Raw genomic sequence first — 57,671 nt, 5'->3', positions numbered from 1 at the left:
AGCCGTAGGGCCAAGTCGTATTCAGCGCATTGATGGTCGAAGAACCCTCACGCTAAACGTAAATCCGCCAGAGGGTATGAGTTTAGAAGAAGCAATGAAAGTGATTACCTCTGAGGTTGAACCTGCCATTATGGCCATGATGCCTACCGATGGCGCTATTAATTATGGTGGTAGCGCGGATAGCTTAAAAGGCGCTATTGCCTCGATGGCTGATAACTTTCTTTTTGCCATGGTGTTGCTACTGCTGTTAATGGCGGGGTTGTTTAAATCGTTAAAAGACAGCGTGCTGGTAGTACTTTCTATTCCGCTAGCCACGGTGGGCGGGGTGATTGCTATTCGTATCATGAACATCTTTACCTTCCAGCCCATGGACCTGTTAACCATGATTGGCTTCATTATTTTGCTAGGGCTTGTGGTGAACAATGCCATTTTACTCGTGCATCAGACTCGTATAGGAGAGCAAGAAGGGCTGACCCGTGATGACGCGGTAGAACAAGCAATCAAACTACGTTTACGGCCTATCTTTATGAGCACGCTGACTTCAATCTTTGGCATGCTGCCCCTGCTGTTGCTACCAGGTGCAGGCAGCGTTATTTACCGAGGTCTTGCGGCTGTTATTGTGGGAGGAATGACGGTGAGTACCATATTCACCTTGCTATTACTGCCTACCTTGCTGCGTATGACGGCTTCAAAGTCACCTGTAAATATACTCAAACCCCTGGCCGAGCGCATAGAGAGCACCGGCGCTTCGCCGACTACCTCATCCACCGTAAAACAAAATAAATACAACGATCATGTGTAAGGAAAAGACAACCATGAAAGCAATGACTTCTACTCTCGCCCTTAGTGTGTTTGCCTTATTTGCAAGCAGTGTATCGTTGAGCGCACACGCGCAGGATAGCAAGCAACCACCGCCGGTGCTGGTTCAAATAGATGAAGCCAGAGAGCAAGCGATTTCACAACTAACCTGGGTTCCTGGAACGGTACTAAGCGTTATCGATGCAAACCTTGCTTCTGAGGTAGACGGTCGCATCACTTGGATGGCAGAGGTAGGTGATGTGGTGAAAGCGGGGGAGCCTTTAGTTAAAGTCGACGATACTCGCTTAAGCATTACCCGCAATCAAAATGCCTCAAATATTGCCAGATGGCAGTCGCAGGTTGAACTGTTTACCAAACGACTCGGGAGGTACAAAAACCTTCAGGCCAGTCAAAACACGTCCAGAGGCGAGTTAGAGGAAGTGGAAGCAGACTTAGAGAATGCTAAGCAGGAGTTAGCGCAAGCCAAATTGGATTTAGAATTCACCGAATATCAGATAGCACAAAGCAGTATTCGTGCTCCCTTTGCGGCTTTGGTGGTTGAAAGGCTGCAGTCGCCGGGCGAATACACTGGGGTAGGGCAAACCCTGCTTCGCGTGGTAAACCCTGATAGCGTTGAAGTTCAGGTGCGCGCACCACTCAACGTATTACCCTATATTGCTAACGGCATGAGCGTTAGCGTTCACAATAACGTGAACCAAGTAGAAGAATCTATTCGTGCCATTGTACCGGTAGGCAACAGTACATCGCGCACGATGGAGCTACGAATTGCCATCAACCCCGGTGACTTTCCTATAGGCAGTGCAGTGCGCGTGGCGTTGCCTAGCAGCGATACTCATGATGGTGTCACCATACCCCGCGATGCACTGGTACTAAGAAAGTCGGGCACCTTTATCTATCAGCTCAATGAAAATAATGAAGCGGAGCAGGTTAAGGTGACAACCGGGGTGGGCATGGGCGATAGAATTGAAGTGTTTGGCGATGTGAACCCGAAGCGCTCGGTTGTGGTGAGAGGAGCTGAACGCCTGCGTGCAGGCCAGAAAGTACGTTACAACAATGAGCGTGAGTCTTTGACAGCGAAGAACTGAGAGAATTGTAACAAATGTAAAAGTGCTATCCATTTAGACTAAAGTTAATGAGAATGTTTCTTATTTGTAATTGTTGATTATCAAATGGAGACATCCTTGAAAAAGTTAGTTTTAGCCAGTGCAGTATGCACGCTATCCAGTCCAGTAGTATTTGCGCAATCCCTAGAAAGCCAGAATGAAGAAACCAAGTCTATAGAGCGAGTTGCTGTGGTAGGCGCAGCAACTAACTTGAGCATTACTGCCGAGGATATTGAGCAGTTTCAGGCAAACGATTTAGCTGACGTTTTTAGAGAGTCTCCGTCGGTCAGCGTTGGCGGTTCAGTAGGTGTAGCACAGAAAATCTTTATCCGTGGACTAGAAGATGCCTACCTGAATGTAACCGTAGATGGCGCGCAACAAACCTCAACCCTATTTCACCATATTGGCCGCGTAACGCTAGATCCCGATCTTTTGAAGCAAATCGATGTGCAGGCTGGTGCAGGTGAAGCAACCAGTGGCCCAGGTGCCATTGGTGGTTCAATCCGCTTTAAAACCAAAGATGCGCAAGATTTATTGAGAGGCGACGAACAATTTGGTGGTCGAGTAAAAGCGAGTTATTTCTCAAACGAAGGTACGCGATATAGCGGCAGTCTTTATGGAAAGCTAAGTGATTCATGGGGCTTGCTAGGTTATTACAGCACGGTTGACAGAGATAACTTTGAAGACGGCGACGGCAACGAAGTGCTGGGTACTGCCGCAGATCAAGATCTTATGTTCCTTAAAGCCAGTGGTTACATTGCGGATAATCAATACCTTTCAATAAGTGCAGAGCAGCGCGATGAAGAGGGTGAGTTTTCGGCAAGACCTAACTGGGTAGTACTAGAAGGTGCTCCACTTTATCCTAGTGAAGCAGAGCGTGATACCTACGTAGCGAACTACCGCTTTGACCACAGTGCATTGGTTTTCTTAGAAGCCACGGCATACCAAACTTCATCATCGTTCCGCGGCGGCCGTTTCGATTTCTTGTCTGATATCGATACCTATGGTTTTGATATTAGAAACACCACCGACATTTCAAACCACGTATTCACCTACGGTATCGACTATCGTAAAGATGAGGTAGAAAGTGGTCCTGGCGTAGGTCCTGTGCAGAACGCAGAAGAAGGCAGCGTAATGGGTATTTACGCGCAAGCTCATAGCAATATCACACCAGAGTTGCTGTTGAGCTACGGTGTTCGTTATGACGACTTTGATTTTCAGCAACAAATCTTGATCGATGACTATTACGGCACACCCGTTACCGATGAGCCATCTGGACTAGACGACAATGAACTTAGCTTTAACGTCGGTCTTGAGTATCAGCTTACCGAAGCTTGGACCCTTGGTCTTGGTTACGCAGAAGCGGCGCGCGGTAAGCAAATTGGTGATGGTTTCACGCTTGACGAATACTTATATGATGGTGAGGACGTTCCCGTTGTAGCCAGTGACGTGGTGCCTGAAACTGTCACCAATATTGAAGCGTCAATCGAATACAGCGCGAATAACCTTAATGCGCGTCTTAGCGCCTATGAATCTACTATTGATGATGTGCTATTTAGCGGTTATCAAGGCAACTCGGTATTTAATAATATCGGTGACCTAGAATCATCTGGCGTAGAGTTTAACCTTGCGTATCGCTGGGACTCTGTTGACGTGTACTTTGGGTTTTCAAGCGTAGATGTTGAATTGATGCCTCGTGAAGATCTGTACAGCGTACCCTATAACAGCATCGATATTAACGGATACGAGTTTGTTGGCTTAGGTAATAGTCGCGGTGATACGTGGGTACTTGGTGCAGATTACACCGTTACTGCAGACATTAGCGTTGGCTTTAACATCACTATGGTTGACGACATCAACATAGATACACTACATCAGGCCTTGGAAAACGGTTGGACCGACTCGCTTTATTCACTTAACAAAGCAGACTATACCCTAGTGGATATTTATGGCGAGTGGGAAGTCACAAACGACCTTCGCTTAAATCTGGCGGTAACGAACTTGTTTGATGAAGCGTATATCGACCATTCAAGTGTGGGTGACTACAGCGAAGTATTCCCAAGCGTTATTGGTCCGCAAGAAGCTGGACGAGATATTCGTTTGTCTGTGACTTACGATTTCTAAGCAACGCCTTTAGATGAACTTTTCCACGTTTAAAAGGTGGGTCTTTTGGGCCCACCTCTTTGCTGGCTTATTGGCCAGCATTGTCGTTTTCATTATGGCTTTTACCGGTGTATTACTCACTTACGAGCGCCAGTTCAAAGAGCTAAGTGAAATGGCTTATGCACAAACGATTGATATCGAAAAGTCGGTAATCTCGACTGAGCGGGTTGTAGCAATACTTCGTGAAAAGCATCCTAACGAAGCGCATATTTTTGTTCGATGGGTCAATAGCGAGGGAGCGGCAATTCCCGCATGGGCCGGCGAACACAGCTATCTTATTCACCCCTATACCGGAGATATATTAAGAGAAGGAGAAGGGGTCGTTGAAGAAGCATTTCATGTCATAACTGACCTGCATCGATATCTTTTAATGGAAGGGGATTACCAATTAATTGGCAAAACCATAACGGCTTATAGCAATCTTATTTTTATTTTTTTGCTGTTATCGGGGGTTATCATATGGTTGCCCAAACACATATCGAAAAAATCCTTAAAGCAGCAAATGTGGTTACGGCAAAAGTACACTAATAAACAGCACCGTCGCCGACATTGGCATTTTGTTTTTGGTATGTGGTCACTGCCTTTTTTAGTTGTGATTGGACTAACGGCTACCCTGTTTTATTTTGAGTGGGCAAACAAAGCATTGTATGGAATGTACGGTGAACAAGTCCCTACTCGCGAAAAGAAAGCTATGCCTGAGACGCTAGACGCCGACGTTGTCAGTTACGACACGCTATTTACCAAAGCTCAGCAACACGCCAATGAAAATGGCTATCAGGATTGGTATTCCATGTGGATGGAAATTGGCAAAAGTGAGGGTGTTGCACGGTTTTATATCGATAAAAGTATAGGGCACAGGCAAGAGTTAGCGTATTCACTGTATTTCGACACGGGAACCGGTGACATCACTAGGACACTTTACAAAACCGATTGGCCCAAAGGGAGTCAGGCTTGGGGTACTTCCCGCTTTTTGCACACGGGAGAATACTTTGGCTTTATAGGGCAGACCATCGCAGGGCTGGTAAGCTTGCTTTGCTGTATCTTAGTTTATACTGGCACACTACTTGGTGTGCAGAGACTTCTCAATTTGCGAAAGCAGCATTAAAAGACTTAGGCAGGGTAATGGTAACGACTAGCCCTGTTTGCTTTGTAGCACTAGCGTCTCTATGTAATGCGTTGCCTTTGATTAGTGCAGCGCGATTTATCGCCGAAATGTCGCCGCCCACAGCGGCAATTTGACGTTTCGCCAGTGCAAGCCCTAGACCAAAGCCAGAGCGCTTTGCGGCATGTACGTAGTTTTTGGCTGCCCGTGCCTTGTCTACCCTGAAAAAAGGTTCGAATATGGCGTCTAGCATTGATTCAGGGACGCCGGTGCCTTCGTCTGTAACCGTGATAACATAGTTATTATTATCGCTGGTCAGCGTTAAACTCACTTTGCTTTGCTCAGGGGTATGACGCAAAGCATTACGAATAATATTTTCTAACGCCTGCCCCAAAGCAAGCTGGCTGCTCTTTTCAATATTCGCGCATTCAGGTGTGTCGACATGCAAGGTTCTATCAGGGTATTCAAACCGCGCATCTTCACAAATAACATTGATAAGTTCTACCAAGTCAAAGTCATCGCTGTTCAATTGTGGCGATTCTGTATTTAGCCATGCAAAGGTTAGGGTATCTTCAACAAGCTCTCTCATCGTGCTCGCTTCATAACGCAGGCGTGAAAGTGCTTGTTCACGATTAATGTCTTGCTCTACAAAGTCTATTGCCATATCAATGCGGGCAAGAGGCGTGCGAAGCTCGTGAGAGAGATCAGCAAGCAAACTTCTTTGATTATAAATGAGACTGCTGGTTCTTTGGGCCATCTTGTCGAACGTTTGGGCAAGCCCAGTAAGTTCGTCATTTCGCTTGGGCATTGCAGCCATTGCACGGGCTTCTAAATTGCCATTTGCGAAATCTTTTGTGGCATTTTCTAATTGCTTTAGTGGCGTCATTAGGTGTCGATACAGCATAAAACTCAACAGACTTAATATCACTAGAGGTAATGCAATTTGAAGCGTTAAGCGTGTGGCGAGCAATAACGAACCTGGGCGCATACGCTGTGGAAGTTGAATTAAAAAGTGCGTATTGTCATCGACGAAGGGGACTTCCATCACAGGGTTTTCAGAAAAGTACAAATGTATTTTCCATTCGGGGCTGCGGCCTATTTGAAATCGGTCAACAAACTCATCTAACATTTGGGTGTCAGCGAATGTGGTCATTTGGGAGTTAACTACGGCAAGCCACGTGTCTTCCTTTGTCTTCACTTCTTGCAAAAAAGCAGCTAACGCTTGTTCTCCATCCTCCAGGTAGATTTTCTCCGCTTCTTGACCATAGGAATAAAGGGTTTCTTGATGAGCTTTATCGATAAAACTCATGCTGGTCTCGGTATGATTGGTAAGCCACGCGATGGCCCAAAATAACAGAACAGTACCAACGGCAATAAATGCGCACAGTCGCCATAGCAGTTTATTTTTCACGAAAAGCGATATCCTTGGCCGTGGACAGTGGCAAGGCGTTCAGGGGGCATGCCAGTCTCAACGAGCTTTTTGCGTACTCTAGACAAATGCATATCTAAGCTTCGGTCGTACCTCGAAAAGGGTTTGTTAAGCACGCTGTGATAAAGAAATGCTTTGCTCAACGTTTCCCCTTTGTTATCTACTAACATCCAAAGAAGCTTAAATTGTATTGGCGTGAATTCGAGTAGTCTTGAGTGGTATTTGGTAACTTGCTGAATGCGATTTAAATAAAGCACATCAACAATGATTTCCGACTTTTGCGTGCCTGAGTCGTTTAGTGTTTTGCTGCGTCGCAACAGTGCGTCGATGCGAAGCATCATTTCAGTAAAATTGAAGGGCTTGGGTAAGTAGTCATCTGCGCCCTTACGGTAGCCTTCAATCCTTTCTTGCTCGGCACCTGACGCGGTGATCATCATCACCGGGGTTTGCTTTATTTGCCTTAATTGGTTTAACAGCGACAAGCCGTTTAAAGAGGGAAGGCGTATGTCGAGTAACACAAGGTCAAAGTTCTCCTCAAGCACAGCTTGTAATCCAGCGTTACCGTCACTTTCGTGGCGAGTGTCAAATCCTCGAGACTGCAACAGCTGTGTGATTTGTTCACTTAACGTCGCGTCATCTTCAACAATGAGTATTCGGGTTTTACGCATAATGGCTTCAGGAAAGAATTTTAAACATACTATTAATAATAGTTATCATTTGCAACTAATCGGTTTGTGACGATAAATGCGGCCGCTAACGCGCGCTTTTATATTGTTACAAATTTACTGTGGTGCTGATGGTTTCTCGCTTTACAATAACGGTTAACAGCTATCTTAGTGCTTGCGCTAAACTGCGGTTCTCTTGATGTCTGCACAATTGAGTAAATAAAGCATAGACGCAGCAGTCAACTAAGCGCTTTGCCTGCTAGGTTGGAGCTACAAGGACACGATCTTAAAAATGGTAATGAGTTTAAAGAAGTTAACGACGTTGTCGGCGTCGCTAGTAGTAGCAGGAAGTGTCGTGACTGGTTGCGCCAGCTCTAATCATGTTACTCAGATAGAAGGTGAAAATGCTGTAATCAAGCACACCAATGAACCTGGGTATGAGGACAGATTCAGCAATATTTACGACGGTTTTAAAGCATACCCCGTCACGTGCACTAATGATTGCTACCCAGCGTCTGCCGATATTGAATGTGAAAGTGACATGCAAAATTGTCAGTTCGTTGGCAACAACCCGACAGTGAACTCGAACACCGGCTTTAATGTCACCTGGTTAGGGCACGCAAGTTTTTTACTTAACACCGCAAGTGGTGAGCAAATACTTATTGACCCTGTGTTTGGGCAGTTTGATTGGCCCGTTAATTGGGCTTTTCGATTGGCGGAGGGGTTCAGCCGCAACGAACCCGCTGAGGTAGGTGAAGACAAACTCGCACAAACCGATGCTGTGGTTTATTCCCATATTCACTATGATCATTTCAATAAAGCCGATATTGCCGAATTAGGCACAAAGCCCGAATATCTTGTTCCGTTAGGTTTCGCAGAGCACTTCCCTAATAGAGGCTACACCATTAAAGAAATGGCGTGGTATACCAGCAAAAACGTAGGCAAAACCTCTATCCACTTCGTGCCGGCCCATCATTTCAGTAACCGAATTTGGGTGCCTTATTTGTACGAGGACGACAATGCGACACTGTGGGGTGGTTGGGTATTTGAGAGTGAAGGCAAAACATTGTTCTTTGCGGGGGATACGGGATATTCACCGCACTTCATGGATATTAAAGCGCGCTTTGGTGAAATAGATGTTTGCCTGTTACCTATAGCGTCTTATTTCAGCGAAACCTCACCTAAATGGTATCGCAAGGTACATACTACGCCAGAAGATGCCATTGTTGCGGCCCAAGACCTAGGCTGTAAAGCCGTAGTGCCTTGGGGCTATGGAAATGCCAGCTGGATGATGGGTGACAAGACGTCACATTCTGCGCTATTTCGTCTTATGAAAATGAAGAAGCAGCTAAACCCTGCAATGCCTTGGGTTATTTTGAATGAAGGTGAACAGGCGTCTTTTTAATTTAAGCTACGGATAAATGGCTTATTTATCCGCAATCTTATCCGCAATTTTTTGGCATTTTCCGCGCCATTCGTCATCAAGCGCCTCAAGATTCGCTAGCTTTTGGGCCAGGGCTTTGTCTGCTTTGGTATGGGCGCATTGCATTAGGGTGTGAACATTAACGGTATCGTCCTCACGGTGCAGTAGTGTTACTTCGTCGCCAACACTGATGGTTCCGGTTTTAATAACCCGGTAATACCAGCCAGTGATACCTCGTTCTCCGACAAATCTATCTAAATTGGGCACTTCGAAGCGTTGCGAGATTTTATTGCAAGGGGCACGGGGTGCGCTTACTTGCAGTTCTACCTCGCCGAGCTTCCATATATCGCCGATATAAACGGTAGCATCGTCCATGCCCTCTACACTGATGTTTTCGCCAATGCTGCCCAGCGAAAAGTCGCCTTCAGGAAAATGCTTTCTTAATGTCAGATAGTTGGTCGGGTTGAACTGATGCAGCACTTTCTCCGGTCCACCGTGAAGCCGTTTGTTGGCCTGTTCGTCTTCATCGGTTCTGTCCATATGCACCGTTAACGCGTCGACGGGGGCTTTAACAATACTGCTTGGTGCCCCACGAGGGCCTAGCGGCTGAGGTTTTCCAGCAAACAGAGCGTTAACAGAAAATGAGGTAGACATGGCATCTCCAAAAAATATTTTTGTGCATTTAAACCTTTCTACTATAGGGTACGACTAACCTTATAACACTAACAAGTGCTAATGCTAATCAGCACCATAAATAACAAAGAGAAAAGAATGGAACACACACAACAACGTGTTGTACACGCCAATGTGGTGTTTGGTAATAAAAGCGAAAATGAGCTGATATCTAAAGCGAAAAAGGGCGATAAGCAGGCATTTCGGTCCCTTTACGATGAACATATTGGGCGAGTCTACGCGCTTTGTTACCGGCTTACAGGTGAAAAGGGAATGGCAGAAGATGCTTCGCAAGAAGTCTTTATTCAGCTATGGAAAAAGCTTGCTAATTTTGATGGGCAAAGCCAATTTTCCACGTGGTTACACAGCGTTACGGCAAACATTACCATCTCTTATATGCGTAAGCAGAAAGGTTGGGTGCAGCGGATGTTTAATTTGGAAAACAGCGGCATTAACGAGATGCCGGCTGAAGAAAACAGCACCGATGTGGATTTAGAAGCATTAGTTATTCGCTTACCCGAGCGAGCCAGAATGGTTTTTGTCCTCCATGCAATTGAAGGTTACAGGCATGAAGACATTGCCAGCATGTTGAACATGGCAGTGGGCTCAAGCAAAGCACAATTTTTCCGTGCTAAGCAATTATTGAAAGATTTTATGGGAGTCGATGATGAGTAATTTTGACGACAAGCTTGCTCAGCATATTTCTGAGATATCAAAAGAGAAGCAGCCAGAACGAGATTTGTGGCGAGGTATTGAACTCGGCATAACATCGCAGCAAGGCGACGCTTCACAAGACGACGCTTCACAAGGCGACGCTTCATCATCTAGGGTTACATCAAAACAGTGGATGGCAATAGCCGCAAGCGTTTGTTTAGTTACTGTATTGTGGTTTGCGGCTCCTTTTGCGTTTAAAGCTGATGAAAGTCGAAGCGATGGCTATGCCCTGATTGACGCAATGAGTATGCAGCAGCAACAACAAGTGAATAGTCTTCTTGCTAGTTATGAAAGTACAACAGCGCTAACGGAAGATTGGCAAGAGCAATTAAAAGAATTGGACGATGCTGCAGATGTTATTAAAGCGGCATTAAAGGACGATCCAGACAACTCAGCATTAATCAAAATGCTGCATCACGTATATCAACAGCAGATTGCCTTAATTGAGCGAGTGCACGCGCCAAAGTGGCAGCAAATTTAATAAGGGTTTAAAGATGAATATAAATACGAAAAGCACATTTTTGCACACGTTCATGGCACCTTTGGGGGCCAAGGTATTACTTACTACTGCGCTGCTAAGTATCGCTACTGCGGCGTTTGCAGGAGAAAAAGTAGATAAGACCATCGACACATCGTCTTCGCCGAAAGTGGACATTGAACACATCAACGGAAAAGCAGATATCCGAGTTTGGGATAAGTCTCAGGTTCGTGTCACCGGTGAACTGGGCGATCAAACTGAAGAGTTTATCTTTGAAAGACGTGGAGATGTCGTGGTTATACACGTTGAAGTCGAGCGCCACTCAAAGAGCTGGTTTAATAAAGGTAAAGATGGCGACGACCTTGTTATCTATATACCTTCAGCAAGCGACCTTCACTATACCGCGGTCAATGCTGATCTTATTGCAGAAGGTATAACAAAAGCAGTAGATGTTGAGGTGGTAAACGGCGACGTAACCCTTAAAAACATAGGTGAGCGGGTTGAAGTTGAGTCGGTTAATGGCGATATCGTGCTTGAGAATGTGAGAGGCCGTTTAGAGGCGGAAACAGTGAATGGCGAAATTGAAGCGTCACACTCAGGAAACACGCCAGTGAGCTTTGCGTCAGTTAATGGCAAGCTCGACATCACTTCCGATAGCCCAGACGTATCAGTAGAAACCGTCAACGGTCGAATCGATGTGTCTCTTCAAGCGGTGGACGTACTGCAAATCAATACGGTTAATGGAAGGACTTACGCAAGTTTAGGTCTTAATGAGAACGGTAGCGTAAAAGCGAATTCTGTAGGCGGTGCGATGGAATTTGTCTTTCAAGATGGCGTATCGGCACAATTTGATATTGAGACGCACGCTGGCGGCAACATTGTAAACAATATCAGTGATGAAAAGTCGCAAAAGCCTAAGTATGGCCCAGGTAGCTGGCTACGCTTTATCCACAACGGTGGGGCTGCAAATGTAGACATCTCTACGGTACACGGGCGAATTGAAATAGACCAAAAGTGAATAAGCTATAGGCAACACAATTGAAACTTTAGGTTGAAAAAATGAATTTAGTCCACATTTATTAATCAGACATGTGGTGATTAATGAAAAGCTGCGAGTGATCGCAGCTTTTTTTGTTTGGTCGCTAAAAATGTGTAGCTGAGCGTTTGTAAGTAACAAAAGTGCGTTTTAATGGCTCTTAGTTACAAGTTAGCGGACCTGCACGCTTCACCCACATCATCACATGGTTTGTTATTTTTTGATTGGAGGTTACATTGAGTATTGTTGGACACGTCAAAAGGTTTTGGCGATTTCATAGTCTAATTATTGGTGCGTTTGGAATATGCGCATTTACGCTAGGCTGTGCTGTTCAGGAACCCGCTTATTACGAAGGTACTTGGGTGGTGACCAAGGCCTATAATGTAGGTGTTTCAGCTCACTCATCAATAGAGTCAGAAAAGTTCTTGGGTCGCTCGGTAACCTATGCTTCAGACTCGGCTAAACTCGATCAGGCATTCTGTGAGTCACCGGTGTATTCAACGAAAAATATCAGTAATCAAGATTTTTATGCTGCTTTTAAAGCCTCTCCATCATCGCTTGGCTTTAGCGACGACAAGATTACTGAAGTAAGTTTGTCGTGCCTTGATAATTCAGCAATCATGGGTTCTACACTCATTTTTCAGGAAGGTGGCAGCGCCTACACCTTGGTTGATGGTACGTTTTTAAAGCTGGAGAAAACGCTTTAAACGATGTTGTCTTTTTGCGCTTTCGCAACAAAATGACGACTTCCTTTGTTGAGTGATGGACGTTAAAAGCGCATAATATCCAACTGACTTTTGTGCATTGGAATAGGTTTCACTCGTGGCGTCTGCGTCTAAAAACGATAAGAATGTTGAAAAATTGAAGGTTCCACCTCATAGCATTGAGGCTGAGCAATCTGTTTTGGGCAGCATGCTTATTGACCCTGAAAGCTGGGACAAAGTCGCGGAGCTTGTTACCGATAACGATTTCTACAATCGCTCACACCAAATTATCTTTCGTGCAATCACTCGACTACTAAACAGTAGCCAGCCAATAGATCTTATAACAGTATCAGAAGAACTGGAAAAGCATGATGAACTGGAAGATGCCGGTGGTTTTGCCTACTTAGGTGAACTTGCCAAAAACACGCCAAGTTCTGCGAACGTTGTGTCTTATGCGCAAATTATCAGTGAGCGCGCGATAACCCGTGAGCTTATTGGCGTGGCGCATGAAATAGCGGAAGTTGGGTACAACCCCGAAGGCCGTGACAGTGCAGACATTCTTGACCTGGCCGAAAGTAAAGTATTTGAAATTGCCGAGCGAAGAACTGGTGAAAACGAAGGTCCTCGCGATGTCGAGTCTATCTTAGGGAAGACCATTGACCGTCTAGAAGAATTGGTGAAAACCAATAAAGACGTTACCGGTGTTACTACCGGCTTTACCGACCTAGACAAAATGACCAGTGGTATGCAGCCCTCTGACCTTATTATCGTGGCGGCTCGTCCATCGATGGGTAAGACCACCTTCGCCATGAACTTGATTGAAAACGCCATGATGGCAGAAGACAAACCTGTACTTGTTTTCAGTCTTGAGATGCCCTCAGAACAAATCATGATGCGTATGTTGGCGTCATTAAGCCGCGTTGACCAAACCAAAATTCGTACTGCTCAGCTGGATGATGAAGATTGGGCACGTATCTCCAACACCATGGCTATGCTCAAAGACAAAGATTGTTTGTTTGTTGATGATTCATCAGGCCTTACACCAATGGACGTGCGAAGTCGCGCAAGAAAACTCGCTCGCGAACGCGGTGGAATCAGTCTCATCATGGTGGATTATCTTCAGTTGATGCGCGTACCTTCTCTTAGCGATAACCGAACATTGGAAATTGCAGAGATCTCTCGCTCATTGAAAGCATTGGCTAAAGAGCTTGAAGTGCCGGTAGTTGCCCTTTCACAGCTTAACCGTACGCTAGAACAACGCGCCGATAAACGTCCTGTAAACTCTGACCTTCGTGAGTCTGGCTCAATCGAGCAGGATGCCGACCTTATTATGTTTATTTATCGTGATGAGGTTTATCACGAAAACAGTGAGTATAAGGGCATTGCAGAGATTATTATTGGTAAACAGCGTAACGGCCCAATTGGTACCTGTCGACTTACGTTCCAAGGCCAATTCTCACGATTTGACAACTATGCAGGCCCTGCCATAGCCGATGAATATTAGCCCCTCTTTTGGCGACTAAAGGCTTAGACCGCGGCCACGGTCTTCATTTTAAGGGTTAACAAGTTAAAGTATTTCAGACACAAAAAAGGCGCCGTCAGGCGCCTTTTTCAATTCATATACAATGAATTACTTTTCTTCAGCTACTTTCACTGTGTCTTTAACTGTCACTGAAATGCGACGGTTAACACGGTGTGCTTCAGCATTCTTACCATTGTCTAGAAGCTGAGTTTCGCCGTAACCGATAGTCTCTAAACGAGAACCTTCGATACCGTACATGTCTACCATTACTTCTTTGAAGTTCGCAGCACGACGCTTAGAAAGGTCCATGTTGTAAGCTTCACTACCTGGTGCAGAAGTGTGACCTTCAATTACCGCAGTTGTTGAAGGATACTGCTTCATGAACTCAGCAAATTCAGAGATTTCTGGATCTTTTGGCATTTTAACTACAGCACTTTCGTTGTCGAATAGAACGCGTAGTGTGATTTCTACTGTCTCTTCGTCAAATACTGTACAACCTTTTGCATCAACTTTCACGCCAGCTGGTGTATCAGGGCACATATCTTTGCTGTCTACAACGCCGTCGTTGTCCGAATCTTTAATTGCACAGCCAGTTGCATCTACTTTAGTGCCAGCTGGAGTGTTAGGACACTGGTCCACGTTGTTTAGAACGCCATCGTTATCATCATCGATGCTACAACCATTTGCGTCAACACGAACACCCGCTGGTGTCATTGGGCACTGGTCTTTGCTATCTACAACGCCATCGTTGTCGCTGTCTTTAGGTGCGGCAGGAGTGCCTTTACCAAATGGTATCGCGATACCAACTTTAACACTGTAGTCATTGTAATCTTCACCGAAGTCGTGATAAGCGGCGATTTCAGTAACAAGTTTAACATCTTCGTGGATGTCCCAGTGTTTACCGATACCGATGTTACCAAGCGTAGTTGATTCGCCTACTGCTTGACGCTTAACACCACCAAAAACGAACCATGCATCATTTGGCATGAAGTATAGTGCGTCAACACCAACCATTTCACCGCTTTCATCACCGCCGCCTGCATAATCAAGGTCTAGGGCTGTAAATTCAACACGTGCTGCCCAGCTTTGAGTAAAACGGAAACCGTATTCAAAAGCTACGCCACGACCATCGTCGTAAAGGCCGCCGTCAGTTAGATCTAACGGACGTGAGTCGTCAGTGTTGTAATACATGCCAGACAAACCAAACCAGTTTTTGTACTCTGGCTCAGAAGAGTCTTGTGCAAATGCATTAGTCGAAGAAATTACAGCAAGAGATAGCGCTGCCATTTTAAAGTGTTGTTTCATAGTCACATCCTGTTTAACGTTGAGTGATTATCGATTTTTGATAATTTTGTGTTGTGCTTAACGTTTAACGCTAGCACAAATTGTGCCATTTATAATATGGGTTAGGCTGCGATCCCTTGTAATGTGGCAATAATTGTTCGTCTTCCACCATGATCTCGGTGTTCGCCGAGCATGATACCCTGCCACGTGCCAAGTGCAAGCTTGCCTTGTTGGACAGGTATAGTAAGTTGACACCCTAGTATACTCGATTTTAAGTGAGCAGGCATATCATCTTTACCTTCATAAGTATGCCTGAAAAAAGAAAGTTCTTCTTTTACACTATGGTTGAAGAACGCTTCCATATCATGCCTCACTGTAGGGTCGGCATTTTCATTGATTGTCAAACTAGCGCTTGTATGCTGAAGCCATAGGTGCAAAAGGCCGACTTCAACATGACGAATACTGGGTAGTGCAGATTCCACCTGCTGTGTTATCAGGTGAAATCCTCTCGGGTAGCTGTCGAGTGTAATTTTTTCAGACTGCCAGAAATTATTTGTCAAAACAGATTTCCAAATGCGCTAACCCTTCGTCGCACATGAAAGGAAGAATAATTTTAGCACCATCAACCTGGTGACTAATCGTATGTTGCTTTCCTGATACAACAATGGGTGTTGCCATTCCAAACTCGTAACCCCGTTCAGCAAGGTCTCGTTTTGCGTTACCGCAAATCATGTTGGTAACTTCGCCAACCATGTCGCCTACTTCTGCATCAAGCTTCTCAGGGCGCTCGCCAACCATTCTCTCCATTATAGTCAGGGCCAAAGACTCGTCAAAAGTAATAGACATAGAGCCGCGAACGTCAGGGCCCACCATGCCAATTAGCCCCGATACATCGCCTTTGGCGATATCACTTTGTTTGCGCTTGGGCTTGCCCGGGGTCAATTTAGTTTGAGCCATGGTTTCAAGCACGTTCAAAAGACCAGCAATAAACGGGTTCACAAAATCAGCATTCATGTACACTCTCCTGCGCAGCGTGATCTTCCGTTTGTTGACAATCGGCACATAATCCATGGGCCTCTATAGTTTGTTTCGATACTTTGAATCCGTGTTGCTTTGCTTGGCTATCAAGGGTCTCTTGAAGACCTTCAGATTGAATTTCAGCAACATCACCACAGCTGTCACAAATTAGAAACTGAACAGGGTGGTTACAACCAAAATGATAGCAGGCCACAAACGCATTCGTAGACTCTAAACGGTGAATAAACCCAAAATCGAGAAGAAAATCAAGGGCGCGATAGACTGTCGCAGGTTTGGCACTAGACTCTGTTTCTTTTAGTGAGTCGAGTAGTTCATAAGCACCCATAGGGCCGTGCTTTGAAACAAGAATTTCGTACACCTTTTCTCTAAGCGGTGTGAATCTGGCGCCGCGTTGCTCGCAATAAGCCCGTGCCTTATGAATAAGTGTGGTTTTGTTCATTGATGATAACCGTAAACTCGACTTTCATTGTTATATTAAAGCGTCACTTCTGGATCACGTTTTTTAGTGTGTACATGAGCTATTAACTCATCTTCCAAGGCAAAACGCTCTTCTAATGTCTCACCAAGCTTGGCTAGCGCTGAGTCAAATTCAGCTGCCTGCTCGGGCGTTACTGCTTGTGCAAACGTATCATTAAATGCGAGTGCTGCGTCAGTGGTTTTTGTCAATCTGGGGTAAAGTTTATCTCGTAGTGCAAGGCCTTCATTGTCGTTTTCAACCAACATATCGAAAACCTCAAAGTGTCCTACCGACAAATAATCGAGTAATGCGCTGCAAAAGTTGTCTATTTCATCTGGGTCAGGTAAACACTCGCTTCGCTTGTTAATACCTGCTAGTTCACAGAAAGAAACTAACAGTGCCTGTCTGTCCATTAACCAGCGGTCAATAACCTGGCTTTTCCCGCCCCATTTTGATTTAACGCTTTCTAACTGTTGCAACATTTTGATGTGTTACCCGTTTAGCGACAATAAGTTTCAGTATAACACTGTGCACTAGCGACACAAATTTTGCGCGAAAAAGTTCGTTTCAAAATGTATGGTGGCGATCTATACGCTCAGTATTTAGTGTAGTATGAAGCATTAAAGAACAGGAGTGATGTGCAATGATGATAAAGTTGGATGAGGCGAAACTAGCTGCTCAGCAAGCCCTGTGGGTAGTTTTTAGTCGCGGCAAAATTGTAGTACAAGAATCGTCTGAGTCTATCCCCGTTGCTTACCTGAGTGATATTCCATTTTTAGCATCTTATATCGATGAAATTCATCAACTTCCGCCGCTCAATGAGACGGCGCATAGAGATCTGCCCGTATATGTTGTTGATTTGGGCGCTGAGCATGTTGACGAACCCGGTTGGGAACGGGTATCGCTTAGACAGCTTCTTTTTGCCGAATACGATATTGCCTTTTCCGTTATTGGGCGAGCCTGGCAATACATCCACTTCTTGCGTACTCATCAATTTTGCGGGCAATGTGGAGCCAAGACTGAACGCGTAGATTGGGAAATGGCAATGCATTGTCACCGCTGTCAACATCGCAGTTATCCAAGAGTGTCTCCCTGTATCATTGTTTCTATACACGACAACGAAAAAATATTGTTGGCCAAAGGCGTTCGCCACCGAGAATCCAATATGTATTCAACCCTTGCAGGCTTCGTAGAAAGTGGTGAAAGTCTGGAGCAAGCGGTCCACAGAGAAGTTTTCGAAGAAGTTGGCGTTAAGGTTAAAAACTTGCGCTATTACAATAGTCAGCCATGGCCATTTCCACATTCCTTAATGGTCGGGTTTGTTGCCGAGTATGACGAAGGGGAAATTCGTTGTCAGGAGAACGAGATAGATGATGCGCAATGGTTTGATATAGATGCGCTGCCGACTATTCCACCGAAAGTGTCTATTGCGGGACAATTAATTGCTGAAGCGGTGTCTCTGATCGGCGACAAATAAAAAACCCTGCCGAGGCAGGGTTTCAATAAGTTTAGCACGGTCCCATGTAGGGCTTCTTTTCTTTAACGGTTATAGTAATAGCAAACACTCACTTTAAGTGCAAGCGTCTTTTTAAAGTAATGTTCAAGTATTGTTTGTCTTTAATAATCGACACTACACCGATTTGTCGTTAAAACATTGATTTTTTAATACAGGTTTTAGCACACCTTAGTTAAGAATACTGGTATACTTTCGCGCTCAAATATCTTCAGTAATTTAGGTGAGTTATATGTCGCAAAATTTCCCCAGTGTTGATAAGCCCGCGTTAAAGAACGATCGTTACTTACGTGCGTTACTTAAGCAGCCGGTTGATGTCACACCCGTATGGATGATGCGACAAGCCGGGCGCTACCTCCCAGAGTACAAAGCGACTCGTGCAGTAGCAGGCGATTTTATGTCGTTGTGCAAGAATGCAGAACTTGCATGTGAGGTGACGCTACAACCTTTACGTCGTTTTCCTCTCGACGCTGCAATTCTCTTTTCGGATATTTTGACCATTCCAGATGCGATGGGCCTCGGTCTTTACTTTGAAACAGGTGAAGGCCCTCGCTTTAAAAATCCAATCACGTGTAAAGCGGATGTGGATAAAATAGGCCTTCCTGATCCAGAAGGTGAATTACAGTACGTAATGAATGCCGTTCGTACTATTCGCCGTGAGCTTAAAGGTGAAGTGCCATTAATTGGTTTTTCTGGAAGCCCTTGGACACTCGCGACTTACATGATTGAAGGTGGTTCAAGTAAAGCCTTTACCAAAATCAAGAAAATGGCATTTGCTGAGCCAGCAACGCTTCATGCGTTACTAGCAAAACTGGCTGATTCTGTTACTGAGTATTTAAATGCTCAAATCGCTGCGGGCGCGCAGTCAGTCATGGTATTTGATACTTGGGGTGGCGTGTTATCTCCTCGTGACTACAAAGAATTCTCGCTTCAGTACATGGAGCGCATTGTAAGTGGGCTGACCCGTGAAAATGAAGGCCGTAAAGTACCTGTTACCTTGTTCACCAAAAACGGTGGCATGTGGCTAGAATCGATTGCGGCGACAGGCTGCGACGCAGTAGGTTTAGACTGGACTATCGACATTAAAGAAGCGCGTGCGCGCATTGGCGATAAAGTTGCACTTCAAGGCAATATGGATCCATCAATGCTGTATGCTCAACCGCAAAGAATTGAGCAAGAAGTGGCGTCCATTCTAGAAGGTTACGGTGAAGGTAGCGGTCACGTATTTAATTTAGGTCACGGTATCCATCTAGACGTACCACCTGAAAATGCAGGTGTGTTCGTTAATGCGGTACATGAACTTAGTAAGCAATATCACAAGTAAGCGACTTCGATAAAGGAAGTAAAATGAAAACGTGGCTTGTGTTGTTGCTGATAGCGTTTGCATTGATAGCGGGGTATAAATTTTCTGGCTATCAACACCAACTCAGTGAATCCAATGCAGAAAAAGAGCGACTAACCAATGTGTTAGCGCGCTCTCGTGCCACCGAAACGAGTGAGCTGAAAGTTATTAAGCCCGCCGCCAAGTTGGTTTCAAATGAAGCAGGTGCGGTGCTCTTGGATACAAGCGTTACGAAAAACGGCGAGATGAATGTTGCCCCCGTTGCTGAGAATGTCCAAATCATGGCGCCAGAGGTTTTCTATACTAAAACCGAAGGCTCACTCAATACGTTTTTTGCGCTGCCGCCTAACAACGAGCGCTTTGTTTTAGACTCGGTAAAATGTGAGAACGGACATTGCGAAATAACGGGTGAGTATGACGGTTCTGAAACTGAGCTGTCGCGAGTTATTGAAGCATTGGAACAGGAGCCGTGGTGGGAATTCGGCTCGCCTATCATAACCACGCAAGTGGCACAGCGAGGCCTCAAACTTAACGTTTCTTTCGCCGCATCCCATTCGCCAAATGCTCGTGTGCGCTATCGGAATAGCACTCAGGCCGATTTAAACAGTCAGCTTGCCTCAGCGGGTTAACCCCAAAACGTGTATATCGCCAATTGAATTCGCGGTATGCCTTATTCAAACGTGTACTGGCGTTAGGCGTCTCTTGGTAAACCTTTTTCAATTACGCGAATAAGCCGCGCTTGCTGCCTGTTTTTCGCATCAGACGCTTGTTGCTTCTCTTGCTGCCGCTTAAGAGCCCAATCAATATGTCTGTCCACCAAGTCACTCACGCTCCCTCGTCTTTCTTTCAAAAGCAGAATGCTTTGTTCATCATACGGAGCGTTTCCTAACGCAACGGCAATATTACGCTGCCACTTCTCAAAGCCAATCCGCCTGATGGGAGAGCCTTCCGTATTGCGTAAGAAGGTTTCTTCAGACCAGCCGAAAAGCGCATTGAGACTTTGGCCGTGAAGCACTTGTCGCGGGTGGAAATCTTCTTCACTGGTAACATCGGCAAAGCGATTCCAAGGGCAAACAAGTTGGCAATCGTCGCAGCCATAAATGCGATTGCCCATCATGAGACGTAAATCTTCGGGAATATCTTTGTCTGATTCAATGGTGAGATAGGAAATACAGCGACGGGCATCTACTTTATAAGGCGCAACAATTGCATTGGTCGGGCAGATGGTTAGACACGCCGTGCAGGTGCCGCAACCCTCTTCAATTGGTGAGTCAGTGGGTAATGGCAAATTGATGAACAGCTCACCTAAGAAGAACCAAGAGCCGGCTTCTTTGTTGAGTGTCAGGCTGTGTTTCCCCGTCCAGCCAATACCCGCTTTTTCAGCAATAGCGTGTTCCAATACGGGGGCTGAGTCTACAAACGGGCGATATTGGGTATGCGCCAAGGATGCGGTGATTTTCTCTCCCAATTGCTTCAGACGTTTGCGCAGCACTTTGTGGTAGTCACGGCCCAATGCATAGCGGCTGATGTATCCTATTTCTGGCTTTTTTAAATGCTTAGCAAACGAGGCGTCAGGAGGTAAGTAGTTCATGCGAACGCTGATAACCCGTAATGTCCCTGGGACCAACTCATCAGGCCGGGCACGCTTCATCCCATGACTCTCCATAAAGGCCATGTCACCGTGGTACCCGTTGTCTAACCATTCCTTGAGGTGAGCCTCGTGCTGATGTAGATCAATATCGCTGATGCCAACCTGTTGAAAGCCTAGCGCTGTACCCCAAGCCTTGATATTGTTGGTTAATTCAACAAGGTCGATAGAACTAATTTCGGACATTTGCTTATGCTAGATACTCAATTAACGTCAAGTTTATCATACAAACTATTTCGGGCCGATCAGGTTAGAGAAAATGAAGCGCAAGCCGCCGCGAATTCGGGCTGCGATATGTTCACGTTGATGCAACGAGCTGGTGATGTGGTGTTTAAGCAGTGTCTTGAGCTTATGCCAAACTCAGACGTTTACTTAGTGCTGGTGGGCCAAGGTAACAATGCGGGTGACGGCTACATTGCAGCAATAAACGCAAAACTTGCGGGTAAACAAGTGCATTTATGTGCGGTTGAGCCTGAACGTACGCTGGATGGTGATGCTGGCAAAGCACAGCAGCGCTGGCTCGATTCAGGAGGCAGTATCAATGGGTTTGACGCTGCGCTCCTCGAGAAGTCTGACGTAGTGATAGATGCGCTTCTTGGTACAGGTATTAATAGCTATATTCGCAATGAGTTTGCAGACATCATTGATGCGGTGAATGCGTCATCAACACCGGTTGTAAGCGTTGATGTGCCGTCAGGGCTTGATGCAAATACAGGACAGAGCCTGGGGCGATGTGTTCAGGCTGATATCACCGTTACTTTTGTGGGCATTAAGCCGGGGCTTGTTACTGGTGCGGGTAAACAATCGTGCGGTAAGTTAGTGTATGCGGACTTGGGTATCGGCAAAGCGTTCCAAGCATTAGCTAAAGCGAGCGCGACCATGCTAAATATCGACCACTTTAAAGGTATGGGGCCACGGGAGATTAACAGTCATAAAGGGACTTATGGTCGACTGTTGTGCATTGGCGGTAACCGCGGAACAGCAGGTGCCATTCGACTCGCCAGTGAAGCCGCGCTGAGAAGCGGTGCGGGCATGGTACGCGTGTATACCCATGAGTCGTCAGTCGTTCAGGTCAGTGCAGGCAGACCTGAACTCATGGTCACCGACTTTAATTTGGAAGATGCATTAGCTTGGGCAACCTGTGTGGTTATTGGACCGGGTCTTGGGCAAGATGAATGGGCAGAAAGCGCATTTGAAACCACCATGAAGCACTGTCAAAGCCAAAATAAGCCTGTGGTCATTGATGCTGACGCGCTAAATCTGTTGTGTCAGCAGTCAACCGCGTACACCTTGTCTGACAGTATTTTAACCCCTCACGCGGGCGAAGCTGCGCGTTTACTCGGTGTTTCTATTGATGATGTAGAAAGCGACCGTTTTAACTACGCAAGGCAGTGCTCACAGCGATACCATGCGGTCTGTGTACTAAAAGGGGCGGGCACGCTTATCGACAATGAAAAGAAAACCTGGGTTTGCCGTCACGGTAATCCAGGTATGGCTACCGCAGGAAGCGGTGATGTATTAAGCGGAATATTGGGCGCGTTGCTCGCGCAAGGCGTAGAAACAGATATTGCAGCGAAATATGGTGTAGTGCTTCATGCTAAGGCTGGCGATGATATTGCCCAACTGTATGGTCAACGTGGTATGATAGCGAGCGATTTGTTTGACGCAGTACGTGCGCTTATAAACCACTAGTTAGCGTGGTTTTGTCTTGAACGGGCAGGCATCTACTGTGTTATTCGGCTTTCTATTACTGTGGAATATTGTTGATGTCTTACCCGCATACCTCTTTTTTTGCTAATGAAGTAGATGATACTGCGCAGCTTGCCAGAGATTTAGCGCAGGCTGTTTCGAGTCAACTCCCTACCGATGCTGTTATTTATTTAAACGGCGACTTAGGTGCAGGGAAAACGACATTTAGCCGATATTTCATTCAATCTTTAGGTCATTCAGGTAGCGTTAAAAGTCCAACCTATACATTGGTTGAACCTTATGAGTTGGATGGCGTCAATATCTATCACTTCGACCTGTATCGCTTAGCCGACCCAGAAGAGTTAGAGTTCATGGGAATTCGCGATTACTTTGGTTCGGGCGCTATCGCGCTTATTGAATGGTCGGAAAAAGGGGGCGAATACTTGGCATCCCCAGACTTAGTGATTAGTATAAATATTACGCCATCGGGTAGGCAGTTTAATTTGGAAGCAAAAAGTGCCCACGGTGCGAAATTGCTTCAGCAATGCAAGCGCGTTTAGCGCAAATGCGAAATGAAAGAAAAACTGAATAAATAGCCGCTCCGGAGTTGACGAGAGCAGCATAACAATAACAGAAAGGCTAATTATGGTGCGCAGTATAGTTTCGGTATTATTATTGTGTTTCGTCGTGCAATTCGCACACGGTGCGCAAAATAACATCGACGGGGTTAGGATATGGCCGTCGCCGGACAATACGCGCGTTGTTTTCGATATGAAATCAGCGCCAGAGTTCACCTATTTTACACTTAAAAATCCGCTTCGGCTTGTCATCGATCTTAACAACACCAGCGACACCGCTAAGCTTTCTGGCATTGAAAACAGCGGTGATTTGATTAAAAAGCTGCGCTACTCCACACCGAAAAACAAATCATCTGCCAGAGTGGTTGTTGAGCTCAATAGAAATACCAAGCCTTCGTTATTTGCAGTAACCCCCGATGGTGCTTACGGACACAGGCTGGTTGTCGATTTACCAGATAGCGCGCCGAAGCCGTCGCCAACTTTATCAGCGTCGGCATCAACTGGCTCTGTCGTTATTGATGATTCTACCAGTGCCCGAGACCGAGACATTATCGTCGCCATCGACGCCGGGCATGGTGGACATGACCCAGGTTCAATCGGTCCGGCTGGTACCTATGAAAAGCACATCACCCTGAGTATCGCCAAAAAACTGGAAGACATGATAAACCGGGAGCGAGGTATGCGCGCCATCATGACTCGTGGCGATGATTATTATGTTTCTCCTAATCGACGTCCTGAAATTGCGCGCGAGAAAAAAGCCGATTTGCTTATTTCCATCCACGCCGATGCGTTTAGTCAGCCTCAACCGCGAGGTGGTTCGGTGTGGGTACTATCCATGCGAAGAGCAGACACTGAATTAGGCCGCTGGCTAGAGAAATCTGAACGTCACTCTGAATTACTCGGTGGTGCAGCTGAAGTGATCAATGATAAATCAAGCGAGCGATATCTTACTGAAACCATACTGGGTTTATCGATGGATCACAGCATGGCGACCAGCCACGATTTAGGTAATAAAGTGGTTGAAGAGCTAAAGCAGGTGACCAGTCTGCATAAAAGAAAACCACAAGCCGCCAGTTTTGCAGTTTTGACCGCGCCTGACATCCCCTCTATTTTGGTCGAAGTTGGTTTCATTTCTAATCCGCAAGAAGAGAAGAATCTGAACTGGTCTAAACATCGCGAACGCTTAGCGAATGCCATGTTTAATGCGACTAAGCGTTACTTCAAGCAAGTTCCCCCTGATGGTACACTGTGGGCACAAGAAAGGGCGAATAACCGAACGCACAAAGTAAGAAGCGGCGAGTCGCTTTCGTTATTAGCACAGCGTTACAATGTAAAAGTAAGCAGCATCAAAGCCGCCAACGATCTTTCAAGTGATGTTGTACGCGTAGGGCAGGTACTAAATATTCCGAGAACATAAACAAAGGTTTTGTTTCATCGGCTTTTTTAGCACTCGTTGCACTTACATGTCGTATCGCCACGAATCCATACAGTTAATATCATAGGGTAGTCCTTTGCCTATACAGCTTTTATCTCCCCAACTTGCTAACCAGATTGCCGCTGGTGAAGTGGTTGAGCGCCCCGCGTCTGTGGTTAAAGAGTTACTAGAAAACAGCCTTGATGCTGGTGCCACCAAAATAGAAGTCGATATTGAAAAAGGTGGCCACAAACGCATTCGAATAAAAGACAATGGGTCAGGCATTGTCAAAAGTGAACTGCAGCTGGCATTGAGTCGCCATGCAACCAGTAAAATCACCACTTTGGATGACTTAGAACAAATTCTCTCTCTTGGCTTTCGTGGCGAAGCGCTGGCCAGTATTAGCTCGGTAAGTCGGTTGACACTGACATCGCGCACTGAGTCTCAAGGTGAAGCGTGGCAGGCCTATTGTGAGGGCAGGGAGATGGCGGTAAATATCCAGCCAGCGGCCCACCCTGTTGGCACCACAATTGACGTGGCAGATCTGTTTTACAACACGCCAGCAAGACGTAAGTTTTTACGCACCGAAAAAACCGAATTTCAGCATATTGAAGAAGTCATAAAACGCATAGCACTGAGCTATCCCAAGGTTTCATTTGTTTTAAAACACAACGATAAAGTAGTAAAGCGCTTTATCGCCGACAAAGCAGGCAGTTTAGCCACCCGAATTGGTGCTGTGGTTGGACAAAAGTTTGTTCAAAACGCCGTACATATTAGTACTGAGTATGAAGGTCTTCACATTGATGCTTGGCTAGGTAATGAGGCCATGCTTCGCAGCAGTAATGATTGCCAGTTCAGTTTTGTTAACGGCAGAGGCATGCGAGATAAGCTTATTATGCACGCTATTCGCCAAGCGTACGAAAGCGTTTGGGGTGTGGTGGAGCAACCAAGCTTTGTGGTGTACTTAACGGTTAACCCTAAAGATGTGGATGTAAATGTTCATCCCGCCAAGCATGAGGTGAGGTTTCAACAAGGCAGATTGGTACACGACTTTATCTGTAAAACCGTGAGTGATGCGCTGCACGCCATGACCGATGAACAGCCGTTATCAGGAATGGACGCAAACCGTCCTTCGGGCTCAGATTTCATGTCTTCTCAGGTAGAACACGATTACATTAGGCCGTTACAGAATCAAACCTCGGATAATACACAGGCGTTCAACGAGTCTTCTCGTTACTCGACGGGGGGAGTCTCGCAAGGCGCGCCACAGCCTTATGGACAATTTACAGGCAGTTCAAGAAATACCTCCTCGAGGAGTACCAGTAGTGGACGAAGTGGTGGCGCTGCACATAAGCAAAGTCGAGGGCCAAGCGCGGCATATCAGTCAAATTACAATGCGTTAATGACGCCAAATAGCGACATTATTAATAACAATGCAGGCCCGATGCCCGTTGCAGAGCACGTTAATCTAACTTCCCAGAGTAGAATTTACCCAAAATCAGAAAAAATTTACCTTCTTTGTGCAACTAAAGTTGCAAATGTTTGGTTAAGCGAACTATTTTTAAAAGCTCAGCATGGGCAACCGTTGTTAATGCCCGTTGCTGTTTCGCTCAATAACGTCAATGAGCAACTGGTTACACTGCTAAACGACGCGCATTTTGAAGTGAATAAAGTGGCTGGCAAATATCGGCTGCAACAGGTACCGGCCGGCACCAGGCACTTGCCGTGGCTCAAGTGGTTTGAATACTTCTTATTAGTTGAACTAAATGATGAAGTAAATTCACTTGGTGATGCCGTAAAATCATTGGTTTTGCCTGAACATGTATTAGATGAAGAGACATCAAATGCGCTGTGGTACTGGTTGGATCAGCAGAGCGAAGTGAAACAATGGGAAATTATTGAACAATTTGCTAAAGTGCGCCCCTTAAATTCAGTGCTAGATGTATGGGGATAATAGGGTGTCCAATGGCATAAATTCTGCATTGCCAGTAATAGCAATTATGGGCCCCACGGCATCAGGCAAGACAGGCTTGGCGCTTGATATAGCGGCCAAGGTTGAAAGCGAAGTAATTAGTGTTGATTCAGCCCTTGTATATAAAGGTATGGACATCGGCACTGCGAAGCCAACGCAGGAAGAGCAAGCAGGTGTAGTACATCATCTAATTGATATTATCGACCCTGCACAAAGCTATTCGGTGTCGCAATTTGTAAACGACACTAATGCGCTAATTGGCGATATTTTAGCGCGTGGCAAGGTGCCAATTTTGGCTGGAGGTACAATGATGTACTTTAATGCCTTGATAAATGGAATTTCGCCACTACCTAAGTCAGATGAAAAGATTCGGGACGAAATAACACAGCAGGCACAACGCTTGGGTTGGTCTAAATTACACGATGAATTACGTGGTGTAGACCCAATTAGTGGTGAGAGAATTCATCCCAACGACCCACAGCGAATTACCCGTGCGCTGGAAGTGTATAGAAGTACCGGCAAGACGTTGACACATTGGCAACAACAAGAGGGTGAAAAGTGCCGTTATAACATTGCACAATTTGCCATAGCGCCCGCAGACAGGGCAGTGTTGCACGAACGTATAGCGACCCGCTTTGATTTGATGTTGGAGCAAGGGTTTGAGAATGAAGTAGTAAAACTCTACGAACGCAGTGATCTTCATGAAGATTTGCCTTCTATTCGTTCGGTAGGGTACAGACAGATGTGGCAGTACCTAGACGGCCAATTGAGTTACGCAGAAATGCGTGAAAGAGGCATTATCGCTACAAGACAGCTCGCCAAGCGTCAACTCACGTGGTTACGGGGCTGGGAGCAGGTTACATGGCTAGACACATTTGCTAACGATAATTTGACTAAAATTACAGCGAAAGTCACACTTTAAATGTTTGAGTGTGGTATATATTAGACGTGCAGTGATAGTGAAATTCCTATCACGAATAATAAAAACTAAGGATATCAAATGGCTAAAGGGCAATCTTTACAAGACCCATTCTTGAACGCTTTGCGTAAGGAACGTATTCCAGTATCAATTTATCTGGTAAACGGTATTAAACTTCAGGGACAGGTTGAATCTTTCGACCAGTTCGTAATTTTACTGAAGAACACAGTAAGCCAAATGGTGTATAAGCACGCGATTTCTACTGTTGTTCCAGCACGCGCTATCACAATGCCTAGCGCAGGAGATTCTGAAAATACTAAAGGTGAATAATTTAAAAGGTAACGCGCTTGTTTGACCGTTATGAAGCCGGTGAACAGGCTGTACTTGTTCATGTTAATTTTTCCGACGAGAGCAGTAAAGAAGACTTAAGTGAGCTTGAATTACTTGTGTCTTCAGCAGGGGTTAATGCGGTAGAAGTTATTACGACTTCGCGCAGTGCGCCTCATGCTAAGTTTTTTGTTGGTTCAGGTAAGGCAGAGGAAATAGCAGCGGCAGTGAAAGCTCACGATGCCAACGTTGTTATCTTCAACCACGCGCTTTCTCCTTCTCAGGAGCGTAATTTAGAAGCGGTGTGTAAATGCCGGGTGTTAGATAGAACGGGGCTAATTCTTGATATTTTTGCGCAGCGCGCAAGAACACACGAGGGGAAGCTCCAGGTCGAACTAGCCCAGTTGAGGCATATCTCAACTCGTCTCATCAGAGGATGGACCCACCTTGAGCGTCAAAAAGGTGGTATTGGTCTTCGTGGTCCAGGTGAGACACAGCTAGAAACTGACCGTCGACTACTTCGTGGTCGTATTAAAGCCATTCTTCGTCGTTTGGAAAAAGTGCAAAAGCAACGCGAGCAGGGTCGCCGCTCGCGCAAACGCGCTGAAATTCCAACGGTATCCTTAGTTGGCTATACGAATGCGGGAAAATCGACGCTGTTTAACACCATTACCGATTCACACGTTTACGCTGCCGATCAGCTGTTTGCAACGCTAGATCCCACGTTACGTAAAATCGAGTTAAAAGATGTTGGTCCCGCTATTTTGGCCGACACGGTTGGTTTTATTCGTCATCTTCCCCACGACTTAGTTGCTGCGTTCAAAGCGACTCTTCAAGAGACTCAAGAAGCAGATTTACTGCTCCATGTGGTTGATATTGCTGATGCAAAATATCGCGAAACCATGGATGAAGTTAATGATGTACTTGAAGAAATTGAAGCTGGAGAGATTCAACAATTACTAATCTGTAATAAGATTGATAAACTAGACGACGTTCAACCGCGTATAGAAAGAAACGACGAAGGCGTGCCTGTTAGAGTGTGGCTATCTGCACAAACAGGCGAAGGAACGGAATTATTGAGCCAAGCTTTAACCGAATGTTTAGGTAAAAGCATGGTGAATTACACGTTGAAGATTCCGCCTGCACAAAGTCGATTGCGCGGCGTGTTGTTCGAACTAAACTGTATTGCTAGTGAAGAATACGACAGTCAGGGAGACTGGGTAGTTGATGTAAGAATGCCCGCCGCTGACTGGAACAGGCTTGAAAAGCGTCTGGAAAACGGAATATCAGAGTATGTTGTGCGACATTAGTCAGTGCTAGTCACTGCATTGAGCATGCGAAATTCAAAAATATAACAGTAATCTATGGAGTATCAGCATGGCTTGGAATGAGCCGGGTGGCAATAATAACGACCCGTGGAAGAATCGCGGTGGGAAAGAGCAAGGTCCCCCAGATTTGGACGATGTGTTTAAAAACTTATTTGGTAAGTTTGGAAAGTCAGGTGGCAACGGTGGCGGCTCAGGCAAAAGCCTAGGCGGTATTGGTGCTGGTATTCTTGTAGGTTTACTTGTCGTAATTTGGTTCATTAGTGGCTTTTACACCATTCGTGAAGCAGAGCGCGGCGTAGTCCTTCGTTTTGGTGAGTATCACGAGCAGGTTGAACCAGGTCTTCGTTGGGCACCAACGTTTATTGATTCAGTTATTCCTGTAGATGTTCAGTCAATTCGCGACCAGTCATCTTCAGGTTCTATGCTTACAGAAGACGAAAACGTGGTAAGCGTTCAAATGGAAATGCAATTTCGCGTTGTAGATCCGTATCGTTGGACGTTTGCCGTTGAAAGCCCTGAGCAGAGTTTAAGTCAGTCTCTTGATAGCGCTATTCGCTACGTAGTTGGCCACTCTAAAATGGACGACGTACTTACCGACGGCCGTGAAGTAACGCGTCAGCGTGTATGGGAAGAGCTTCAAGCGATCATTGAACCCTACAACATGGGGGTTTCCATTATCGATATGAACTTCCGTGATGCCCGTCCACCTGAGCAAGTTAAAGATGCATTCGATGATGCCATTGCTGCACAGGAAGATCAACAGCGCTTCATTCGTGAAGCTGAAGCTTATGCGAGAGAGATTGAGCCACGTGCACGTGGTCAAGTAAATCGTATGAATGAAGAAGCGCAAGCCTATAAAGAGCGTGTAACGTTGGAAGCGCAGGGTGAAGTGGCACGTTTTGAAGAGCTGCTTCCACAATATGAGCGTGCTCCTCAAGTTACTCGCGAGCGTATTTATCTAGAGACCATGGAAGAAGTGTTGGGTAATACCAGCAAGATCATGGTTGATAGTAAAGGCGGCAATAACATGATGTATTTGCCTTTAGATAAGATTATGGAACGCCAGCAATCAACTAATAACAAGAATACTCGCAATACACTGGAAGGCTTACAAGCACCAGTAACTGATGCTAACGGCCGCAGCCGCAACAGCTCGCCAAGTATGGGCTTGCGTGGCGATAGCTACAGAGAGGGGAGATAAGCACAATGAAGAATTTGTTAATTGCAGTATTTGTTCTTCTTGTAATGCTTGCATCAGGCTCACTGTTTGCAGTTAAAGAAGGCGAGCGCGCCATTGTTATTCAGTTTGGTAAAGTGCAAAGAGACGATGCGACCGGCGATACAAAAGTATTTGAACCAGGCCTTCACTTTAAACTTCCATTTATCGATTCAGTCCGTGTTCTTGATGCGCGAATTCAAACGTTAGATGGATCACCAGACCGCTTTGTAACAAGCGAGAAGAAAGACCTGATTGTTGACTCTTATGTTAAGTGGCGCATAGAAGACTTTGCACGTTACTATCTATCAACGGGGGGCAACAAGCTGCAAGCAGAAGCGCTACTGAAGCAAAAAGTAAACAACGGCCTACGTTCTGAGTTTGGTACTCGTACTATTGCACAAATCGTTTCTGGTGAGCGTTCAGCGCTTATGAACCAAGCAATGGAACAAGCTTCTACATCGTCTGACGAGCTTGGTATTGAAATTGTAGACGTACGCGTTAAGCAGATTAACTTACCTACTGAGGTGAGCAACTCGATCTTCCAGCGTATGCGCGCAGAGCGTGCCGCCGTAGCTCGTGAGCACCGTTCAGAAGGTCAAGAGCAAGCCGAAGTCATTAAGGCGAACATCGATGCTAAGGTAACGGTAATGCTTGCTGATGCTGAGCGTAATGCACGTCAACTTCGCGGTGAAGGTGATGCGATTGCGGCACAAATTTACGCTGACGCTTACTCAAAGAACGCTGATTTTTACAGCTTCCTGCGCAGTATGGATGCGTATAAGCAAAGCTTTAACAGCAAACAAGATGTCATGGTTATTGCACCAGATAGCGACTTCTTCAAGTATATGAACAAGTCAAACGGTAACTAAATAGCCGTAATTTGAAGCTTTAAAAACCAGTCTTTTTAGACTGGTTTTTTTACGCCTTTCAAAAGGCTAAAGGTATGATATAGCGGGTTATATTTAATCAGCGTAGCCGGGCAATTTTAGGAAAATATACACTGACTTAACCCTTCATTTACCCTACCTACTGCCAAATTTTCACAGAATCGGGTAAAATACCACCTGAATATTATTAAAACACGTCACTATTTATGTACAAGGTTGATGCCTTCCCAGCATTAACCTTGGTGTGGTAGACGTCAATAAACGACAGAGGGAAGATTTTGACAACGGAAAATACAAATACAGTGTCTGCCGATGATAGGGGCGGACAAGGTGGGTTATTCTCGCGATTTCTCACCACGGTGGAATGGTTAGGAAACCTGCTCCCACATCCAGTAACGCTGTTCGCTCTGCTTTCACTTTTTATAGTGTTACTTAGTGGGATACTTGGTTACTTTGACATTGCTGTGGCTGACCCTCGCCCAATAGGTGCAAAGGGGCGCGAAGAAGACGGTATGATTGAAGTCATATCGCTGATGAGCGCAGAAGGTTTGCAGCGAATAGTAACGGGTTTGGTCACCAACTTTACTGGCTTTGCGCCGCTGGGTACCGTACTTGTTGCGCTTCTTGGTGTATCGGTAGCAGAACATTCTGGCCTTTTGTCGGCAGCTATGCGCGCATTGGTGATGAATGCCTCTAAACGTGCCGTGACCTTTGCTATCGTCTTCGCAGGTATCATTTCAAACACAGCATCAGAGCTTGGCTACGTGGTACTTATTCCACTGGCAGCGATGATTTTCCACTCGTTAGGTCGTCACCCGTTAGCGGGTCTGGCCGCCGCGTTTGCAGGTGTATCGGCTGGCTATAGCGCCAACCTACTGCTTGGAACTGTTGACCCACTGTTGTCGGGTATCACGGAAGCCGCTGCTCACATGATTGACCCCGACTATATGGTAGGCCCAGAAGTAAACTGGTACTTCATGTTCATCAGTACCTTCGTTGTAGCCACAATGGGAGCGTTGGTCACCGAAAAGGTTGTTGAGCCGAGACTCGGTAAATTTGACCCTGCTGATGCTTCCATAGATTTAGGCAAGCAATCAATGGACGCGCCTACGGATTTAGAAAAGAAAGGCCTGCGTTGGGCAGGGATATCGTTTGTTATAGTTTGCGCGATATTAGCGCTAACGGTAGTGCCAGAAAACGGTATATTGCGTCATCCAGAAACAGGTGAAGTAGCGGGCTCTCCGTTCCTTAAAGGCATTGTTGCATTCATCTTTATCACCTTTGCTATTCCTGGCTTTGTTTACGGTAAAGTTACCAAGTCGATGAAGAACGACAAAGATGTTATTGATGCCATGTCTAAAAGCATGGGGGCAATGGGTCTTTACATTACGCTAGTGTTCTTTGCTGCGCAGTTTGTTGCGTTTTTCAAATGGACAAACCTAGGCACAGTATTAGCCGTTAAAGGTGCTGCGTTGTTACAAGCGGCAGGGTTAGATGGCCCAGCGGTGTTTATTCTGTTTATTTTGATGTGTGGTGTAGTGAACCTGTCGCTAGGGAGTGCATCAGCGCAATGGGCGGTAACAGCACCTATTTTTGTGCCAATGCTCATGCTCATAGGTTACGCGCCTGAAGTGATTCAAGCTGCATACCGTATTGGTGATTCAGTCACAAACGTTATCGCACCTATGATGAGCTATTTCGGACTCATCTTGGCCATGGCTGCAAGGTACAAGAAAGACTTGGGAATGGGCACGCTCATTGCCATGATGCTGCCTTACTCAATGGTGTTTATCGTAGGTTGGACAATTTTGTTCTACATTTGGGTGTTCTTACTCGGTATGCCGGTAGGCCCGGGCGCAGCGACTTACTATCAGCCTTAAATAGGTAGCTTTACGTGCTGCCACACGCTTAATGCGGCAGCAAACTAAAAAAGCGGCATGTGTTTTTGAAAAGTATTTTAGAACACCTGTCGCTTTTTTAATGCCCAAAATCTATTAGCGCAATCGCACTTTTTTGGCGTTATAGCAGATCATAATCTAAGGTAATTCAGTATAATACGGCTATAGCGCAGTACTTCTCGGACTATGAATACATGAAATACAAATCGAATAAAGGTTTTACTCACGGGCAACCAGATAAAATTGGCGTACTGGTAACGAATTTGGGGACACCGGAAGCGCCAACTAAGCAGGCGTTACGCCCTTATTTGAAAGAGTTTCTTTCTGACCCGCGGGTTGTGGAAGTGCCTAAAGCGATTTGGTGGTTTGTATTAAATGGTATTATTCTAAACTTTCGCCCCAAGCGCTCGGCAGAGGCTTATTCCACCGTATGGACGGAAGACGGCTCTCCGCTTATGGCTATTACTAAAGCGCAAGCATCAGCTATTGCTGAACGCTGTAAAGCCCAATATGGCGATGACGTAATTGTCGACTTTGCCATGCGATACGGCAAGCCCGCCATAGGTGATACCATCGAGTCCATGTTGGAAAAAGGCGTACGCAAACTCGTCGTTTTACCGCTTTACCCTCAATACAGCGCGTCGACAACTGGCTCCACATTTGATGCTATCGCTAAGGATTTCACCTCTCGCCGTTGGCTCCCAGAACTTCGCTTCGTGAATCACTATCACGACCGCGATAATTTCATTACCGCGCTGGCGAACAAAGTAAAAGCGCATTGGGAAACCCATGGAAGGGCGGACAAGCTTATTTTGTCTTACCACGGTATTCCTAAGCGCTATTTAATGAATGGTGACCCCTATCACTGCGAGTGCCACAAAACGTCGCGCTTGCTTGCCGAGAAACTTGGCCTTTCACACGACGAATATATGACAACCTTCCAATCTCGTTTTGGTCGAGAAGAGTGGTTGAAACCGTATACAGATGAAACGTTAAAGTCTTTACCTGAAAAAGGGGTGAAATCCATTCAGGTTATGTGCCCTGGCTTCTCAGCCGATTGCTTGGAAACGATTGAAGAAATTGGTGAAGAGAATCGCGAGTACTTTATGGAAGCTGGTGGTGAGCGCTATGAATACATCGCGGCACTTAACAGTGACAAAGAACATATAGACGTGCTTTTTGACATAGTGCAAGAAAACCTGCATGGGTGGACAGTACAGTCGGACAACGGTTTGCGCGCAGGCTTAGCAAGAGCGTTAGGCGCTGAAAAGTAGCGTTTGAAAAGCTGACAGTAAACGTTTCGAGGAAAACCAATAGGGAAATCACCCTTGGTGGCGCATTTATTATATTGAAAGGGAGATAAGGTCGTGGAAGGCAAAGCACCAAAGGCACTACTTAAAGCGCAAAAACTGGCGAACTTGCTGGATACTGCTGTAAAGCTCCCTTTTATCCCAATAAGAATAGGCTTGGATTCAATCGTGGGCCTTATCCCAGGAGCCGGTGACGCGCTGATGCTCTTCGTTTCACTTCGAATAGTTTGGCTGGGAAAATCATTGGGTATGCCCAAAGCGCTAATAGCTCAAATGGTAAAAAACTCAGCAATCGACTTTGGCTTAGGTTTTATTCCATTTGTTGGCGACATCGTGGATATATTCTATAAAGCGAATCAGAAAAATGTCCGTATTATGGAGCGCTGGTGGATAAGCGAAAATAAACATGAGGTAGATAAAGTAACACAGAAGGCGCTATCCGAATGGAGTGCTGAATAACCTAGGTTTAGTTACCCAAATACCTGCGCTTTTTTCACTTTGCTTATTTACTGTGTAAAGCTACGTAAAGCTTGAGTAAATAAGAGAACCTTGTCCTTTAGCTAAATGTCTTTTTTGCAAAGACAACCAAGGGCAACGTACGATGACATCAAAAAAATTAACGGAAGAGCCGCTCAAGCGACGCCGCTTTATGAAAACAGCGGTGGGGCTTACATTGGCTCCTATTTCAAAGTGACTATCTTGACGACATCTCATATGAGCAAACAGGTTTGCCGATGATGTTGTGTCTTCAGTTAATTGATGAAGCGTGTAATCCCCTATCGGGTTATGAAATTGAAGTATGGCATTGCGATGTAGATGGCGTTTATTCAGGAGATACCAGTGATAGTGCCGATGCCAGCGGATTTAATTCGGCATTTTGCACGGGAAATGAAGTGGATGCATTAAGTGCGAAGTGGTTCAGAGGTATTGCGGTGACAGATGCTAGCGGAAGAATAAACCTAAAAAGCTGTTTTCCCGGCTGGTACAGCAGCCGAGCTATCCACATCCATTTTCGTATACGTCGCAACAATACTGATCAATTGGTTTCTCAATTTTGCTTTTCCGATAGCTTTTGCCAAGACATTTGTACCAATCATCCCGACTACAGTCACCGGGGTGAGCCAGACACGTTGCTGGGGCAAGATACAGTGTTTGGCAGTGACTACAATGAATATACATTTAGTGTGTCACAAAACGAAGATGGTTCTTTGCTCGCATACAAGCGCATAATAATCAGTGATTAGACTTCCCTTTTCTCTCCTATACACTATTTTTTAACATGCCCGTTAGCAATGGGCATTTTATTACGCACAGTAAACCCATTCGCAGCATTGTTTCGTAGCACAACTAATAAGCACTTTATTTTCTGCTCAAATTACAAGGAGCGTGCAGCACATGAAAGCGTCCGATTTATTTGTTAAAGCGTTAGAAGCAGAAGGCGTGGAATACGTCTTTGGTATCCCAGGTGAAGAAAACCTCGACTTACTTGAGTCGTTGCGCGAGTCCTCTATTAAACTGGTGCTGACTCGTCACGAGCAAGGCGCTGGTTTTATGGCTGCTACTTACGGCAGGCTTACCGGAAAAGTGGGAGTATGCCTTTCGACCTTAGGACCCGGGGCCACTAATCTAGTTACTCCCGCGGCTTATGCTCAACTTGGCGCAATGCCAATGTTGATGATTACCGGGCAAAAGCCGATCAAAACCAGCAAGCAAGGTCGCTTTCAAGTTATCGACATCGTTGACATGATGCGGCCGATCACTAAATTCACCAACCAGATTGTGAGTGGCGATAGAATTCCTTCTACTGTGCGAGAGGCATTTCGTCTAGCCCATGAAGAGCGCCCGGGCGCTGTACACATTGAACTGCCAGAAGACATTGCCGCAGAACAAACCAGTGCCCAAATACTAACACCTAGCATGGCCCGTCGACCTATCGCCGAATACAAAGCAATTGCTGCTGCGATTACCATGATTGAAGAAGCCCAGTCACCTTTGTTATTGATTGGCGCCGGAGCAAACAGAAAGCTAACAGCGAAAATGCTCAGGGAGTTTGTTGATAAAACCTGCATTCCATTTGTTACCACCCAAATGGGCAAAGGGGTACTAAACGAAAGCGACCCGCGCTTTGCAGGGAACACTGCTCTGTCTGACGGTGACTTTGTACACAGGGCAATAGAGCGTGCCGATCTTATTATCAACGTAGGCCACGATGTGGTAGAAAAGCCACCGTTCTTCATGCATCACAACGATAAAAAAGTGATTCATGTCAACTTTGATTCGGCTGCCGTAGACCCTGTTTACTTCCCGCAACTCGAAGTCGTTGGAGATATTGCTAACAGCATCTGGCAAATAAAAGAAGGCATCACTCCCCAAGACAGTTGGAAACTCGACTTCTACAAAGATGTGCATCAAGCCTATGTAGATCACCGTGCTGAAGCAGAAGACGATAATCGATTCCCTATCTTACCAGAACGTCTTGTACGCGATATTCGTAAAGTTATGCCTGATAACGGCATTGTTACGTTAGACAACGGCGTATATAAAATATGGTTTGCCCGAAATTACCCCGCATATCATCCGAATACCCTGCTTTTAGACAACGCACTGGCTTCAATGGGAGCCGGTTTGCCATCAGCTATAGCAGCCAAACTAGTGAAGCCTGATGTCCCTGTGGTAAGCGTATGCGGCGATGGCGGCTTTATGATGAATAGCCAAGAAATTGAGACTGCCGTTAGGCTTAAGCTTGACCTTGTGGTGATCATCTTGCGCGACGATGCGTACGGAATGATCAAGTGGAAACAAGCAAACATGCAGTTCGATGAGTTTGGTTTAGATTATGGCAACCCCAACTTTGTTAAATACGCACAAAGTTACGGCGCACAGGGCTGGAGAGTTGACGACGCGGATGTACTTATTCACTTAGTTGATAAGTGTTTGAACACAAAAGGCGTACATATTATCGATTGTCCAGTTGATTACAGTATGAATGACAAAACACTAAATCATACGATTAAAGAGCTTAGCGCCAAGCTTTAAGCCAAACGTAATAGAAAAGGTAAGGAGTAAAAAATGTTGAAGGAAAGCTATCCCTATTATTTAGCGAGTGAGCCACATTATGCCAATACCGACTTGGACGTGACTAATAAATACACCGGAGAGGTAGCAACCAAGGTGGCGATGGCCGATGCGGATACCATCGATAAGGCCATTGCTGCAGCAGAAGAAGCGCAGCCTGCGATGGCCGCCATGGCTCCTTTCGAGAGACAAGCGGTGCTAGAGCACTGTGTGAAGCGCTTTACCGAAAGAGCCGATGAGTTGGCACAAGCGCTTTGTATAGAGGCTGGTAAGCCAATTAAAGACGCTAAGGGCGAAGTCAGCCGCCTTATCGATACCTTCAAAATAGCGGCAGAAGAATCAGTGCGTATTAACGGCGAGGTGGTGAATTTAGAAATCTCGGCGCGTGCCAAAGGTTATCAGGGCATGACCAAGAAGGTCCCTATAGGTCCATGTTCATTTATATCGCCGTTTAATTTTCCTCTGAATTTGGCTGCGCACAAGGTGGCTCCTGCAATCGCAGCAGGCTGTACCTTTGTACTTAAGCCTGCCTCGCGAACCCCTATTGGTGCGCTCATTATTGGTGAGGTATTAGCTGAAACTGACTTACCCAAAGGCGCATTTTCTATTCTACCTTGTAGCCGCGACGGCGCTGACTTATTCACTACTGATGAAAGACTAAAACTGCTTAGCTTCACAGGTTCACCTGATGTGGGCTGGGCGCTTAAAGCAAAAGCAGGAAAGAAGCCGGTGGTATTGGAGCTTGGCGGTAACGCCGCATGCGTAGTTGATGAAGATGCCGATATTGAAGACGCCATCGACCGGGTAATTGTCGGAGCTTATTATCAATCAGGGCAAAGTTGTATAAGTGTTCAGCGCCTTTTAGTGCATAGCAAAATATACGATGAGTTTAAGTCGCGCTATGTGGAAAAAGTGAAAGCGTTAGTGTCTGGCGACCCGTCTAATGAAGACACCTTTATTGGCCCTATGATCTCAGAAGGCGAAGCAGAGCGCCTTCACGGCTGGGTTGAAGAAGCAAAAGAGAAAGGTGCCACCATTCTATGCGGCGGAACGCGAGACGGCGCCATGCTTGAGGCTACGGTAATGGAAAATGTACCAAAGGATTGTGATGCCAGTGCCGAAGAAGCGTTTGGCCCTCTATCTATTCTGGTGCCATTCGATGACTATGACGAAGCGCTTGAAGAAGTAAACAACAGCCGCTACGGACTTCAAGCAGGTGTGTTTACCCGCGATATATACAAAGCGCACAAAGCATGGGACGTGCTTGACGTTGGTGGTGTGGTCATTGGAGATGTACCTAGCTGGCGGGTGGACAACATGCCCTATGGTGGCGTGAAGGACTCAGGCTTAGGTCGCGAAGGTATTCGCTATGCGATTGAAGATATGTCTGAGACTCGCCTTATGGTAATTCGTACTCCTCAGTAGTAGATTGAGTTTCACTGCTCAATCAAGCAATGTTCGCGCAATAGTGCGAATATAAGCATTCGAGGGCGAGGCGGCAGGTTTAGATTAATCTGCCGCGTACTCTTCTAGCAGTGAAAGTGGAATAATGTCTAACGCTTTTTCATGTGTGGCTTCCAAGCGTACTTTCGGCGCTACACCTGCCTCATAGGCTTGTAGCCAGCGAGCGGCACACAAACACCATCTGTCGCCTGCTAACAGGCCAGGAAATGTCATACTAGGCCACGGCGTGATGAGGTCGTTGCCTTGTCGTAGCGAAAACTGAAGAAATTCGTCAGTGACAACCGCGCATACGCTGTGATTACCCACATCAGCGTCTGGTACATAGCAAAACCCTTCTCGCGTAAATCCAGTATTTCCACAGCATAGCTGAAGTGGGCGTCCATAAACATTTTTTGCGTTCGCCAAAATCAGAACCCTCTTTTACAACGTATGGTTTAATAGGTATGTCTTATTCAAATCGCCAAGTAGCGAATTTAGGATGAATAGAACCTTATCTATCCACCTTATGACCCTGCTCGACAAGGGTCAACAATAAGCACTACGGTAACTACGTTTTAAGGTAAAAAATCGTGCTCGATAAAAGCAAAAAAACAGGCGACAGTAACTTTTCTGAACAAGAGATTGCGCGCTTCGATGCGCTGGCTGACTCTTGGTGGGACCCAGAAGGCAAATACAAAACCGCGCTGGATTTTAATCGGGCAAGACTAAACGTTATAAAAGCACAAATAGAAAATCATTTCGGTCAGGGCAACTTGCCTCCCGATTATTCCGCCTTATCAGTGATAGATATTGGCAGTGGCGGTGGGCTAATAAGCGAACCGCTAGCAAAATTAGGCGCTCAAGTTACGGGAATAGATGCCAGTGCGGTGAGCGTAGAAGTGGCAAAGCGCCATGCTCAAAATACAGGTGTAAAGGTAGACTATCAGCATAAACTCTCAAGCGAGGTAGTAGAAGAAGGTCGGCAATATGATGTGGTAATTAACGCCGAAGTTGTTGAGCACGTGCCTGACCAGCAGCAGCTTATGCGCGAGTGCGCAAGTTTGGTTAAGCCGGGTGGCCTGCTGATTTTGGCGACGCTGAACCGCACGCTGAAAAGTTATGTTGTTGCCATCGTGGGAGCGGAATACGTAATGCGCTACTTACCAATAGGAACCCATGACTGGAAGAAATTTGTTAAGCCCAGCGAATTAAAATGCTGGATTGGAAATGAGTTTACTCTTAAGTATCAGGTCGGTATGAGGCTAAACCCACTTAACGGAGAGTGGCTAACCACTTCGAGCCTGGCCGTAAACTACGTTCAAGCATATTCCAAACATAAATAAGCAACTATAAGTATTATTTATTCCCTGTATTTTCAGAGCGAATGGTATGAGTTAACATACTTCATGCCTGACGCTATCTTTATGAATTAACTGACTAATAGTAACTAACTCCGTCGAGAATTTACCTATACACAGTAAAAGCCTTTGTTAAAGATTTCATACAAAGGTTGATCTTTACATCTTGTTTACATAATTATAACAAAGGTCTGACCACAGGCCACATATAACCATAATTATGGGAAAAACTCGATGACATTACATAACCACTTACGCTCTACAAGAATACGCTCTACAAAACCATGGCTCGGTAAATTCGCCGTGTTTTTAGCTTTGTTCAGTATGACATTAGGCTTGTCTAGCCAAGCCTACGCTGGCACCTACGCAAAAACCAAGCACCCTATTGTGTTAGTTCACGGTCTGTTTGGGTTCGAAGATATCTTATTTGTTGATTATTTCTATAAGGTACCGCACAAACTTAGCCGAAACGGCGCTGTTGTCTATATCGCAGAGGTCTCACCAGCAAACTCGACCGAAGTCCGCGGTGAACAGTTACTCGATTACATTGATGAAGTTCTGGCGCTATCAGGAGCTGACAAAGTGAATTTAATTGGACACAGTCACGGTGGTCCAACGGCACGTTACGCCGCAAGCGTTGCCCCAGATAAGGTTGCTTCGGTAAGTTCAGTTGCCGGCGTAAACTGGGGAAGCAAAGTGGCAGATGAACTACGAGACGCTTTTTCTGAAGGTTCAGTGGGCGAGGGTGCTGCGGGCGTTGTAGTTAATGCGTTCGCCAATATCATCGAGATTGCCTCTGGGTCAGATCCGCGAGACAAACCTACAGATTCAATCGCTGCGCTTAATTCATTGTCTACGTCTGGCTCTGTTGCTTTCAATCAAAAATATCCAGAAGGGATGCCTACTGCCTACTGCCGCAACGATGGAAAAATGTTGGCTGAAAATGGCGTGTACTATTTCTCGTGGAGCGGAGGCAGAACTTACACCAATGCACTTGATGTAGTTGACCCATTCTTAGCTATTACTGGCACCGCATTCAAAGAGCCAAACGATGGGCTAGTATCGACCTGTAGTTCTCATTTAGGCAAAGTACTTAAAGACAACTATAAAATGAACCACCTTGATGAAGTCAACCAGAGCTTTGGCATAACGCACTGGTTTGAAACCGACCCAGTTGACGTGTTTGTTCGTCAGGCTAACCGACTGAAAGGCTTAGGACTGTAGTGGAGAAGCGTCAATTACGCCGTGTTTTTCCAATACTAGGAGGGCTGCTCGCCCTCTTAGTATTCGGTGCTATTCTTTACAACCAGTTAGCGTCTGAATCCCAAACCTCTAATTCAGAAATTTTCAGTCAACGCTCATCCTTAGGTGAACAAGCGAAAGCCGGAGAATATGAGTTAGAAGGAGGCGGTGCAGTACATCAAGTAACTGATGTAGGTAGTCATCGGGATAGTGACACTGATATTGCAGCTGATCTCATTCCCTTTGAACTCAATTACTCGACCAAAGACGCTTTCGATCGCTTCGTATTTGCACGCACCTCAGAAGTGCCGCAAGCAGTGAAACTTGCCTACACAACCCATGCTCATGAAGTATTCACACTCAGCACGCAAGGTGACGCAATCGACTTATTTGCCCGGTATGTCGATTACAAAGTAGCGCTGTCTTTGGTTGAATTGGACGTCGACCTTGCCAGTCACAGCTTGCAGGATGTGTCGTTTAAGCTAGATGAGCGAGAGGAAATTAGACGAACTTACTTTAATAATACTGAATATCACTATCTGTTTAGTCAAGAAGCACAGGTAGATGAGGCGGCGCTAGCACGTTTAAGTGTTGCCCAAGAAAACACCTTATCCAGAGACGAAAGAAAGGCCCTTATCGTCGAGTCAATTAAAGCGGGAAACTCCGCCGAACGTGAAGCCTTCCAGCCCACGCTTAATATGCATCGAATAAACGAAATAAAAAACAACCACAGCACTATTAACGATCGCTATAACGCAGTGGCGGCTGAATTTGGTAGCGAAGTTGCAGAACGCTTTTCCAAAACATGGGCACAACAAGCTCAGTGGCAAAACAGAATTGCCGAATACAAAACATTCCGCGATAACTTGGTTCAGCAATCTCTTGATTCAAACGCAATAGAAAAAGCACTGCAAGAGTATCAATCTGCCCATTTTACTGACAATGAAATAAAGCGTCTTAAAGTACTCACAGCGCTGTAGCAGCATCTAGATAGAGCTGGTTCAAGACCTGCAACTGGTTAATTATCTGCGAAAAACACAGAGGTATAACCATAAAGGCGCTGAATAGTATGAGTCATATACAGAGTGATTTGAAAGCGTACTGCACAGTTACTAATCTTGGGTTATTACAATTCCTGACTAATCACCATAAGGCCCGTAATCATCATTATGAAAATCTACGAAACAAAGACTGCGCCCAACCCACGTCGAGTACGAATGTTTTTGGCTGAGAAGGGCATTGACGTTGACTACGTTCAGGTCGACATTCAAAAGGGTGAAAATCTAACTGCGGAAATGCGCGCGAAGAACCCGCTGGGAAAGATACCTATTTTAGAGCTTGATGACGGCACCTGTATTGCCGAAACCGATGCCATTTGTACGTATTTTGAAGCACTGCAGCCAGAGCCTCCGCTAATGGGAACAACGCCCGTTGAAAAAGCGACTATTTCTATGTGGCAACGACAAGTAGAGTTCGCGTTTATGATGCAAATTGGTATGTGTTTTCAACATACTACAGGCTACTTTAAAGATCGTATGACGCCGGTTCCTGAATTCGGTAAGGAAGCGGGTATTAATGCGTCGAAATATTTGAACATTTTAGAGCGTCGACTTGGTGTTAAAGAGTTTATTGCTGGTGACACCTTTTCTATTGCTGATATAACCGCGTTATGCGCTATGGATTTCGCCCGTGTGGTAAAAATTCGTATGACTGACGAGCATGTCAATCTGGCGCGCTGGTATGAGGCGGTAAGTAACAGAGAGAGTGCAAAAGCCTAATGATAGATTTATACACCGCAGCCACACCGAACGGTTGGAAAGCGTCGGTAGCGCTTGAAGAAATGGGGCTTGAATACACCGCCCATGCGGTAAACCTGATGAAGGGAGAGCAGAAAACTCCTGAATTTTTGGCAATGAACCCCAATGGCCGCATTCCTGTAATTGTGGATAGAGAAGCCGACGGTCACATCGTGTTTGAGTCTGGCGCTATCATGATTTATCTCGCAGAAAAAAGCGGTATGTTTTTACCCTCCGACGCAAAGCGAAAAAGCCAGGTTTTACAGTGGCTCATGTTTCAGATGGGAGGCATAGGCCCAATGATGGGCCAAGCTAATGTGTTCCACCGCTACCTAGAAGAAAAAATTCCAGTGGCGATAGCACGTTATCAGAACGAAGTACGCCGCCTATTTACTGTGCTTGATGGGAGGCTAGAAAATCGAGAGTATTTGGTCGACGACTACAGTATTGCTGACATGGCGAACTGGTGTTGGGTGCGTACCTATGAATGGTCTGGTGTAAGCATAGAAGGGTTAGACAACTTAACCCGTTGGAAAAACAGTATTGAAGCGAGGCCAGCCGCACGGCGTGGAGTGGAAGTCCCTAATAAAATTGACAGAGAAGCACTGATCAAAGGGGCTAAAAATGTTGTTACGAAATAGCGCTTTTAACTGAGTCGACAAACCGATTTAGCCATCCCGATGCCATGCTAGGTTTGTAAACAAGTTCGAAGTGCTCCGTATGATAAAAGTTATAACCTAATACATCGACGCTAGTAAGGTTATGGCTTTTTGCTATGAAGTCAGGCACGTAGGCCAAGGCCAGTCCTTGTCGAACAATAGATATCAGCGTGCCAAAATCACTACATCGATAGCGAATTGAGCGGGGCACTTTGAACGAGGCGGTAATCAGTGGCTAAGTGAATCGAAACTGACATTCGTTGAGTTGCTGTTTAAACGTCGCTGATGGCTTTAATATGTTCAGGGCCGATACCACAGCAGCCCCCGATGATAGTTGCGCCAGCAGCCACCCAAGTCTTAACGTATTCAACATAGCGGGCGGGGGTTATATCGTCACGTATTTCGGAAAGTAGCGCGTTGGCCGCGTGTGTACGTTTTCTCTCAGAAAAGCTATTTGCATAAGCGCCAATATTAATCGAAGTATTTAAACTTCGCGTTATTGAAATAGCATCTTCCATCTCTTCCGGCTGCGAGCAATTGAAAAGTACGCTTTGTACTTCGCTCAATAATGACTCTATCTCACTTAGCAGCTCACCTGAGCGCAATGTCACAGGCTCGTTAGATGTTTCTCGATTACTAACGGAGAATGACAGCCATATAGGCAGTGAAGAGTGCTGTTTTATAAATGATACCACGCCTTCAGCTTCTTCTAACGAGCTTGCAGTTTCAATCAACCAAACATCAACATAGGGCTCCTGCGCTTCAATAAGCGGGGTGAGAATGTCGGCTACACGGCTCGCATCAAATAAATCCGGGCGGTAAGAACCAAAAGCCGGAGGAACGCTACCCGCGACAAATCGCCTCTTGTCACCATCGCTCTTTAATGTGTCTACTGCACCTCGAGCGAGTTCGGCCGCACTCTGAGCGAGAGTAAAAGCCTGCTCCTTAAATGTATTTTCCCCAATATGAAAAGGTACAAGCGCATAGGCGTTAGTGGTAATAACGCAGGCACCGGCTTCAAGAAAACGTTTGTGCACATCACTTACTAATTCAGGTGTTTGCATTAGTGCCAGTGCAGACCACTCTGGCTGCTTAAAGGGCGCACCTGTCTTTTTCAGCTCTCGCCCCATGCCGCCATCTAAAATTAAAATGTCATGCATTCCTTCTTTCATGCTGCCCAAAGCCAAACCTTTTGAGATGTTAGATGATTAGTAATAATTTGCCTGAAGGGCTAGGTTTGCACTTCCAATGGATTGCGCTTTTCTGCCTACAAGACCTTCGCTTATGTGTACCTGAGCAAGGCCACGCATATCAAGCGTCTCCATCGCGGTTTGCGTATGCGCGACCAATGCGTTTTTGACATCATCAGGAATTGCGCCATCTATGATTACGCCGTCTAGGTCTAACAAGCTCATTGCACATTGAGTCGCAAAGGCCAATCCTCTGGCGGTTTCGTTTAACCAGTCTTCTATTGAGCGCGTGTCACAAGACCAGTGGGATGGCGATTCATAAATATGCTGACCGTTATGCCCAGCGTCGTTTAGCTTTCTTTCCAGCAAATAAAGTGAAGACTGGGTTATTAGCTGGCTTTGTGTACTGCCATTGTAAAAGGGCAAAGAGCCAATGGCCCCAGCGTTGCCTGTTTTTCCATTAACTAACTGGTTATTGAGTACCAGGCCACCACCTAAGAATGTGCCCACAAAGATGTAAAGAAAACTACTGTAGTTTTGGGAATTACCGAACGACATCTCTGCGCTGCACGCTGCCCCAGCATCATTTTTTATAAAAACAGGCAGTGATAATAAATCTTCCAACGCCGCTTGTGGGTTAAACTCTCTCCACTCTTCCAATTCAGTTTTTGGGGCGCCAGCTTCTTCTGCCCAGCTCCAAATTTCGAAGGGCATAGCAACGCCTAAACCTCGGATTAGGCGCTGTTGGTCGGTATCCAAATTTTTAATGAGTACATTGAAAGCACGTTTTGCAAAGGTAAGCAGATTGCTTACGGTCGGGTAGGCAAACTTCTCGTGAAGTGTTGCTCTTACATTGCCTTTCAAGTCGAGTAACGTCATATCGAAACTTCGTCGACCTACTTTCAGCCCTATACCAAACGCGCCGTTTTCATTTAGACCAAACGGCACCTTGGGCTGGCCTACTCCGCCTTTGATTGGCTTTAGTCGCCTTACCAGGCCGTCAGCCTCTAGTTTTTTAATGATCACTGTCGCTGATTGTGCAGACAGCCCCGTTAACTGTGCTATTTCAGCTTTAGGCAATGAAGAACGTTGGCGAATTAGGGTAAGGATATCCCGTTCATTCGCTGAGCGGCTATCAAGCAATGTAGGTGCTTTTTGTGATGGCAGGTGAAAGGCCGATTCAGTATTCAATGTATTTACAATCTATCGTTTTAAGAAGCTAGAGTGTAATAACAACCTAGCCGTGTATCAAATTTAAGAAATGGTGTAGGTACTTGTTCAGACGTAACTTTATTCGACAGTACTACGTCAACCCTATCACACCCATTGATTTTTGCGCAAAAGGTTAAATCAATTAGGTTGATTTAATTGGTTCTTTCGACAATACTATGCCCCAATTAATTAACGATTCGTTAACCTTGCGCGAACTGTGCATAGGTAAGCTGCAATTTTTAAATTCTGTTAAGTGAGGCTGGTATGAAGATTTTATGTTTAGGTGAAGTGCTAATTGATATGTTAAGCCAAGGTGCTGCGCCCAAAGATGGCAACATACCAGCAATGAAACCTTTCCAGCCCTACGCGGGTGGTGCACCTGCTAACGTAGCGGTTGCTGTTGCTCAGCTAGGTGGTGAGAGTGCGATGGTCTCGAAAGTAGGTGACGATACTTTTGGCGCGTTCCTTAAAGAAATGCTAGAGCACTACAAAGTAAATACTGACTTCGTGTGGACTACACAAGAAGGTAATACGGCTTTGGCATTTGTAAACTTGGATGCAGACGGCGAACGCTCTTTTGATTTTTATGTTGATAATGCAGCGCATAAACACATTTCAGAGCAAGATTTGTCGACGATAGATTGTGATAAAAATACAGTGCTTCATTTTTGCTCAGGTTCTATTTCAGGCCCTGAACTTATTCCAGGTACCGAGTTTATTCTGAACAAGGCGAAGGAAAACGGCATGATGGTGTGTTTGGATATTAACTATCGCCCAGCGTTTTGGGATGACACAGCGAATGCTCCGTCACGTATAGATGAAGCTGCAAAGAAAGTGTCTGTTTTAAAGGCTAGCCGAGAAGAACTCGCAGAGCTATATGGCGAAGAAAATGCTGATACAAAGGTTCAGCAGTGGTTAGATAGTGGCGTTAAAGTGGTGCTAGTCACCGATGGTGGTGAGCCCATTCACTATATTACCAAGTCGTTTAGCGGCACGTTAGCGTCACCTAAAATGGATGTAAAAGACACGACGGCAGCGGGTGACTCTTTTATTGGTGGCTTCTTATATTTCCTATCTACAAAAGTGAAAAGCGCTGATGACTTCGCCGCGTGGGCGGAGAACTTCGAGAATGTAAGCGAAGCTACGGAATTTGCTATCCGCTGTGGTGCTTACACGGTAACGCAGTATGGTGCATTTAGCGCATTGCCAACGCAGGCTAATATCGCTAAATAAGTATCGATTATCTTAAGATAAACAAAAGGGTTCAAAATGAACCCTTTTTTCTTCAATCGCTGCGCACCGGCAAAGGTGGCGTCAGCTGATGTATTGGTTGCTTAGTGCTTATCCGCTCTACTTTGGAACTTGCGTTCCTCGGTGTTTACCTTAATCCATTCGCCAGTGCTGATGTATTCAGGCACCTGTACAACCAGTCCGGTTGAAAGCGTGGCAGGCTTGGTTCGAGACGTAGCAGAGGCGCCTTTAATAGATGGGTCTGTCTCAACAACTTCAAGCTCTACGCTCATTGGCAAATCTAGCGCTACTGGCACTTCACTTACGATAACCACCTGAATACCGTCGGTGTCTTCATTAATGAATAGCGCCTCATTTTCAATACTTTCTTTGTTCAAGTGATAAGGCGTGTAGTCTTCCTTATCCATAAAAATGTATTCGTCACCATCAACATAAGAAAACATTGCCGGACGACGAATTAAATCAGCCATATCTAATGTGTCTGAGTCTTTAAATGTTTCGTCGTACTTAGCACCTGTGACGACGTCATACATGCGCATGCGATAAATGCTGCCACCTGCACGACCTTGGGGTACAGAACGCTCTATATCTCTAACTATGCAGGTCTTACCGTCAAATACCACGGTGTTATTCTTTTTGATTTCACTAGCCTTAGGCATGGCGATTTCCTATTTTTGTTCTCTTCAGGCAATCCGCCCGAGGTCATCTGTAAAACTTCATTTTCAGCGATTTTTTCTTACTTAGGAAGTATTTTTACGTGGTTAGTTTTCGATTAACGCTTTAACGTTGGTTAGCGTGTCAGCTTCGGTGGCGGGTTTATCCCAACGAATACGGTGAATGCGAGGGAAGCGCAGCGCTACACCCGATTTATGTCTTGAAGAAGGATGGACCGCGTCGAAAGCCACTTCTAACACCAAATCTTTCTTTACCTCCCGCACAGGGCCAAAGCGTCCCACTGCATTGCGCCGTACCCAGTTGTCTAGCTTCTTAAGTTCTTCGTCGGTAAATCCAGAATATGCTTTTCCTATTGGCAGAAGCTGGTCGTCTTCCCATGCACCGAACGTGTAATCGGAATAGAAGCTCGATCGTTTCCCGTGCCCTCGCTGCGCGTACATCATTACCGCATCAACCACCAGCGGGTCGCGCTTCCACTTGAACCATTGCCCTTTGGGACGGCCGGGGATGTACTTGCTATCTAAGCGCTTTATCATCAACCCTTCCACCGCGCGATTTTGACAAACGTGGGCATGAAGTTCACGAAGGCTTTTAGGAGAGCTCGCAGAAAGGGTTTCCGATAAAAACAAGCGCTCGCTTTTGTTATGGTTAAACCATTCGTGGAGCGCCTGGCGACGTTCCTTCAACGTTTTCTCAGTTAAATCTTTGCCATCTAGCACCAAGGCATCGTAGACAATAAGTCCAACAGGTGAAGACGCTTGCAGTGCTTTACTTGGCTTTTTCTTGTTGAGGCGTTGCTGAAGTGCATTGAATGTGTCGACATTCGGCTGTGAAGCCATAGCGTCATAAGCGTCGCCTTTTACGTTATGAATAACCAGTAGTTCGCCGTCTAACACCATATTTCCTTTTACCGTTTCAAGTAAGTCGGGAAAAGAATGGCTAATGTCATCTCCTGTGCGTGAGAAAAGCGCCTTATCCGGCGTCTCTTCATCTATTGTTTGCCCTTTTTTGTTATCGTTCTGGTCTTTTCTTGTGGCGCATTTACTGGCAATAGGCTCCGATTTAACAGCAAGCTGAACGCGAATACCGTCGTACTTGTTTTCAATTTGCCACGTGTTTTCCGTAAAAGCACCAATATCGCTGTCCTCAATAGGGTGGGAGAGCATCACGGGGTGGAAAGTAACTGCATTTTCAATGTCAGGTTTGTCAGCTTTGCCTTCTAGCCAAGCAAGCATGTCGGTGTAGGGTGGTGTAACCGCGTGCCACAGCGTTTCAATTTCTTTGATATCTTTATTGCCATAATCGGCCAGTATTTGTTTAATGGAGCGAGCCGACACGCCTATGCGCAATCCGCGGGTGCCAAGTTTCAATAAAGCCCAGCGCTGTGCAGGGGTCATTATCGTCAGGTAGTTGGCTAGCGTTTCCGACACCTTCTGTTTACTCACAGACGCAAAGGTTTCTACGACTTCAGTAAGACTTGGAAGATTATCCGTAGGTTCACTGTAAGGCCATAAATGCGCCACGGTTTCGCTAACCTCTCCCACATAATCGTAGCTCATTGCAAAAAGTGCAGAGTCAGTGTGTTCGGTAATGAGCTTTTTCACAGTGTTACGCTTAAAAAAATCGAATCGCAACGTACCGGCCATAGCGGCTATAGCCCAGCCACGATCAGGGTCAGGTGTGTTGGCAATGTAATCAGCAATGAGTTGCGCTTTGGCTTTGTTTCCCGACGTGTAATAAAGTTGCTCAAGCAAATTACTAAATGCTTTCATTAGTCGCCTCCTTGCTCTTCTTCATCGTAGCCGACAAGCGATAATGCCCTAGCTTTGAACCCCATTTTCTCAGCTTGATACATTAACGCGTCCTCTCTACCGTGGGTCACCCATACTTCTTTGGGATTCACTTCTTCAATGGTTTGTAATAATTCTGGCCAATCGCAGTGATCGGAAATAATAAGCGGTAGTTCGGCATTTCTTTGCTTCGCACGGGCGCGAATTTGCATCCAGCCAGACGCCATAACAGGGCGCACATTGGGTAAGCTTCTCGACCACCTGTCGGCCAATGCCGAGGGGGGCGCTAATACAATCTCACCTGCCAGTGCTTTTTTATCTGCGACGTCGGATACAGGAATTAAAGCGCCTAGACTTATTCCAAGCTGTTCATATAAATCGCATAGCTTTAGCTGCGCACCATGTAAGTAGATGGGCTTTTCGTACCCCGCTTCACGTAGCGCTAAAATAACCCTCTGGCATTTCCCTAGGGCATACGCACCAACAAGGTGGCATCGTTCGGGAAAAACACGTAATGAGTGAAGGAGCTTATCTATTTCGTGCTCTATAGGTGGATGTTTAAATACAGGAAGGCCAAAAGTGGCCTCGGTAATCAATACATCGCAAGGGACAACTTCAAACGGCGGGCAGGTAGGATCGTGGCGACGTTTGTAGTCGCCGGAAACTACAACGCGATAACCTGCATATTCGATAAGAATTTGGGTAGAGCCTAAGATGTGTCCGGCGGGGAAAAAAGTGACCGCAACGTCATTAAATGTCACTGACTTACCTAGCGTTATGGCGTGTTGGTGTGTTGCCATTTCATCGCCGTAGCGGGTTTTCATAATGGCCAGTGTTTCTGCGCTGGCATAGACACTGTGGTGGCCTGCGCGCGCATGATCAGCGTGTCCGTGAGTGACCAGTGCTGTGGCCACTTCATTCATCGGGTCAATATAGAATTCACCCGGCTCGCAATACAGGCCAGTGTCGTCAGCTTTAAGCCATGTTGATGGATGCACTACACATAATTTCCACGAAATAAACAATGCTCTTACTACGTAGTGAGTACCTAAAATCGACCATTTGATATTCGTTCGTTGAGGATTTTTTCGAACTGTAAAGCGCTTAAGCACTTTGTTTGTCGCAGTAGATATGGACTTGGATACAGCTTCGGAAGAGGCACTTTAAAAGTCTCTCACATTACATGTGCGGTTGAATCAATGGAATACTTTCCTTGATGAGAAGTAACACTGATAAGGATGCTGTAGTCTTATAACGTGCTATTCGAGCTACCTATTGTACAACCTCAAGTTGTTGGGCTTCTGATGCTGTTGCCTCGAGCGTCGCTTCGGAGAGGTGTGGATTATTAAGTTTGAGTACGGTTCTCTCTGAAAGCTTCAGCGCTTTTTCAATATCTTTAAAACTAATGTACTTTTCAAATAACGCGGCGAAGCTTCCGTCTTGTCGAGCAATATTTAATCCCCGTTCTATGCGCTGCGCTAATTCAGGTTTCGATTGTGAAACGAAGAAGAACATGTAAGACGGGTAATACAATAAAACTGAAGGCTCTATGATAATGTCTGGGTCGTTTAGTGATTTCGCCTCTACCACCGCCTCATGAGCCGCACGTGGAAAGTAATCAATTCTACCAGCCTTTAAAAGCTCAATGATAATGTCGTAATTACTGGTTCCTAACGTAGTAAATCCGTTGTGCTCTAGAATCTGAAAATCGGGCCAGTCGTGACCTTGACCTGCAATAAACCGCTTTAGGTCAGGCGCGCTACGAACATTGTTAAACTCACGTAGAGTACTTTGGCGGATCAAAGAGACGCGATAGCCCATGATTCCGTTCAATAGAGGAACCCGCACCGGAATGGCTTGCTGTTCACGTAGTTTTGACGTCACTGTCCAAAAAACGTCAATTCCCCCTTCTTGGTTTAGTTGGCGCAGAACGCGTTCTTGCACCAAATTGCCGCTACTCTCTACGAGATATGTTGGTTTAATAGGGTCTTCTGTTTTGCTAAGCGCTAATTTAAGTAATGCAGAGTAATAGGCATGAGAGGCATAGTCGAGCTCACTACTTTCGACTATCTTAACTTCGTAACTGCTAGGGGGGAGCTGTGATGTTTGCGCACTGTCCAACACACTTCCAAAAGCTTGTTGACAGAAAAGGTGCCGAATTATCATCACCGCTACTATTGAAAATAGCCCTACTCGACGTCGATTTTGTATCATGCCTATTTACCTCAATGGCTAAGGAAAAGCCATTGGACCTGCTAACCTTTAACATTGAGTAAAGCTTAGCAGGCCTACTTATTTAGGTTACGTTTACCGTTCAGTATAGACACAATTTTCAAGATGCAAGCGATATGGCGTTAGGTGAGCTGCTCTATTTCGTCCTGTTTCAATTTTTGCTTTTTGTGAAAACTGCGCAAATACGTTTTTCGCCATAGGGCTTCAAAGGGACCTTGGTTGAAGTGCTTAGTAATGCCGTTCGCCAAAATAACTTGTACTGCGGTGAAGGCGATGGTGACAAGAAGCAAATCAAGCAACGTTACGCTGTAAATAAAGTTTGGAAAATAAGCGGGCATGACGATGCGAAATAGTACAGCGAGTGCTATTGATTGGGTTAAGTAGAGGGTGAACGCAACTTTGCCGCAGTTTATAAGCGACTGATACCACCACGCCGCAGTATGTCTTATATTTATCAATAGGTGAGCGTATACCAAAGCACAGAAAATGGCTGGAATGCTAGTGAACATGGGAATCACATCTAATGTTACCTGTTCGAATAAAAATTGCGGAAGTGCAGTAATGATGGATGTGACGATAGCAACCAATACTAATTTCTTAAATATCAGTGACGAGAAGCCGTGATTGAAAAAGCCTGCCCTGTACAAGTAAGCGCCAAACATCATAAGCCCCATAGACTGCCACAGCATAGTGAATGGCGCGACAATAACCGTAGACAGCATAAACGATGCTTGAATACCAAGCTGCGTTAAATAGCCGCTTTGCCACAAGGCGACTTCTTCGTTAAATGTTTCACTGGGTCGCGTTGGCAGTTCAGCCCCCATGTCGAACACAAACGCCATGACGAGCCCACCAACTAACATAATTGCGCTTCCCACAATAAGGTAATGAATACTTTTCTTTTTGAGTTCATCTTGAGGGAGCGTGAAGTGTTTTAAAATAAAAAATGCGCACAGGCTGTAATAAAGCAAAATGTCGCCGCTGAAAATAAATACGCCATGCAGTAGCCCAAATACAAACAGCCACTTAAGTCTGGCTTGTGAGAAATCTAGGAAATGTTGTCCGCGCTTTTCACAGGCCTCAAATTGAATTGCCAGACCTGCACCAAACAACAAGCAGAACAGAGAGCGAAATCGTCCATCCAAAAACAGCGTGTTAAAAAGTGAAATAACCGTGTCTGATAATAGCGGCTCTTCAAAAAATGCATAGTTAGCGTAACCGTTTTGGTGAAACGTAATGTTCATGAATAAGATGCCAAGAATGGCTAAACCTCTAACGGCGTCTATTGAATGAATTCGCATGTACGGTCCTTGTAAGAAAATCGCTAATTCGTGAAGCATAAGAAGGTCAAAAACTCTGCGCTGAAGTTTACGCTAAGAAAATGCATAAGGTCGAAGTGAAAAATGTATCTAAACATTAAACGCGCTGAGGATGATTACATTGTGCATCTATCGTAAGGCGTGACAAGTAAACCTAACCAAGGTTTTGCCGTATAAGTGCTAAAAGTATTAACAAGAACCATCAATGACTTCACTTCCTTCAGTCTTTGCCCATTGGTTTGAACAAAAAGGCTGGCAACTACGCGATTATCAACACACCATGCTAGTGGAGAAAGACCAGCATGACTGTACATTATTGATTGCGCCAACCGGCGCTGGCAAAACCCTGTCGGGCTTTTTACCTAGCCTAGTCGAACTTGCAGAGACATTTGGTATGAGCGAGCTTGCAGAGACATTTGGTATGAGTGAACTTGCAGAGATGTCGGAAAACGGGGAGCTTGTTAAGAAGACCGGAACCAGTGAACAAGCCGAAACAAAAGCAATAAACAAACAGGCAACAAAAGGAAAAGAAAAGGATGGGTTCAACGGCCTACATACCCTCTACATATCGCCGCTGAAAGCACTCACGCAAGATATTCATCGTAATTTGTTACAGCCCATTGAAGAGATGGCGCTGCCGATAACGGCAGAAACACGCACAGGCGATACGCCCCCACACAAGCGCCAGCGTCAACGTAAAAAGCCGCCAAACATCCTGCTTACCACACCAGAATCGCTCATGCTGATGTTGAGCTACGCCGATGCCGACAAGCTTTTTGGCAAGCTTAAACGCGTGATCATCGACGAAACGCACAGTTTAATGGCCAACAAGCGCGGAGACTTTCTTTCACTCGCCCTCGCGCGGTTAAGCGTTCTATCACCGCATTGTAAGCGTATTGGCTTATCAGCCACCGTCGCTTTTCCCGAAACGCTAGGTGCGTGGCTGGCTGGCAGTGACGGTGTAGCTAATATTGTAAAAGTGAAAGCGGGTGAAAAACCTAAGGTGGAAATGCTGCACTCTAAAGCGCGCATGCCTTTTGGCGGCTTTATGGCTCGCTACGCCATCGATGATATTTATCAGGCTATTGAAAACGCCAAAACCACGCTGGTTTTTGTGAATACGCGAGCTCAGTCAGAGCTGTTGTTTCAAATGTTGTGGGAGGCAAACAAGGCTGCGCTTCCTATTGCGCTTTATCACGGCAGCTTAAGCAAAGAGCAGCGTCGTAAGACCGAAGCCATGATGGCAAGCGGCATGCTGAGGGCAATTGTATGTACGTCGGCCTTGGAGTTAGGTATTGACTGGGGGGACGTGGATAAGGTTATTCAAGTTGGCGCACCAAAAGGCGTGAGCCGATTACTGCAGCGCATAGGGCGGGCAAACCACAGGCTCGACGAGCCAAGTGAAGCGTTGCTCGTACCGGCAAACCGCTTTGAGGCGCTGGAATGCCAGGCGGCGATCACCGCTATTGAAAAAGGGGAGCTAGACGGGGAAAGTCCACAGCCAGGGGCACTGGACATTGTCCCGCAATTTATACTGAACTGCTTGTGTAGTAGGGCCGATAGCCCAGATACCTTGTATCAAGAGATACTTACCGCCACGCCATACCAAGGGCTCGATAGAGATGATTTCGATAAGCTGTGGCAGTTTACTCAAGACGGCGGCAGTGCGCTTAATGCGTATGAGAGATATCAACGCCTGACGAAAAACGACGATGGCACTTACTCGCCAGCGAATCGGCGGGTTATTCAACGGCACAGACAAAATATCGGCACAATCGTTGAAGCGGGTCGGCTTAAAGTAAAGCGTATACGAAGAGGAAATCAGGGCAAGATAATTGGTGAAGTAGAAGAGTATTTCGCTCAGCAGTTAACGCCCGGAGACACCTTCTATTTTGCAGGAGAAGTATTGCGTTTTGAGGCTATTCGCGACATGCAGCTACACGCTAAGCCTGCAAAAGCAAAAGAGCCGAAAATACCAAGCTACGCGGGTGGTCAAATGCCGCTATCTACTTACTTGGCGGATGGGGTACGGGCAATTTTGGCTACTCAGAAATCATGGAGAGCACTGCCTGCACAGGTACAAGAGTGGCTTAAACTTCAACAGGCGTTTTCTCAATTGCCTAGTCCTGACAACGTGCTTGTAGAACAATTTCCGTTTAGACAGGCGCACTATACCTTGTACTACACCTTCGACGGACGCAAAGCGAACCAAACCTTAGGTATGTTGCTAACGCGACGAATGGAAAAAATGGGCATTAAGCCTTTAAGCTTCAGCGTGACCGATTACGGATTATCGGTGGCTTCAGTAAACGCTATCACCCAAGGACAGCTGCAGCAACTATTCCAGCCTGATATTTTAGGGGATGAGCTAGAAGACTGGATGTTACAGGCACCTATGCTCAAGCGCTCGTTCAGGCAAGTGGCGGTGGTGAGTGGGCTCACTGAACAGCGCTATCACGCCAGCCAAAAAACCATGAAGCAAGTAACGTTTTCTACCGACCTTATCTACGATACATTGCGCGAACACGATCGCGACCATATCTTACTTAAAGTAGCACGGGCCGATGCAGAGCGTGAGCTACTTGATTTAAGGCGACTTGCTAATTTACTTATTCGCTACGTGGATTCAACGACACTGGTAAACCTTGAAAAACCGTCGCCCATGGCCATTCCAATAGTGCTGGATGTGCGTAGTGAACAAGTGAAAGGCGCTGGCGCACAGGCGATCATCGAGCAAGCTAATTTATATGCAGAAGCTGAAACCATGTTAGATGAAGTTCGTGCATTGTTATCGGGCTCATCTGTTGAATAATATTAGATAAAAGCAAAGACGAAAAGAATAAGAGGGCAATTTGGCAATAACTGACGCGTGGCTAACCGAAAAAGTAAGCCAGCGCCACATCACGATTACAAAATATGCAGACTACTTGTGGCTGTTAGACGCGCGCAGTGTGGCGTATTTACCCGCATGCGATTGGCTTATAGTGTCTGATCTCCACTTAGAAAAAGGCAGTTATTTACGCAGTTATGCGAACCCGTTACCGAGTTTAGATTCCACCGCTACGTTAACGCGATTAGAAAGTATCATCGAAGATTACAAGCCACTGCGAGTAATCAGCTTAGGTGACAGCTTTCACGATAAACACAGCATGTCGCGCATGACCTTTGATGACCGTCAGCACTTATGTAGGCTAGTTGATAGTGTGAACGAGTGGATGTGGGTAGAAGGTAATCATGACCCAGATTTACCCGACGGCATACCGGGTACGCCGTGTTTTGAAATAGTGCTAGATAATATGGTATTTAGACACGAAGTAGAAACGAGTGAAACTCGTGCTCAGGTTATCGGTCATTATCACCCTAAAAAGCGCACAACCATCACCCGCCGCCGATACTCAGGTAAATGCTTTACTAACAACGAAAATGTATTTGTGATGCCAGCCTTTGGTCAGTTCACTGGTGGGCTGGATATAGATGAAGAGGTAATGCTCACGCTTCTGCCTAAACGCTCACGACAGGTATTCATGCTCTACGACAAGATTATATTTAAAGTGTAACCACAAAATTGGGGTCAGAGTACATTTCCACCGCGGCAGAATTAAAAAAGGGGTCAGAGTACATTTTGTGACTTAAATCTGTCTTGGAAAATGTACTCTGACCCCATTGTTTCAAATAATGTACTCTGACCCTGAGGTATCCCCACAAATAATATAACGATATCAGCGAGATAAAAAAGATAGGAACATTCATGACGTTTGGTGATCAGATCAATCGCC

At 45.7% G+C, this 57,671-nt stretch carries 53 protein-coding genes (1 of these 53 running past the window's edge); 36 read left to right on the top strand and 17 right to left on the bottom strand.

Going from position 1 to position 57,671, the window contains the following annotated elements:
* The 4 genes from MHN09_RS12445 to MHN09_RS12430 all read left to right on the top strand — a co-directional run.
* Positions 1-802: the final stretch of an efflux RND transporter permease subunit gene (locus tag MHN09_RS12445; protein WP_239240948.1), read on the top strand. It extends 2,384 nt beyond the left edge of the window; the window shows 802 of its 3,186 coding nt (coding positions 2,385-3,186); the start codon falls outside the window, past its left edge; its stop codon occupies positions 800-802.
* Positions 803-815: 13 nt separating this feature from the next.
* Positions 816-1,904, top strand: coding sequence for an efflux RND transporter periplasmic adaptor subunit (locus tag MHN09_RS12440; protein WP_239240945.1), 1,089 nt, complete (start codon positions 816-818; stop codon positions 1,902-1,904).
* A gap of 96 nt (positions 1,905-2,000) precedes the next feature.
* Positions 2,001-4,046 (top strand): TonB-dependent receptor, encoded by a 2,046-nt coding sequence (locus MHN09_RS12435; RefSeq protein WP_049585681.1) that lies wholly within the window; start codon positions 2,001-2,003, stop codon positions 4,044-4,046.
* Between the two features lie 13 nt (positions 4,047-4,059).
* Positions 4,060-5,190 (top strand): PepSY-associated TM helix domain-containing protein, encoded by a 1,131-nt coding sequence (locus tag MHN09_RS12430; RefSeq protein ID WP_049585684.1) that lies wholly within the window; start codon positions 4,060-4,062, stop codon positions 5,188-5,190.
* Here MHN09_RS12430 and MHN09_RS12425 read toward each other — a convergent pair.
* Together MHN09_RS12425 and MHN09_RS12420 are read right to left on the bottom strand one after the other, a co-directional pair.
* The gene (locus MHN09_RS12425) at positions 5,168-6,598 is read right to left on the bottom strand and encodes a sensor histidine kinase (RefSeq protein WP_049585686.1); all 1,431 of its coding nucleotides are present in this window, start codon (positions 6,596-6,598) and stop codon (positions 5,168-5,170) included. The genes MHN09_RS12430 and MHN09_RS12425 overlap by 23 nt on opposite strands.
* Complete coding sequence (locus MHN09_RS12420; RefSeq protein WP_014977663.1) at positions 6,595-7,284, bottom strand: response regulator transcription factor; 690 nt, start codon at positions 7,282-7,284, stop codon at positions 6,595-6,597. The genes MHN09_RS12425 and MHN09_RS12420 overlap by 4 nt, the downstream gene beginning before the upstream one ends.
* Positions 7,285-7,573: 289 nt before the next feature.
* Between MHN09_RS12420 and MHN09_RS12415 the strand changes: the two genes are divergently transcribed.
* Positions 7,574-8,686, top strand: coding sequence for an MBL fold metallo-hydrolase (locus tag MHN09_RS12415; RefSeq protein WP_239240942.1), 1,113 nt, complete (start codon positions 7,574-7,576; stop codon positions 8,684-8,686).
* A 21-nt stretch (positions 8,687-8,707) separates the two neighbouring features.
* On the opposite strand, the gene MHN09_RS12410 is transcribed toward MHN09_RS12415, so the two are convergent.
* Positions 8,708-9,358, bottom strand: coding sequence for an MOSC domain-containing protein (locus tag MHN09_RS12410; RefSeq protein WP_239240939.1), 651 nt, complete (start codon positions 9,356-9,358; stop codon positions 8,708-8,710).
* Between the two features lie 117 nt (positions 9,359-9,475).
* Here MHN09_RS12410 and MHN09_RS12405 point away from each other — a divergent pair, with 117 nt between their 5' ends.
* The 5 genes from MHN09_RS12405 (at position 9,476) to dnaB (ending at position 13,812) form a co-directional block, all read left to right on the top strand.
* Positions 9,476-10,051 (top strand): RNA polymerase sigma factor, encoded by a 576-nt coding sequence (locus tag MHN09_RS12405; protein ID WP_039233618.1) that lies wholly within the window; start codon positions 9,476-9,478, stop codon positions 10,049-10,051.
* Entirely contained in the window at positions 10,044-10,571 is a 528-nt protein-coding gene (locus MHN09_RS12400) for a hypothetical protein (protein WP_239240936.1), read from the top strand. The genes MHN09_RS12405 and MHN09_RS12400 overlap by 8 nt, the downstream gene beginning before the upstream one ends.
* 13 nt (positions 10,572-10,584) lie before the next feature.
* Positions 10,585-11,586 carry a DUF4097 family beta strand repeat-containing protein gene (locus MHN09_RS12395; protein WP_014980565.1) on the top strand — a complete coding sequence of 334 codons (1,002 nt, stop codon included), beginning with the start codon at positions 10,585-10,587 and terminating at the stop codon, positions 11,584-11,586.
* 254 nt (positions 11,587-11,840) lie between these two features.
* Positions 11,841-12,311 carry a hypothetical protein gene (locus tag MHN09_RS12390; protein WP_014951108.1) on the top strand — a complete coding sequence of 157 codons (471 nt, stop codon included), beginning with the start codon at positions 11,841-11,843 and terminating at the stop codon, positions 12,309-12,311.
* Between the two features lie 115 nt (positions 12,312-12,426).
* The gene (gene dnaB, locus MHN09_RS12385; RefSeq protein ID WP_014951107.1) at positions 12,427-13,812 is read left to right on the top strand and encodes a replicative DNA helicase; all 1,386 of its coding nucleotides are present in this window, start codon (positions 12,427-12,429) and stop codon (positions 13,810-13,812) included.
* A 126-nt stretch (positions 13,813-13,938) separates the two neighbouring features.
* Here dnaB and MHN09_RS12380 read toward each other — a convergent pair whose 3' ends face one another.
* From MHN09_RS12380 to MHN09_RS12360, 5 genes are all read right to left on the bottom strand, one after another.
* Positions 13,939-15,135: an OmpA family protein gene (locus tag MHN09_RS12380; protein WP_014951106.1), complete on the bottom strand. Its 1,197-nt coding sequence runs from the start codon at positions 15,133-15,135 to the stop codon at positions 13,939-13,941.
* A gap of 101 nt (positions 15,136-15,236) precedes the next feature.
* Entirely contained in the window at positions 15,237-15,674 is a 438-nt protein-coding gene (locus tag MHN09_RS12375) for a secondary thiamine-phosphate synthase enzyme YjbQ (protein WP_039233612.1), read from the bottom strand.
* Complete coding sequence (locus tag MHN09_RS12370) at positions 15,664-16,128, bottom strand: chemotaxis protein CheX (RefSeq protein ID WP_014951104.1); 465 nt, start codon at positions 16,126-16,128, stop codon at positions 15,664-15,666. Before MHN09_RS12370 ends, MHN09_RS12375 begins: the two co-directional genes overlap by 11 nt.
* Positions 16,118-16,591: a transcriptional repressor gene (locus MHN09_RS12365; RefSeq protein WP_014951103.1), complete on the bottom strand. Its 474-nt coding sequence runs from the start codon at positions 16,589-16,591 to the stop codon at positions 16,118-16,120. The genes MHN09_RS12370 and MHN09_RS12365 overlap by 11 nt, the downstream gene beginning before the upstream one ends.
* 35 nt (positions 16,592-16,626) lie before the next feature.
* Positions 16,627-17,091 (bottom strand): Rsd/AlgQ family anti-sigma factor, encoded by a 465-nt coding sequence (locus MHN09_RS12360; protein WP_014977657.1) that lies wholly within the window; start codon positions 17,089-17,091, stop codon positions 16,627-16,629.
* Between the two features lie 161 nt (positions 17,092-17,252).
* Between MHN09_RS12360 and nudC the strand changes: the two genes are divergently transcribed.
* The 3 genes from nudC (at position 17,253) to MHN09_RS12345 (ending at position 20,093) form a co-directional block, all read left to right on the top strand.
* Positions 17,253-18,086: an NAD(+) diphosphatase gene (nudC, locus tag MHN09_RS12355; RefSeq protein WP_239240934.1), complete on the top strand. Its 834-nt coding sequence runs from the start codon at positions 17,253-17,255 to the stop codon at positions 18,084-18,086.
* A gap of 268 nt (positions 18,087-18,354) precedes the next feature.
* Positions 18,355-19,446, top strand: coding sequence for a uroporphyrinogen decarboxylase (gene hemE, locus MHN09_RS12350; RefSeq protein WP_014951100.1), 1,092 nt, complete (start codon positions 18,355-18,357; stop codon positions 19,444-19,446).
* Positions 19,447-19,469: 23 nt separating this feature from the next.
* Positions 19,470-20,093 (top strand): hypothetical protein, encoded by a 624-nt coding sequence (locus MHN09_RS12345; RefSeq protein WP_014980563.1) that lies wholly within the window; start codon positions 19,470-19,472, stop codon positions 20,091-20,093.
* A gap of 62 nt (positions 20,094-20,155) precedes the next feature.
* Here the strand turns inward: MHN09_RS12345 and queG are convergent, their stop codons facing one another.
* The gene (gene queG / locus MHN09_RS12340; RefSeq protein ID WP_239240932.1) at positions 20,156-21,298 is read right to left on the bottom strand and encodes a tRNA epoxyqueuosine(34) reductase QueG; all 1,143 of its coding nucleotides are present in this window, start codon (positions 21,296-21,298) and stop codon (positions 20,156-20,158) included.
* Between the two features lie 6 nt (positions 21,299-21,304).
* Between queG and MHN09_RS12335 the strand changes: the two genes are divergently transcribed.
* The 15 genes from MHN09_RS12335 (at position 21,305) to MHN09_RS12265 (ending at position 39,153) form a co-directional block, all read left to right on the top strand.
* Positions 21,305-22,804 (top strand): NAD(P)H-hydrate dehydratase, encoded by a 1,500-nt coding sequence (locus tag MHN09_RS12335; protein ID WP_239240930.1) that lies wholly within the window; start codon positions 21,305-21,307, stop codon positions 22,802-22,804.
* Between the two features lie 74 nt (positions 22,805-22,878).
* A complete protein-coding gene (tsaE, locus tag MHN09_RS12330) occupies positions 22,879-23,361 on the top strand; it encodes a tRNA (adenosine(37)-N6)-threonylcarbamoyltransferase complex ATPase subunit type 1 TsaE (RefSeq protein WP_014951096.1) in 483 nt (160 codons plus the stop codon).
* Between the two features lie 85 nt (positions 23,362-23,446).
* Positions 23,447-24,796, top strand: coding sequence for an N-acetylmuramoyl-L-alanine amidase (locus MHN09_RS12325; protein WP_014951095.1), 1,350 nt, complete (start codon positions 23,447-23,449; stop codon positions 24,794-24,796).
* A 94-nt stretch (positions 24,797-24,890) separates the two neighbouring features.
* Positions 24,891-26,747, top strand: coding sequence for a DNA mismatch repair endonuclease MutL (gene mutL, locus MHN09_RS12320; RefSeq protein ID WP_239240928.1), 1,857 nt, complete (start codon positions 24,891-24,893; stop codon positions 26,745-26,747).
* A gap of 46 nt (positions 26,748-26,793) precedes the next feature.
* Entirely contained in the window at positions 26,794-27,687 is an 894-nt protein-coding gene (gene miaA, locus MHN09_RS12315) for a tRNA (adenosine(37)-N6)-dimethylallyltransferase MiaA (protein ID WP_239240951.1), read from the top strand.
* A 78-nt stretch (positions 27,688-27,765) separates the two neighbouring features.
* On the top strand, positions 27,766-28,014 hold the full coding sequence (gene hfq, locus MHN09_RS12310) for an RNA chaperone Hfq (RefSeq protein ID WP_014951092.1): 249 nt from the start codon (positions 27,766-27,768) through the stop codon (positions 28,012-28,014).
* A gap of 17 nt (positions 28,015-28,031) precedes the next feature.
* A complete protein-coding gene (gene hflX, locus MHN09_RS12305) occupies positions 28,032-29,321 on the top strand; it encodes a ribosome rescue GTPase HflX (RefSeq protein ID WP_061096084.1) in 1,290 nt (429 codons plus the stop codon).
* A gap of 67 nt (positions 29,322-29,388) precedes the next feature.
* Positions 29,389-30,540 (top strand): FtsH protease activity modulator HflK, encoded by a 1,152-nt coding sequence (hflK, locus tag MHN09_RS12300; protein WP_061096083.1) that lies wholly within the window; start codon positions 29,389-29,391, stop codon positions 30,538-30,540.
* A gap of 5 nt (positions 30,541-30,545) precedes the next feature.
* Positions 30,546-31,427, top strand: coding sequence for a protease modulator HflC (hflC, locus tag MHN09_RS12295; RefSeq protein WP_039221808.1), 882 nt, complete (start codon positions 30,546-30,548; stop codon positions 31,425-31,427).
* Between the two features lie 320 nt (positions 31,428-31,747).
* Positions 31,748-33,325, top strand: a complete 1,578-nt coding sequence (locus tag MHN09_RS12290; RefSeq protein WP_014951088.1) for an AbgT family transporter — start codon at positions 31,748-31,750, stop codon at positions 33,323-33,325.
* A 212-nt stretch (positions 33,326-33,537) separates the two neighbouring features.
* Complete coding sequence (hemH, locus tag MHN09_RS12285) at positions 33,538-34,617, top strand: ferrochelatase (protein ID WP_239240926.1); 1,080 nt, start codon at positions 33,538-33,540, stop codon at positions 34,615-34,617.
* 93 nt (positions 34,618-34,710) lie between these two features.
* On the top strand, positions 34,711-35,112 hold the full coding sequence (locus MHN09_RS12280; RefSeq protein WP_014977648.1) for a DUF4112 domain-containing protein: 402 nt from the start codon (positions 34,711-34,713) through the stop codon (positions 35,110-35,112).
* A gap of 275 nt (positions 35,113-35,387) precedes the next feature.
* Positions 35,388-35,897: a hypothetical protein gene (locus MHN09_RS12275; protein WP_239240924.1), complete on the top strand. Its 510-nt coding sequence runs from the start codon at positions 35,388-35,390 to the stop codon at positions 35,895-35,897.
* Positions 35,898-36,048: 151 nt separating this feature from the next.
* Positions 36,049-37,689 (top strand): acetolactate synthase large subunit, encoded by a 1,641-nt coding sequence (locus MHN09_RS12270; RefSeq protein ID WP_014980556.1) that lies wholly within the window; start codon positions 36,049-36,051, stop codon positions 37,687-37,689.
* A 33-nt stretch (positions 37,690-37,722) separates the two neighbouring features.
* The gene (locus tag MHN09_RS12265; protein ID WP_061096080.1) at positions 37,723-39,153 is read left to right on the top strand and encodes an aldehyde dehydrogenase family protein; all 1,431 of its coding nucleotides are present in this window, start codon (positions 37,723-37,725) and stop codon (positions 39,151-39,153) included.
* A gap of 84 nt (positions 39,154-39,237) precedes the next feature.
* Here MHN09_RS12265 and MHN09_RS12260 read toward each other — a convergent pair whose 3' ends face one another.
* The gene (locus tag MHN09_RS12260) at positions 39,238-39,597 is read right to left on the bottom strand and encodes a DUF2237 domain-containing protein (protein WP_014951082.1); all 360 of its coding nucleotides are present in this window, start codon (positions 39,595-39,597) and stop codon (positions 39,238-39,240) included.
* A 164-nt stretch (positions 39,598-39,761) separates the two neighbouring features.
* On the opposite strand from MHN09_RS12260, the gene ubiG reads away from it, so the two are divergent.
* The 5 genes from ubiG to MHN09_RS12235 all read left to right on the top strand — a co-directional run bounded on the left by ubiG (position 39,762) and on the right by MHN09_RS12235 (position 44,208).
* On the top strand, positions 39,762-40,514 hold the full coding sequence (ubiG, locus tag MHN09_RS12255; protein WP_168532734.1) for a bifunctional 2-polyprenyl-6-hydroxyphenol methylase/3-demethylubiquinol 3-O-methyltransferase UbiG: 753 nt from the start codon (positions 39,762-39,764) through the stop codon (positions 40,512-40,514).
* Between the two features lie 249 nt (positions 40,515-40,763).
* Positions 40,764-41,753, top strand: a complete 990-nt coding sequence (locus tag MHN09_RS12250; RefSeq protein WP_239240922.1) for a triacylglycerol lipase — start codon at positions 40,764-40,766, stop codon at positions 41,751-41,753.
* On the top strand, positions 41,753-42,751 hold the full coding sequence (locus MHN09_RS12245) for a lipase chaperone family protein (RefSeq protein ID WP_101566191.1): 999 nt from the start codon (positions 41,753-41,755) through the stop codon (positions 42,749-42,751). The genes MHN09_RS12250 and MHN09_RS12245 overlap by 1 nt, the downstream gene beginning before the upstream one ends.
* Before the next feature lie 189 nt (positions 42,752-42,940).
* A complete protein-coding gene (locus MHN09_RS12240) occupies positions 42,941-43,549 on the top strand; it encodes a glutathione S-transferase family protein (protein WP_014951078.1) in 609 nt (202 codons plus the stop codon).
* The gene (locus tag MHN09_RS12235) at positions 43,549-44,208 is read left to right on the top strand and encodes a glutathione S-transferase N-terminal domain-containing protein (RefSeq protein WP_239240919.1); all 660 of its coding nucleotides are present in this window, start codon (positions 43,549-43,551) and stop codon (positions 44,206-44,208) included. The genes MHN09_RS12240 and MHN09_RS12235 overlap by 1 nt, the downstream gene beginning before the upstream one ends.
* Before the next feature lie 290 nt (positions 44,209-44,498).
* On the opposite strand, the gene MHN09_RS12230 is transcribed toward MHN09_RS12235, so the two are convergent.
* On the bottom strand, positions 44,499-45,386 hold the full coding sequence (locus tag MHN09_RS12230) for a homocysteine S-methyltransferase family protein (RefSeq protein WP_239240916.1): 888 nt from the start codon (positions 45,384-45,386) through the stop codon (positions 44,499-44,501).
* 48 nt (positions 45,387-45,434) lie between these two features.
* Positions 45,435-46,607 (bottom strand): ROK family transcriptional regulator, encoded by a 1,173-nt coding sequence (locus MHN09_RS12225; RefSeq protein WP_239240913.1) that lies wholly within the window; start codon positions 46,605-46,607, stop codon positions 45,435-45,437.
* 285 nt (positions 46,608-46,892) lie between these two features.
* On the opposite strand from MHN09_RS12225, the gene MHN09_RS12220 reads away from it, so the two are divergent.
* Positions 46,893-47,861: a carbohydrate kinase gene (locus tag MHN09_RS12220; protein ID WP_239240910.1), complete on the top strand. Its 969-nt coding sequence runs from the start codon at positions 46,893-46,895 to the stop codon at positions 47,859-47,861.
* A gap of 101 nt (positions 47,862-47,962) precedes the next feature.
* Here MHN09_RS12220 and yeiP read toward each other — a convergent pair whose 3' ends face one another.
* From yeiP to MHN09_RS12195, 5 genes are all read right to left on the bottom strand, one after another.
* Positions 47,963-48,538 carry an elongation factor P-like protein YeiP gene (yeiP, locus tag MHN09_RS12215; RefSeq protein ID WP_014951071.1) on the bottom strand — a complete coding sequence of 192 codons (576 nt, stop codon included), beginning with the start codon at positions 48,536-48,538 and terminating at the stop codon, positions 47,963-47,965.
* 102 nt (positions 48,539-48,640) lie between these two features.
* Complete coding sequence (locus MHN09_RS12210; RefSeq protein WP_239240907.1) at positions 48,641-50,326, bottom strand: cisplatin damage response ATP-dependent DNA ligase; 1,686 nt, start codon at positions 50,324-50,326, stop codon at positions 48,641-48,643.
* Positions 50,326-51,342 carry a ligase-associated DNA damage response exonuclease gene (locus tag MHN09_RS12205; protein ID WP_069945257.1) on the bottom strand — a complete coding sequence of 339 codons (1,017 nt, stop codon included), beginning with the start codon at positions 51,340-51,342 and terminating at the stop codon, positions 50,326-50,328. Before MHN09_RS12205 ends, MHN09_RS12210 begins: the two co-directional genes overlap by 1 nt.
* Positions 51,343-51,616: 274 nt before the next feature.
* Positions 51,617-52,558 (bottom strand): transporter substrate-binding domain-containing protein, encoded by a 942-nt coding sequence (locus MHN09_RS12200; RefSeq protein ID WP_239240904.1) that lies wholly within the window; start codon positions 52,556-52,558, stop codon positions 51,617-51,619.
* 140 nt (positions 52,559-52,698) lie between these two features.
* On the bottom strand, positions 52,699-53,877 hold the full coding sequence (locus tag MHN09_RS12195) for a DUF418 domain-containing protein (RefSeq protein ID WP_239240901.1): 1,179 nt from the start codon (positions 53,875-53,877) through the stop codon (positions 52,699-52,701).
* A 223-nt stretch (positions 53,878-54,100) separates the two neighbouring features.
* Here MHN09_RS12195 and MHN09_RS12190 point away from each other — a divergent pair, with 223 nt between their 5' ends.
* The gene (locus tag MHN09_RS12190; protein ID WP_239240898.1) at positions 54,101-56,707 is read left to right on the top strand and encodes a ligase-associated DNA damage response DEXH box helicase; all 2,607 of its coding nucleotides are present in this window, start codon (positions 54,101-54,103) and stop codon (positions 56,705-56,707) included.
* 40 nt (positions 56,708-56,747) lie between these two features.
* Complete coding sequence (gene pdeM, locus MHN09_RS12185; RefSeq protein ID WP_239240895.1) at positions 56,748-57,452, top strand: ligase-associated DNA damage response endonuclease PdeM; 705 nt, start codon at positions 56,748-56,750, stop codon at positions 57,450-57,452.
* Positions 57,453-57,671: the final 219 nt, after the last annotated feature.

It is taken from the genome of Alteromonas sp. MmMcT2-5 (genome assembly GCF_022348315.1).
In the GTDB taxonomy this organism is placed as follows: domain Bacteria; phylum Pseudomonadota; class Gammaproteobacteria; order Enterobacterales; family Alteromonadaceae; genus Alteromonas; species Alteromonas macleodii.
The sequence above is the reverse complement of the archived record's forward strand: the minus strand, read 5'-3'. Positions and strand labels throughout refer to the sequence as shown.

Coding starts and splice junctions, on each gene's coding strand:
- MHN09_RS12440 (WP_239240945.1), top strand. CDS start 816: ATGAAAGCAATGACTTCTACTCTCGCCCTTAGTGTGTTTGCCTTATTT.
- MHN09_RS12430 (WP_049585684.1), top strand. CDS start 4,060: ATGAACTTTTCCACGTTTAAAAGGTGGGTCTTTTGGGCCCACCTCTTT.
- MHN09_RS12420 (WP_014977663.1), bottom strand. CDS start 7,284: ATGCGTAAAACCCGAATACTCATTGTTGAAGATGACGCGACGTTAAGT.
- MHN09_RS12415 (WP_239240942.1), top strand. CDS start 7,574: ATGGTAATGAGTTTAAAGAAGTTAACGACGTTGTCGGCGTCGCTAGTA.
- MHN09_RS12410 (WP_239240939.1), bottom strand. CDS start 9,358: ATGTCTACCTCATTTTCTGTTAACGCTCTGTTTGCTGGAAAACCTCAG.
- MHN09_RS12405 (WP_039233618.1), top strand. CDS start 9,476: ATGGAACACACACAACAACGTGTTGTACACGCCAATGTGGTGTTTGGT.
- MHN09_RS12400 (WP_239240936.1), top strand. CDS start 10,044: ATGAGTAATTTTGACGACAAGCTTGCTCAGCATATTTCTGAGATATCA.
- MHN09_RS12395 (WP_014980565.1), top strand. CDS start 10,585: ATGAATATAAATACGAAAAGCACATTTTTGCACACGTTCATGGCACCT.
- MHN09_RS12380 (WP_014951106.1), bottom strand. CDS start 15,135: ATGAAACAACACTTTAAAATGGCAGCGCTATCTCTTGCTGTAATTTCT.
- MHN09_RS12370 (WP_014951104.1), bottom strand. CDS start 16,128: ATGAATGCTGATTTTGTGAACCCGTTTATTGCTGGTCTTTTGAACGTG.
- MHN09_RS12365 (WP_014951103.1), bottom strand. CDS start 16,591: ATGAACAAAACCACACTTATTCATAAGGCACGGGCTTATTGCGAGCAA.
- MHN09_RS12360 (WP_014977657.1), bottom strand. CDS start 17,091: ATGTTGCAACAGTTAGAAAGCGTTAAATCAAAATGGGGCGGGAAAAGC.
- nudC (WP_239240934.1), top strand. CDS start 17,253: ATGATGATAAAGTTGGATGAGGCGAAACTAGCTGCTCAGCAAGCCCTG.
- hemE (WP_014951100.1), top strand. CDS start 18,355: ATGTCGCAAAATTTCCCCAGTGTTGATAAGCCCGCGTTAAAGAACGAT.
- MHN09_RS12345 (WP_014980563.1), top strand. CDS start 19,470: ATGAAAACGTGGCTTGTGTTGTTGCTGATAGCGTTTGCATTGATAGCG.
- queG (WP_239240932.1), bottom strand. CDS start 21,298: ATGTCCGAAATTAGTTCTATCGACCTTGTTGAATTAACCAACAATATC.
- MHN09_RS12335 (WP_239240930.1), top strand. CDS start 21,305: ATGCTAGATACTCAATTAACGTCAAGTTTATCATACAAACTATTTCGG.
- tsaE (WP_014951096.1), top strand. CDS start 22,879: ATGTCTTACCCGCATACCTCTTTTTTTGCTAATGAAGTAGATGATACT.
- MHN09_RS12325 (WP_014951095.1), top strand. CDS start 23,447: ATGGTGCGCAGTATAGTTTCGGTATTATTATTGTGTTTCGTCGTGCAA.
- miaA (WP_239240951.1), top strand. CDS start 26,794: ATGGGCCCCACGGCATCAGGCAAGACAGGCTTGGCGCTTGATATAGCG.
- hfq (WP_014951092.1), top strand. CDS start 27,766: ATGGCTAAAGGGCAATCTTTACAAGACCCATTCTTGAACGCTTTGCGT.
- hflK (WP_061096083.1), top strand. CDS start 29,389: ATGGCTTGGAATGAGCCGGGTGGCAATAATAACGACCCGTGGAAGAAT.
- hflC (WP_039221808.1), top strand. CDS start 30,546: ATGAAGAATTTGTTAATTGCAGTATTTGTTCTTCTTGTAATGCTTGCA.
- hemH (WP_239240926.1), top strand. CDS start 33,538: ATGAAATACAAATCGAATAAAGGTTTTACTCACGGGCAACCAGATAAA.
- MHN09_RS12275 (WP_239240924.1), top strand. CDS start 35,388: ATGATGTTGTGTCTTCAGTTAATTGATGAAGCGTGTAATCCCCTATCG.
- MHN09_RS12270 (WP_014980556.1), top strand. CDS start 36,049: ATGAAAGCGTCCGATTTATTTGTTAAAGCGTTAGAAGCAGAAGGCGTG.
- MHN09_RS12265 (WP_061096080.1), top strand. CDS start 37,723: ATGTTGAAGGAAAGCTATCCCTATTATTTAGCGAGTGAGCCACATTAT.
- MHN09_RS12250 (WP_239240922.1), top strand. CDS start 40,764: ATGACATTACATAACCACTTACGCTCTACAAGAATACGCTCTACAAAA.
- MHN09_RS12240 (WP_014951078.1), top strand. CDS start 42,941: ATGAAAATCTACGAAACAAAGACTGCGCCCAACCCACGTCGAGTACGA.
- MHN09_RS12235 (WP_239240919.1), top strand. CDS start 43,549: ATGATAGATTTATACACCGCAGCCACACCGAACGGTTGGAAAGCGTCG.
- MHN09_RS12230 (WP_239240916.1), bottom strand. CDS start 45,386: ATGCATGACATTTTAATTTTAGATGGCGGCATGGGGCGAGAGCTGAAA.
- MHN09_RS12220 (WP_239240910.1), top strand. CDS start 46,893: ATGAAGATTTTATGTTTAGGTGAAGTGCTAATTGATATGTTAAGCCAA.
- yeiP (WP_014951071.1), bottom strand. CDS start 48,538: ATGCCTAAGGCTAGTGAAATCAAAAAGAATAACACCGTGGTATTTGAC.
- MHN09_RS12210 (WP_239240907.1), bottom strand. CDS start 50,326: ATGAAAGCATTTAGTAATTTGCTTGAGCAACTTTATTACACGTCGGGA.
- MHN09_RS12200 (WP_239240904.1), bottom strand. CDS start 52,558: ATGATACAAAATCGACGTCGAGTAGGGCTATTTTCAATAGTAGCGGTG.
- MHN09_RS12195 (WP_239240901.1), bottom strand. CDS start 53,877: ATGCGAATTCATTCAATAGACGCCGTTAGAGGTTTAGCCATTCTTGGC.
- MHN09_RS12190 (WP_239240898.1), top strand. CDS start 54,101: ATGACTTCACTTCCTTCAGTCTTTGCCCATTGGTTTGAACAAAAAGGC.